The sequence below is a fragment of the Cognatundibacterium griseum genome, from assembly GCF_014284195.1.
In the GTDB taxonomy this organism is placed as follows: domain Bacteria; phylum Pseudomonadota; class Gammaproteobacteria; order Burkholderiales; family Burkholderiaceae_D; genus Undibacterium; species Undibacterium griseum.
On record NZ_JACOGC010000001.1, the window covers coordinates 57672 to 115342 of the forward strand.

Annotated in this window: 49 protein-coding genes (1 of these 49 only partly in view); 26 read left to right on the plus strand and 23 right to left on the minus strand. The window is 55.1% G+C overall.

Annotation, left to right across the window (positions count from 1 at the left end; translation table 11 throughout):
* A protein-coding gene (locus H8K27_RS00230) for a B12-binding domain-containing radical SAM protein (protein WP_186861242.1) crosses the window boundary here: on the plus strand, positions 1-890 show its 3' portion. 646 nt of this gene lie to the left of the window's left edge; 890 of the gene's 1536 nt are visible here — the last part of the coding sequence; its start codon lies off the left edge, out of view; the stop codon is at positions 888-890.
* 1 nt (position 891) lies between these two features.
* Here the strand turns inward: H8K27_RS00230 and H8K27_RS00235 are convergent, their stop codons facing one another.
* Positions 892-1719 carry a substrate-binding periplasmic protein gene (locus tag H8K27_RS00235; RefSeq protein ID WP_186861243.1) on the minus strand — a complete coding sequence of 276 codons (828 nt, stop codon included), beginning with the start codon at positions 1717-1719 and terminating at the stop codon, positions 892-894.
* A 57-nt stretch (positions 1720-1776) separates the two neighbouring features.
* Positions 1777-2091, minus strand: coding sequence for a metal-sensitive transcriptional regulator (locus H8K27_RS00240; protein ID WP_186861244.1), 315 nt, complete (start codon positions 2089-2091; stop codon positions 1777-1779).
* 324 nt (positions 2092-2415) lie between these two features.
* Here H8K27_RS00240 and H8K27_RS00245 point away from each other — a divergent pair, with 324 nt between their 5' ends.
* Positions 2416-5385, plus strand: a complete 2970-nt coding sequence (locus H8K27_RS00245; RefSeq protein ID WP_186861245.1) for a bifunctional diguanylate cyclase/phosphodiesterase — start codon at positions 2416-2418, stop codon at positions 5383-5385.
* Here H8K27_RS00245 and H8K27_RS00250 read toward each other — a convergent pair.
* Complete coding sequence (locus tag H8K27_RS00250; protein WP_186861246.1) at positions 5371-6246, minus strand: Dyp-type peroxidase; 876 nt, start codon at positions 6244-6246, stop codon at positions 5371-5373. The two genes, H8K27_RS00245 and H8K27_RS00250, sit on opposite strands and share 15 nt — an antisense overlap.
* Positions 6247-6459: 213 nt before the next feature.
* On the opposite strand from H8K27_RS00250, the gene alaC reads away from it, so the two are divergent.
* Together alaC and hisC are read left to right on the plus strand one after the other, a co-directional pair.
* Complete coding sequence (gene alaC, locus H8K27_RS00255) at positions 6460-7713, plus strand: alanine transaminase (protein ID WP_186861247.1); 1254 nt, start codon at positions 6460-6462, stop codon at positions 7711-7713.
* Positions 7714-7828: 115 nt separating this feature from the next.
* Complete coding sequence (gene hisC, locus H8K27_RS00260) at positions 7829-8908, plus strand: histidinol-phosphate transaminase (RefSeq protein ID WP_186861248.1); 1080 nt, start codon at positions 7829-7831, stop codon at positions 8906-8908.
* Between the two features lie 84 nt (positions 8909-8992).
* Here hisC and H8K27_RS00265 read toward each other — a convergent pair whose 3' ends face one another.
* Together H8K27_RS00265 and H8K27_RS00270 are read right to left on the minus strand one after the other, a co-directional pair.
* Complete coding sequence (locus H8K27_RS00265) at positions 8993-9487, minus strand: hypothetical protein (RefSeq protein ID WP_186861249.1); 495 nt, start codon at positions 9485-9487, stop codon at positions 8993-8995.
* A 13-nt stretch (positions 9488-9500) separates the two neighbouring features.
* Positions 9501-9986, minus strand: coding sequence for an asparaginase domain-containing protein (locus tag H8K27_RS00270; protein ID WP_186861973.1), 486 nt, complete (start codon positions 9984-9986; stop codon positions 9501-9503).
* Positions 9987-10101: 115 nt separating this feature from the next.
* Between H8K27_RS00270 and H8K27_RS00275 the strand changes: the two genes are divergently transcribed.
* Positions 10102-10878 carry an L-asparaginase gene (locus tag H8K27_RS00275; protein WP_230418773.1) on the plus strand — a complete coding sequence of 259 codons (777 nt, stop codon included), beginning with the start codon at positions 10102-10104 and terminating at the stop codon, positions 10876-10878.
* A gap of 365 nt (positions 10879-11243) precedes the next feature.
* A complete protein-coding gene (sugE, locus tag H8K27_RS00280) occupies positions 11244-11564 on the plus strand; it encodes a quaternary ammonium compound efflux SMR transporter SugE (protein ID WP_186861974.1) in 321 nt (106 codons plus the stop codon).
* Between the two features lie 420 nt (positions 11565-11984).
* On the opposite strand, the gene H8K27_RS00285 is transcribed toward sugE, so the two are convergent.
* Complete coding sequence (locus H8K27_RS00285) at positions 11985-13778, minus strand: AAA family ATPase (protein ID WP_186861250.1); 1794 nt, start codon at positions 13776-13778, stop codon at positions 11985-11987.
* A 381-nt stretch (positions 13779-14159) separates the two neighbouring features.
* Positions 14160-15134 (minus strand): D-2-hydroxyacid dehydrogenase family protein, encoded by a 975-nt coding sequence (locus tag H8K27_RS00290; RefSeq protein ID WP_186861251.1) that lies wholly within the window; start codon positions 15132-15134, stop codon positions 14160-14162.
* Between the two features lie 345 nt (positions 15135-15479).
* Between H8K27_RS00290 and H8K27_RS00295 the strand changes: the two genes are divergently transcribed.
* Together H8K27_RS00295 and H8K27_RS00300 are read left to right on the plus strand one after the other, a co-directional pair.
* Positions 15480-17345 carry a phosphoenolpyruvate carboxykinase (GTP) gene (locus tag H8K27_RS00295; protein WP_186861252.1) on the plus strand — a complete coding sequence of 622 codons (1866 nt, stop codon included), beginning with the start codon at positions 15480-15482 and terminating at the stop codon, positions 17343-17345.
* A gap of 95 nt (positions 17346-17440) precedes the next feature.
* Positions 17441-18187 (plus strand): substrate-binding periplasmic protein, encoded by a 747-nt coding sequence (locus H8K27_RS00300; RefSeq protein WP_186861253.1) that lies wholly within the window; start codon positions 17441-17443, stop codon positions 18185-18187.
* Positions 18188-18261: 74 nt separating this feature from the next.
* Here the strand turns inward: H8K27_RS00300 and H8K27_RS00305 are convergent, their stop codons facing one another.
* Positions 18262-18654 carry a DUF2798 domain-containing protein gene (locus H8K27_RS00305; protein WP_186861254.1) on the minus strand — a complete coding sequence of 131 codons (393 nt, stop codon included), beginning with the start codon at positions 18652-18654 and terminating at the stop codon, positions 18262-18264.
* 76 nt (positions 18655-18730) lie between these two features.
* A complete protein-coding gene (locus H8K27_RS00310; protein WP_186861255.1) occupies positions 18731-19048 on the minus strand; it encodes a hypothetical protein in 318 nt (105 codons plus the stop codon).
* Between the two features lie 152 nt (positions 19049-19200).
* Between H8K27_RS00310 and H8K27_RS00315 the strand changes: the two genes are divergently transcribed.
* The 3 genes from H8K27_RS00315 (at position 19201) to H8K27_RS00325 (ending at position 23142) form a co-directional block, all read left to right on the plus strand.
* Positions 19201-20178, plus strand: a complete 978-nt coding sequence (locus H8K27_RS00315; protein WP_186861256.1) for a LysR family transcriptional regulator — start codon at positions 19201-19203, stop codon at positions 20176-20178.
* 113 nt (positions 20179-20291) lie between these two features.
* Positions 20292-22337, plus strand: coding sequence for a sensor histidine kinase (locus H8K27_RS00320; protein ID WP_186861257.1), 2046 nt, complete (start codon positions 20292-20294; stop codon positions 22335-22337).
* 94 nt (positions 22338-22431) lie between these two features.
* The gene (locus tag H8K27_RS00325; RefSeq protein WP_186861258.1) at positions 22432-23142 is read left to right on the plus strand and encodes a riboflavin synthase subunit alpha; all 711 of its coding nucleotides are present in this window, start codon (positions 22432-22434) and stop codon (positions 23140-23142) included.
* A gap of 67 nt (positions 23143-23209) precedes the next feature.
* Here H8K27_RS00325 and pcaC read toward each other — a convergent pair whose 3' ends face one another.
* On the minus strand, positions 23210-23590 hold the full coding sequence (gene pcaC / locus H8K27_RS00330; protein ID WP_186861259.1) for a 4-carboxymuconolactone decarboxylase: 381 nt from the start codon (positions 23588-23590) through the stop codon (positions 23210-23212).
* Between the two features lie 341 nt (positions 23591-23931).
* Between pcaC and H8K27_RS00335 the strand changes: the two genes are divergently transcribed.
* Positions 23932-25443, plus strand: a complete 1512-nt coding sequence (locus H8K27_RS00335; RefSeq protein ID WP_186861260.1) for an HD domain-containing phosphohydrolase — start codon at positions 23932-23934, stop codon at positions 25441-25443.
* Positions 25444-25484: 41 nt separating this feature from the next.
* Here H8K27_RS00335 and H8K27_RS00340 read toward each other — a convergent pair whose 3' ends face one another.
* Positions 25485-27467: a GAF domain-containing sensor histidine kinase gene (locus tag H8K27_RS00340; protein WP_186861261.1), complete on the minus strand. Its 1983-nt coding sequence runs from the start codon at positions 27465-27467 to the stop codon at positions 25485-25487.
* Between the two features lie 110 nt (positions 27468-27577).
* Positions 27578-28036 carry an Lrp/AsnC ligand binding domain-containing protein gene (locus tag H8K27_RS00345; protein WP_162019528.1) on the minus strand — a complete coding sequence of 153 codons (459 nt, stop codon included), beginning with the start codon at positions 28034-28036 and terminating at the stop codon, positions 27578-27580.
* A 150-nt stretch (positions 28037-28186) separates the two neighbouring features.
* Here H8K27_RS00345 and putA point away from each other — a divergent pair, with 150 nt between their 5' ends.
* The 5 genes from putA to H8K27_RS00370 all read left to right on the plus strand — a co-directional run bounded on the left by putA (position 28187) and on the right by H8K27_RS00370 (position 36727).
* Positions 28187-31846: a trifunctional transcriptional regulator/proline dehydrogenase/L-glutamate gamma-semialdehyde dehydrogenase gene (gene putA, locus H8K27_RS00350; protein ID WP_186861262.1), complete on the plus strand. Its 3660-nt coding sequence runs from the start codon at positions 28187-28189 to the stop codon at positions 31844-31846.
* Positions 31847-32146: 300 nt separating this feature from the next.
* A complete protein-coding gene (gntR, locus tag H8K27_RS00355) occupies positions 32147-33175 on the plus strand; it encodes an HTH-type transcriptional regulator GntR (protein ID WP_186861263.1) in 1029 nt (342 codons plus the stop codon).
* A gap of 253 nt (positions 33176-33428) precedes the next feature.
* A complete protein-coding gene (locus tag H8K27_RS00360; RefSeq protein WP_329604322.1) occupies positions 33429-33974 on the plus strand; it encodes a gluconokinase in 546 nt (181 codons plus the stop codon).
* Between the two features lie 130 nt (positions 33975-34104).
* Positions 34105-35409, plus strand: coding sequence for an MFS transporter (locus tag H8K27_RS00365; protein WP_186861264.1), 1305 nt, complete (start codon positions 34105-34107; stop codon positions 35407-35409).
* 238 nt (positions 35410-35647) lie between these two features.
* A complete protein-coding gene (locus H8K27_RS00370; protein WP_186861265.1) occupies positions 35648-36727 on the plus strand; it encodes a porin in 1080 nt (359 codons plus the stop codon).
* Positions 36728-37165: 438 nt separating this feature from the next.
* Here H8K27_RS00370 and H8K27_RS00375 read toward each other — a convergent pair whose 3' ends face one another.
* The 6 genes from H8K27_RS00375 to glpK all read right to left on the minus strand — a co-directional run bounded on the left by H8K27_RS00375 (position 37166) and on the right by glpK (position 43842).
* The gene (locus H8K27_RS00375; RefSeq protein WP_186861266.1) at positions 37166-37636 is read right to left on the minus strand and encodes a GNAT family N-acetyltransferase; all 471 of its coding nucleotides are present in this window, start codon (positions 37634-37636) and stop codon (positions 37166-37168) included.
* A gap of 1167 nt (positions 37637-38803) precedes the next feature.
* A complete protein-coding gene (locus tag H8K27_RS00380) occupies positions 38804-39931 on the minus strand; it encodes a hypothetical protein (protein WP_186861267.1) in 1128 nt (375 codons plus the stop codon).
* Between the two features lie 55 nt (positions 39932-39986).
* Positions 39987-41204 (minus strand): BtaA family protein, encoded by a 1218-nt coding sequence (locus tag H8K27_RS00385; RefSeq protein WP_186861268.1) that lies wholly within the window; start codon positions 41202-41204, stop codon positions 39987-39989.
* 106 nt (positions 41205-41310) lie between these two features.
* The gene (locus tag H8K27_RS00390; protein WP_186861269.1) at positions 41311-41697 is read right to left on the minus strand and encodes a hypothetical protein; all 387 of its coding nucleotides are present in this window, start codon (positions 41695-41697) and stop codon (positions 41311-41313) included.
* A gap of 73 nt (positions 41698-41770) precedes the next feature.
* Entirely contained in the window at positions 41771-42304 is a 534-nt protein-coding gene (locus H8K27_RS00395; RefSeq protein ID WP_186861270.1) for an SRPBCC family protein, read from the minus strand.
* A 68-nt stretch (positions 42305-42372) separates the two neighbouring features.
* Entirely contained in the window at positions 42373-43842 is a 1470-nt protein-coding gene (gene glpK / locus H8K27_RS00400) for a glycerol kinase GlpK (protein ID WP_186861271.1), read from the minus strand.
* Positions 43843-43959: 117 nt separating this feature from the next.
* Here glpK and H8K27_RS00405 point away from each other — a divergent pair, with 117 nt between their 5' ends.
* Positions 43960-44274: a hypothetical protein gene (locus H8K27_RS00405; protein WP_186861272.1), complete on the plus strand. Its 315-nt coding sequence runs from the start codon at positions 43960-43962 to the stop codon at positions 44272-44274.
* Positions 44275-44285: 11 nt separating this feature from the next.
* On the opposite strand, the gene H8K27_RS00410 is transcribed toward H8K27_RS00405, so the two are convergent.
* The 4 genes from H8K27_RS00410 to H8K27_RS00425 all read right to left on the minus strand — a co-directional run bounded on the left by H8K27_RS00410 (position 44286) and on the right by H8K27_RS00425 (position 46751).
* Positions 44286-44729 carry an FKBP-type peptidyl-prolyl cis-trans isomerase gene (locus tag H8K27_RS00410; protein WP_186861273.1) on the minus strand — a complete coding sequence of 148 codons (444 nt, stop codon included), beginning with the start codon at positions 44727-44729 and terminating at the stop codon, positions 44286-44288.
* A 37-nt stretch (positions 44730-44766) separates the two neighbouring features.
* Entirely contained in the window at positions 44767-45045 is a 279-nt protein-coding gene (locus tag H8K27_RS00415; protein ID WP_186861274.1) for a hypothetical protein, read from the minus strand.
* Positions 45045-45776, minus strand: a complete 732-nt coding sequence (locus tag H8K27_RS00420; protein WP_186861275.1) for a substrate-binding periplasmic protein — start codon at positions 45774-45776, stop codon at positions 45045-45047. The genes H8K27_RS00415 and H8K27_RS00420 overlap by 1 nt, the downstream gene beginning before the upstream one ends.
* An 81-nt stretch (positions 45777-45857) precedes the next feature.
* Positions 45858-46751 (minus strand): LysR family transcriptional regulator, encoded by an 894-nt coding sequence (locus H8K27_RS00425; protein WP_186861276.1) that lies wholly within the window; start codon positions 46749-46751, stop codon positions 45858-45860.
* A 145-nt stretch (positions 46752-46896) separates the two neighbouring features.
* Between H8K27_RS00425 and H8K27_RS00430 the strand changes: the two genes are divergently transcribed.
* The 8 genes from H8K27_RS00430 to H8K27_RS00465 all read left to right on the plus strand — a co-directional run bounded on the left by H8K27_RS00430 (position 46897) and on the right by H8K27_RS00465 (position 56329).
* Entirely contained in the window at positions 46897-48393 is a 1497-nt protein-coding gene (locus tag H8K27_RS00430; RefSeq protein ID WP_186861277.1) for a CoA-acylating methylmalonate-semialdehyde dehydrogenase, read from the plus strand.
* Positions 48394-48571: 178 nt separating this feature from the next.
* Positions 48572-49612: an NAD(P)H-dependent flavin oxidoreductase gene (locus H8K27_RS00435; protein ID WP_186861278.1), complete on the plus strand. Its 1041-nt coding sequence runs from the start codon at positions 48572-48574 to the stop codon at positions 49610-49612.
* 19 nt (positions 49613-49631) lie between these two features.
* Positions 49632-51257, plus strand: a complete 1626-nt coding sequence (locus H8K27_RS00440; protein WP_186861279.1) for a GMC family oxidoreductase — start codon at positions 49632-49634, stop codon at positions 51255-51257.
* Positions 51258-51539: 282 nt separating this feature from the next.
* A complete protein-coding gene (locus H8K27_RS00445) occupies positions 51540-52316 on the plus strand; it encodes an ABC transporter ATP-binding protein (RefSeq protein ID WP_186861280.1) in 777 nt (258 codons plus the stop codon).
* Positions 52313-53035 (plus strand): ABC transporter ATP-binding protein, encoded by a 723-nt coding sequence (locus H8K27_RS00450; protein ID WP_186861281.1) that lies wholly within the window; start codon positions 52313-52315, stop codon positions 53033-53035. The genes H8K27_RS00445 and H8K27_RS00450 overlap by 4 nt, the downstream gene beginning before the upstream one ends.
* Positions 53036-53093: 58 nt before the next feature.
* Positions 53094-54305, plus strand: coding sequence for an ABC transporter substrate-binding protein (locus H8K27_RS00455; protein ID WP_186861282.1), 1212 nt, complete (start codon positions 53094-53096; stop codon positions 54303-54305).
* Between the two features lie 150 nt (positions 54306-54455).
* A complete protein-coding gene (locus H8K27_RS00460) occupies positions 54456-55340 on the plus strand; it encodes a branched-chain amino acid ABC transporter permease (RefSeq protein ID WP_186861283.1) in 885 nt (294 codons plus the stop codon).
* An 11-nt stretch (positions 55341-55351) separates the two neighbouring features.
* A complete protein-coding gene (locus H8K27_RS00465) occupies positions 55352-56329 on the plus strand; it encodes a branched-chain amino acid ABC transporter permease (protein WP_186861284.1) in 978 nt (325 codons plus the stop codon).
* A gap of 163 nt (positions 56330-56492) precedes the next feature.
* On the opposite strand, the gene H8K27_RS00470 is transcribed toward H8K27_RS00465, so the two are convergent.
* Positions 56493-57650, minus strand: a complete 1158-nt coding sequence (locus H8K27_RS00470; RefSeq protein WP_186861285.1) for an iron-containing alcohol dehydrogenase — start codon at positions 57648-57650, stop codon at positions 56493-56495.
* Between the last annotated feature and the right edge of the window lie 21 nt (positions 57651-57671).

Genomic DNA, 57671 nt, shown 5'->3' on the forward strand with positions numbered 1-57671 from the left:
TCGTTGACCGCACGTTTAATCTGAACGTCAAGACCAGTCTCAAAATCATGCAGTTTTTCCTGGATAAGCTGGCCGCCGCGCCGCACGATCCGGTGTTTGCGCACTTTGAGGTCGTGCCGGATCATCTGCCGGATGCGCTGAAAGACTCGATCCGGCAGTTTCCGGAAGGGGCGCTGCAGTTTGAAATCGGCATCCAGAGTTTCAATCCCGAGGTGCAGAGCCTGATCAGCCGCAAGCAGAATAACGAAAAAGCCGCCGACAATATCCGCTGGCTGACCACGCAGTCGCATGCGCATCTGCATGTCGACCTGATTGCCGGACTGCCCGGAGAAACCATTGCCAGCTTCGCTGCCGGGTTTAACCAGCTGGTGGCGCTCGGCCCGCATGAAATCCAGTTCGGCATTTTAAAACGCCTGCGCGGCACGCCGATCATCCGCCATACCGACACCTTTGCACTGGCATTTGACCCCCAGCCACCGTACACGATCCTGGCGAACCGGGACATCTCTTTTGCTGACATGCAAAGGCTGGTGCGGTTTGCCCGCTACTGGGACATGATAGCCAATTCGGGCCGGTTTGCGCACACCCTGCCGGTGATTCTGCACGATGCGCCGTTTGAAAATTTCATGGAATTGTCCGACTGGATTTATACCAATACCGATGCCACGCACCGCATTGCGCTTGACCGGCTGGCAGGGCTGGTGGCGACCTGGCTGCAGGAGCAACGCGGCATGCCGCAGGCAACCGTCGTGGCGCTGATCAGCAGCGATTACGCCGGCAACGCCAAGCATATTCAGGGCGGCGAAAAATCAAGGTCAACCGGGCAGACTCAGGAACCGGCCGCAGCGCGGGCCACACCGCAACGCCAGAGCCGCCATCTGGCGGCCTGAGTCACTTGCGGCCTGCGTTCATGATGCGGGCAATGTCGCCGTTTTTCTTCCCGGAACGGATCACGCCGTTGAGCTTGCGTATCCAGAGATCGTAGCGGCCAGGCACGGCGGCAAAACACAGTTCATCCACCAGCAGCGGTTTCGGCAAAACCGTGAAGTCGGGCTCATTGCCGTCAGCACGCACCATGTCACGCGCCGTGACCTGATGCAAATAGGCCGCTACCTCGTCTGCCCGCTCATGGAAATCCCCGAACAGCATGGCATCCATGCGGCGGCTCATCAGCTTTTTCAGGCGGGGGATATCGGAACTGACATCTTCTTCCACTTTGAATTTCACCTGCCGCTGCGCCTCGAATTCATCGCCATAACTGGAACCCCGGGTGATGCCGACAGTTTTTCCCTGCAGATCCGCCACACTGTCAAACGGAAACACCGCATCGCTGCGCACTACCAGCCACACGTAATTGGCATAGAAAGTATCGGAAAATGCCAGATCGGACAGACGCTTTCCCTTGCTCAGTCCAAACGCCAGACCTTCGCCCTGACGCACATTGTCAATCAGGCGGGGATAGGGGTAACGGCGGATATCGAAACGGATCTGGAGACGCCGTTCAAAATAGTCCAGTAAATGCCGCACTTCGGGACGCAAAGGCTGCATGTCGCCGGATTCGTTGCGGTTTTCCCGGATGAGCAACACCACTGTGGCAGACTCGGCCGCTGCGGTCTGTACCGGAGTCGTCAATAGCCAGGACAGGAGCAGGCAGCAGCAGGCGCGCAGGCTGCGCCGCCTGAACCATTCAACACTCCTGCTGTCCGTTGCTGATGCCATGCTATTTCCTCTGCGCGTTACTTCATCATAACGCACAGCGGGAAAATAAAATTTCTTTCAGGCAAATTTTTCCAATAAAATGGCAAGGCGCTGACTGCTGGCCAGCATTTCTTCACGGGTCGTCGCCTGTCCGGCATGAGTCGTCACGGAATCAGTCAGCAGCGTCACGAAGGAACGGTCGAGCGCTTTGCGGGCCGCAGACATCTGCTGTGCAATACCTTCGCAATCGGCCGGGTCATCAGCCTTGGCGATCAGCTTCTGCACGCCGCGCAACTGACCTTCGATACGCGCCAGGCGATGCAGTAAATCTTTTTTCTGGGCATCGCTCAGTGCCTTGCCAGAAATGATCTTTAATGGGGGAGTATCTGACATATTGCTCTTTCTGCTCATGTGGAATAAGGGGTTCTGTGCTACTCAAAGACATACTCTACCCAGTATAGCTCTCACATTCAAGAATGGCGCACAACATCGCATGCCGTCTTTTGCAGCGGCACGACAAACTTGTCCGGCACAGATCCGCTCCGGCAAAGAAATTTCCGCTAAAAAACATTACTTTTCAGGAAAAATTTCGCTGTGGAAATTTTATTGCCGGTTTCGGCCACGACTCACAATTTAACGTCGCTAAACAACGTGCAAATGCCATTTGCCTGCAGCTTATGCCGCATAATAAAGCCTGTCTGATTCTGTTCTCCTGCCATGCCGAATTCGCTGCAAACGCCTCTCTCTGTTTTGCCATCTGCCAAACTTCGATTGCCTCTGGTACTGCTGGTCGCGCTATTGTATTTTCTGGCGAGCAGAATGACGTTTGCCGTGTCTCACAGTTATCCGAATGTCAGTCTGATCTGGCTGCCGTCCGGCATTGCCACGGCAGTGCTGTTCCGGTTTGGCCGCCCGATGATGGCGGTAATTTTTGTTTCCGGCCTGCTCATGGAACTGAGCTGGAACCTGCAACTCCACATCGCCGTGCCGCTGGCGCTGGGCAATCTGCTCGGCCCGCTGCTGGCAAGCTGGATCATGCACCGGCAGCGTTTCAATCCCCGCTTTGCCCGGCGGCGCGATGTCGTCAGCTTTACCGCAGCAGCGATGCTGGGTGCAGCCATCTCGTCGTCTGCCGGCATGCTGACCGTGATGGCGCTTGGGCAGCATCCCGTTTCCGGCAGCGCCTGGTTCAGCTGGTGGGCAGGTGATGCGGTCGGCACATTGCTGATCGGCCCTTTGCTGCTGAGCCTGTCGGCACATTTTCTGACCACATTACAGATACGGGGCAAGGAGCTGCTGATTTTCCTGCTGGTGCTGTGCAGCGTGCACTGGTTTGTGTTCTTATCGCCGTACAATCACCTGAACATGATTTTCATCGTGGTCGGCACGCTGATCTGGGCTGCGATTCGTTTTGACATCACGCTGGTCAGCATTTCCACCCTGGCTTCCGCATTGTTTGCCGCCTGGGCGGCGTCCAGAAATCAGGGACCGTTTTCAGACAGCGATTCTGCCGGTTTGTTTACCTTGTGGGCATACGTCACCACGATTGCCCTGATCACGCTGCTGATTGCCGCCCTGCAATCGGAAACCCGCGCTGCACGCCAGCAAATCCATGATGCTTACCAGCGTATTCACAAAGTGGCTTCGCGGCTGCCCGGTCTGGTCATGCAATACCGGGTCAGGGACGACCATACTTCCAGCGTGCCGTTTGCCAGCGACACCATCCGGCAAATGTTTGAAGTCGCCGCCGATGAGGTCAGAGAAAATGCACGCGCCCTGTTTCAGCGGATTGACCGGCGTGACATCGAAACCGGCAGGCGTCGCCTGCATGAAGCCGCCGCCCAGCTGTCCGCCTGGCAGACGGAATTCCGCCTGCACCGGCGCGATGGCAGTATGCGCTGGCTGTATATCGATGCGCTGCCGGAGCCGGAACCGGATGGCGCGATGCTGTGGCACTGTTTCGTCACCGATATCACCGACCGCAAACAGGCCGATACCGACCTGCGGATTGCAGCCTGCACCTTTGAATCGCAGGAAGGAATTTTCGTCACCGATGCCAACTGGCGGATTTTGAAAGTCAACCAGACCTTCACCCGTCTGACCGGTTACAAAGCCGGCGAGCTGACCGGTTGTCGCCCGCCGGTGCTGCGCAACCGGGAGCAGCATGAAGGATTTTTCCAGGAAATTTTTGACGCCCTGCATCAGCATCATTTCTGGCACGGGGAATTATGGAACTCTCGGAAGAACGGTGACATCTATCCGCAGATGATCACGCTGACCGCCATCATGGACGATCACGGCGAGGTCAGCAATTACATCGGCTCGTTCACCGATATCAGCCAGCACAAGGGCTATGAAGCCGAAATCCGCAATCTGGCTTTTTACGATTCCCTGACGCAGCTTCCGAACCGCCGCCTGCTGATGGACCGGCTGGCGCATCTGATTTCCATCCACCAGCGCAACAGCAGCCACAGCGCGATTTTCTTTATCGACCTCGACAACTTCAAGACCCTCAACGACACCCGCGGCCATGATGCCGGCGACCTGCTGCTGGTTGAAACGGCAAAACGGCTGTGCGATTGCGTGCGGGACAGCGACACCGTGGCACGGCTGGGCGGTGACGAATTCGTGGTGGTGCTGGAAGAACTCAGCGACAACAAGGAAGAAGCCCTGCAACAGGCCGGCAAAGTCGCGGAGAAAGTGCGTCAGGTGTTAAGCGAGCCGTATCAGATCACCGATTTTGAACACCACGGCTCCAGCAGTATCGGCGTCTGCCTGTTTCAGGGCGGCGACATCACCGTCAAAGACCTGTTCAAACGCGCCGATACCGCCATGTACGAAGCCAAGACCGCAGGCAGAAATGCGGTGCGCTTTTTTGATCCGGCAATGCAGGCCATCCTGGTGGTGCGCATGCTGATGGAATCGAACCTGCGCGCGGCGCTGGCGAACAACCAGTTCCAGCTGCATTACCAGGTGCAGGTGAATGCCGATGGCAAGCTGATCGGCGCGGAAGCCCTGCTGCGCTGGAAGCATCCTGACCGCGGCTTTACTTCTCCGGCCGATTTCATTCCGATTGCCGAGGAAACCGGCCTGATCCTGCCGATCGGAAAATGGGTGCTGGAAACCGCCTGCGCCCAGCTCAAAAAATGGGAAGCCGACCCGGATACGGCTGAGCTGACGCTGGCGGTGAATGTCAGCGCCAAACAATTCCAGCAGCATGATTTTGTCGATACGCTGTGCGACATGGTCAGCCGGCATCAGATTAACCCGACCCGGCTGAAACTGGAACTGACAGAAAGCACGATTCTGGACAATGTCGATGCGACGACAGAAAAAATGCATCTGCTCAAAAAAATCGGCATTGCCTTTTCAATGGACGATTTCGGCACCGGCTACTCCTCGCTGGCCTACCTGCAGCGCCTGCCTTTGAATCAGCTGAAAATCGACCAGTCATTTGTGCGCGACCTGAGTGAAGATGAAAATAACGCCACCATCGTCAGAGCGATTATTTCGCTGGGTGTGAATCTGGGACTGAACGTGATTGCCGAAGGCGTGGAAACCAAGGCGCAGCGCGCCTTCCTGATCGCGCATAACTGCTATGCCTTCCAGGGTTACCTGTTTTCCAGACCCTTGCCGCAGGAAGGCTTTCTGGCCCTGATCAAAGAGCCGGCCTCAAACGATACCTAACGCGCTCCAGTCCACCTTGCCATTGCGCAGCGGCGGGCACCAGAAATAGCTGGTGGTCAGCGGCAGGGTAAAGCGGAACAGGTCGTCGGTGATGCCGTCTTCCGCGCCGGACATGCGCCGCAGCTGCGCCTCAAACGCGGCGAACGAGGCAGCAAACGCCACGAACACCAGTCCCGCCTGATGCGCGTCCGCCCAGGGCATGGAACGGCGCAGCACAAATGCTTCCGGCTCAAAATCTTCCTGCGCGGTACGCTTCACATGCGCCGATGCGGGAGCCTCTTCCAGTTCTTCATTGTCCAACGCACGCCGTCCTATCGTCTGATCGCGCTCGTCCTGCGACATGGCATCCAGTTTGTCGAAACGGTGTTCCCATTGCTGAACTGCGGCAAAGCTGCCGCCGTCTGCCGTCAGCGCCACCTGCAACGCCTCCTCGCCCTGCGGATTTTCGGTGCCGTCTTCATACCCGCTGAGATCGCGTCCGTCCTGATAGCGGAAAGCGCAGATTGCCTGCCGCAGGATGAAAGCCGGTGCCAGTATCTGTTGTACATGGCGCTGCACATGCACCAGCGCCCCGCGCTCGCTGTCGCGGCACCACAGCCATAATGCCGCCGGTGTCGCTGGCAGGCGCATTTTCGCTCCCGGAATTTCCGTAAAATCATACAGACCGGGAATCGCCGCACCGAACAGGGCGGCCAGCTGCGCACCGATACCGGCCACCACCCGCTCGCCGTCTGCCAGTGACTGCACTGCGCGCAATGCTGCCTCTGCGGCAGAACGGTCTGCCTGCGGCGACAGGTCAAAACTCAGATAAACCGCCTGCGCCGGAATCGCCTGCAAAATCCCTTTCTGATACGCCTTCATTTCCTTCCTCCATCAGTGCCAAAACCGAACCGCTGTCCAGACCATAGTGTAATGCGGCGCGGCCCGTCGCGCTCGCCGCCGGACAAAAGGCTTGTGATCTCATCGCGTTAGTGATTACAATGAATCCGGCTGCAGGTTTTCACAAGAAGCCTTGTCACCACGTCGCTCGGACGGTTCCGGGCGCTACGTCACCCTTACAATTCAATTTCTATCATGACCAATACGTTAACTCCGCCGGGCCGGGGTTCAGCAGGTGAGGGCGCAGCGACGTCCGGACCGCAGTTCTCCTTTTCCCGCATCAATCGTCTGCCACCCTACGTTTTCAATATCACTGCCGAGCTGAAGATGGCGGCGCGCCGTCGCGGTGAAGACATCATCGATATGTCGATGGGCAACCCCGATGGCGCCACACCAAAACACATCGTCGACAAGCTGGTGGAAGTCGCTCAGCGTCCAGACACGCATGGCTATTCAGCCTCGAAAGGCATACCGCGGCTGCGTCGCGCGATTGCACGCTGGTACCGCGACCGCTATGCGGTGGACATCAATCCCGACAGCGAAGCGATCGTCACCATCGGTTCCAAGGAAGGTCTGGCGCACCTGATGCTGGCCACGCTGGACAAGGGCGACACCGTGCTGGTGCCGAACCCCAGCTATCCGATCCACATCTACGGCGCGGTGATTGCCGGTGCCGATATCCGCTCGATACGCATGAGCCCCGGTGTGGATTTTTTTGCCGAACTCGAAAGAGCAATACGCGAAACCTATCCGAAACCGAAGATGATGATTTTCGGCTTTCCGTCTAATCCGACCGCGCAGTGCGTGGAGCTGGAATTCTTCGAGCGCGTCGTCAAACTCGCCAGGGAGCACAACATTCTGGTGGTGCATGATCTGGCGTACGCCGACATCGTGTACGACGGCTGGCAAGCGCCGTCCATCATGCAGGTGGAAGGCGCGCGCGACGTGGCGGTGGAATTTTTCACCATGTCGAAAAGCTATAACATGGCGGGCTGGCGCATTGGCTTCATGGTCGGCAACAAAGAGCTGGTGGCAGCGCTGGCGCGCATCAAGAGCTATCATGATTACGGCAGTTTCACACCGGTGCAGGTGGCGGCGATTGCCGCGCTGGAAGGCGACCAGAGCTGCGTGCATCAGATCCGCGATACCTATCAGGCGCGGCGCGATGTGCTGGTGAAGGGGTTGCATGATATCGGCTGGATGGTCGAAAAACCGAAAGCCTCGATGTATATCTGGGCTGAAATTCCGGAACATTACCGTCATCTCGGCTCGCTGGAATTCGCGAAGCAGGTGCTGGAAAAAGCCAGGCTGTGCGTGTCGCCCGGCATCGGTTTCGGCGAGTACGGCGACGTTTATGTACGCTTTGCGCTGATCGAAAATGAAGCGCGCATCCGTCAGGCTTTGCGCGGCCTGAAGCAGATGTTCAAGGAGGACGGCCTGATCAGCTGACCAGGGATACCGCTTCCCGCGACACTGGCAACACGGTCCTGCACATTTGCCATGCGGTCAGCACAAGAACCTTTTTGTGCTGACCTTTTTCTGATTTTTTGTTTATCACCTTATCATGAGCCAATACTGGAGCAGCCTTGTTCACACCCTGACCCCTTATGTACCGGGCGAACAGCCGAAGCTGCAGCAACTCATTAAACTCAATACCAACGAAAATCCGTATCCGCCGTCGCCGCAAGTGCTGACGGCCATTACCGGAGCGGCGTCTGCCGATCTGCGGCTGTATCCCGATCCCGGCTCGGACCGGCTGCGCGAAACGATCGCCGCATATTACAGCCGCGCAAGCGGTAGCGTCATCACACCGCAGCAGGTATTTGTCGGCAACAGTTCCGACGAAGTGCTGGCGCATACGTTTCAGGCGCTGCTCAAGCACGCGCTGCCTTTGCTGTTTCCGGACATTACCTACAGTTTTTATCCGGTGTATTGCGGCCTGTATGGCATCACCTACCGCAGCATCGCACTGGATGCAGAATTCCGGATTCAGACTGCGGATTATGCGCAGCCGAATGGCGGCATTATTTTTCCGAATCCGAATGCCCCGACCGGCTGCCTGCTGGGTCTGGAACAGATCGCCGCACTGCTGGACAGCAACCGGGATTCGGTCGTGGTGATCGATGAAGCGTATATCGATTTCGGCGGCGCATCAGCGGTCCAGCTCGTGAACCGGTACCCGAATCTGCTGGTGGTGCAAACCTTGTCCAAATCCCGTTCCCTCGCCGGCTTGCGGGTCGGGCTGGCAATTGGTCATCCTGATCTGATTGAAGCACTGAACCGCGTCAAGAACAGCTTTAACTCATATCCGCTCGACCGGCTGGCGGTGGCGGGCGCAATAGCCGCGTTTGAGGATCAGCCGTATTTTGAACAAACCTGCCGCGCTGTTATCGCCACCCGCGACCGGCTCACAAAGGGTTTGCAGCAACTGGGATTTTCCGTGTTGCCGTCGGCAGCCAATTTTGTGTTTGCCCGCCATCCGCAGCACGATGCGGCAACGCTGGCACAGGGGCTGCGGGAACAGCACATCATCGTGCGCCATTTCCGCTTACCGCGGATTGAACAATTTCTGCGCATTTCTGTCGGCACCGATGCACAATGCGATGCGCTGCTGACGGCACTCGCGCAATTACTGGGACAATAAAAAACAGCGGCCTTAACCGCTGTTGTCTGCCTGCCTGACCGGCGCTGCCGGTGTGTTTGACAGGGCTGGCGTGCCGTACGGAGATTATTCCGGCCAGACCGACAGCACCAGTTCTTCGATATTGTCAGGATTACTGATTTTTTTGCGGGCATCGGCCCAGTCTGACGGTTCCGGTCTGGCCTTGCGGGTCTGGACCGGGGTGTCGACCGCCATTTTCATGGCGAACACGACAATGCCGGATCTGACCTCGAACGGCGGCAGTTTTTGCACGATGTCGTCGATCTGGCCCGCATAGTATTCATGCAGCGCCGGACTCATGTCGAGCCAGGAAGCGGTCGCGCCATCGGAACGGATGGCGACGACCAGATAACCGGAAGTGACCGGGATTTTCGCTTTTTTGAGGGTCTGGTAAATCTTCGACTGCAGCGCCCGTGAATAACGTCCCAGGTTATCCGCCGTCACGCCTTTTTGTTGCAGTACCGGGTCGGGCTGGAAAAAATAAAACGCGTCAAACCGCACTTCTGCGGCCGGCGTCCAGGCCGACAGGGACAGTAACAGCGCAGCCAGCAGCAGTCTCATGATGTTTCCTTTTTTATTTATGCACAAACACACCGGCGGCGCGATTTTTCTGCACGTCGTTCCACGGAAAAATCTTGCCGTTCATCGCCACATGCACGCCGGGCGGCAGCAATTGGGCGGCGGCGCAGGCAAAGCCGAGATTGAAAAACGCATCGGAATTGGCGATTTCATACGGAATCATGGCGCCGGTGAAAACGATGGTTTTATCCAGTCCTGCCGCGCCCAGCACTTCGGCGGTTTCGCGCATGGTGTCAGTGCCGTGAATAATCACGATCGCTTTTTCTGATGCAGCCTGGCATGCCGCTAAGATGGTCTGACGGTGGCTGTCATCCATGTCGAGCGAATCCATCAGCATGCAGATCTCCAGCGCAACCGGCACCGTCAGGCGCGCGCGCTGCAGCACCTCGGGCAAATGGCTGTCGGCAAAGCTGAGTTTGCCGTTGATTTCGTCATAGTGTTTGTCGAACGTGCCGCCGGTGGCGAGGATGCGCAGTGTCATGGTGAGCTTATGCAAAGAGGTGAAGGGAATCGATGCAGTCATTGTAACGCGCCGGGGCAGGTGCTGAAAACTGCTACACTGACGCGCCTTCCCTGTTTGCTGGATGATTCCTGCTATGAAACCGATTGCTCCCGGCACTGTTATTTTTCACCGGCACCGCGGCTATGGCGTGCTGACGGCTGTGAATCTGCTCACGGGCTGGGTCGGTGCGCGCTTCGGGGATGAAAAACGCAGTATCGATCTGAATCTGTCGGCCGATGAAGTCCGGCATGCCGACGGCGAACCCATCCTGTTCCGGCGCGCGCCGCCGGAATGCATGCCGCATGCGCGCCTGATGGCGATGGTGCGCGGGCTGCACGCAGCGGGCTATCAGCGGCTGTATCTGTACAGCTGGCCCAAACCGTCCGGCCTGCACTGGCGCTGGCAACTGTTCACCGGCCAGCGCCACTGGATGCAACGTCCGCTGCGCGAAGGCTGGTATGGTTCGGGAGCCGATTATATTTTCAATCCCGTCATGGGCTGGGGCGATGCGCCCGGCGCCGGCACCGCCGAGCTGATCGCGGCGCTGGCGCAATACGATCCCGCCGGACTGGCGCAGGCGCTGGGCAGGGACGAGGATCATACACGCTGGTTCGCCGGCGTTTGCGACGCGCTGCTGCCCGACTACGCCTACAGCCTCGGCGCCGATACGCCGGAGCAACCGCTGCCGCTGGATTTACCGGTGATGGCGGTGCGCCCGCGCCTGCCGCCCTATGCAGGATCTGCGCTGAGCTATCCACCGGGCTGGGAGCAGACCTGGAGCCCGGACAGCATCGCCCGCCGCCATCAGCAGCGCGCCGTGGTGCGGCATGATGTGATGCCGTCCGGCTGGAGCCTGCCGCTGGAATGGTGACGCATACCGGCTTATTCTGGATTTTTTTCAGATCAGCCCCCTCGGTACAGATACTCCCCCCGATTTTTATCCGAACCAGCCTGATGCCCAGATAAAACAAGGTTGTTTTTATATACTCCCCCGGAGTATATAAATGCATGACGAGCTGCGCCGATCCGAACCGGGCAACGGCAGCGCCCGACATTCCCGTCTCACCAGCCACCGCGCAGCATCCCGACAGGCAAAATCAGCTACAATCCTGCTTCCACAGCATGCCGCGCATTGCCCGCCTCAGGACAACCGCGGCACCCGGCCCGGGGACGACCCCGGCGCATCTCGTCATCCGCAGGGACGACCCTGCAGCCATCACATTTCGGAATCCCATCATGAACTGGATCATTCTGCTCACCGCCGGTCTGTTTGAAATCGTCTGGGCCGTCGGCCTGAAATACACTGAAAGTTTTTCCCGCTTCTGGCCCAGCGCCGTGACGCTGGCTGCTATGGCAGTCAGCGTGGGCTTACTCGGCATCGCCATGAAAAACCTGCCGGTCGGCACCGCCTATGCGGTCTGGGTCGGCGTCGGCGCAGTCGGCACCGCGATCATGGGCATCATCCTGTTCGGCGAATCCGCCAGCCCGGCTCGCCTGCTCAGCCTCGCGCTGATCGTCTGCGGCATCATCGGCCTGAAACTATCCACGCCTGCGTGAACTTGTTTCGCCGGAATATGCCTGTGCTTAACGCCGGCAATAGCGAGTAACTCGTCCTCTGAACGGCTGCCGAATTGCCCGAATTTTGCATGCTCCCTATGTTTTCAAGAAAACACCCCAAATCCCTGCACAACATTGGGTTTGTAGATATACCCTGGGGAGTATCTTTTGTGGATTTTGAGCGCGTGGGACGCGAGAGATTGGATCACAGAGGGTAAGACAATGCCAGACTCAGGCGGATGCGATTATTTTTGAAGGAAGCTTTGAAATTTGGGGTTCAACGCTCTAGTTAGATGGCGCCGCAGCGCGAAGCCCGGAGGACACCGCGGCATGCCGTGAGTATGCCGAAAGCACGGTCTGCTGCAGCGTGCGCGTTGAACGACCAGTTAGACATGAATGTACGGCTTGCACTTAATAATATTAATTTAGTAATTTCATGGTTTGCAAGATATCTGCAGAAAGAAGTTGAGGAAACTCTTCAATAACTTGTATTATCCCAAGCTTGAGTCCAGCATCACCATTTCTGCTGACAATCGCATTTAAGTCTGGAATGCGAGACAAGACCATCCTCTCCCAATCATGGCCTCTCATATTGAGGAACTGACTGGGTAACTGGATTTCCCAGCCATTCTGGAGCTGACATTTCGTGACCGACGTTGCGGCAATACCCGTTGCCTCCATTATGTGATCCGAGATTTTTTGTGCATCTTCATTCGTCAATTTTGCTGCGTCAACGTATGTGTGAAGGTGAGGTATGGAGAAATCATTTAGTGTCTTTCGTCCGAGGCGGACAAGCGCAAGCCCAATAAAAATTGGGTCGAGGATGTAGTTTTCGATAGAGTACCGTCGCCCTCCGCCAAGGACATAAACGGGATGCTTGTCAGATTTGACTCCATCCCAATCCACAATTCCCCGAACCAGATCGCTACCAGCTTCAGACAAGCGGTTTGCAATTGACTCTACGTCCGTACAATTTGAAGTCCCACTGTGTGGCTCAAGAAAAATTGGGCTGTAGCCCAGCGGAAAAAATCTGGTTGTGATTTGATATAGTTTTTGAAAATAGATAACGTCGAATTTGCTTTCTACGAATATTTGTCGCCTCTCTTCAGTAGAAATTTTCAGGTGAGGTATCCCTTCGGTTAAAACCTCTAGACCTCGACTAACACTTACCATCCCTGGGATTTTTGTGTCTCTATTCATTTCAAATAGAGCATTATCAGGGCACATTGCAACTGTAGAGGGTGAATGTGTGGTTAGAATAACTTGCACCCCCGCTTGTCTAACCACAACGTCTAGAAGTGTTTCGATAAGAAGTTTGGAATATTGAGGATGAAGTGGTGCGTCAGGCTCATCAAGAATAAGTATATCTGGCTTTCCAACAGATTCTTGTGTGTTGTAGATTGCAAGCGCTAGCGACATTAACACCTTTTCCCCTGTTGATAAGTCATTGGCAGATATTTCGGTCTCATTTGTCCTATCCACAAGCCTCAGTCGATACGTTGAATCAGTATCAATCGCCTCGGGATTCACGACCTCATAGGTTAATCCTGCTTTTGAAAGTATTTCATTAACTAATACCCAAGGCTTGGGGCCGTAGATCTCTGTAAACTCTTCATCTGAGAGGGTCGGAATTTGGGTTTTGTTTTCCGAATTAAGGAACTTCTTGAATTTATTCTTTGTATATCTGACGTGATATGTCTTGAATATCATTGCCAATTGGGATGCAAATAGGGTTCCCGAATTCCCCTCTGCGACGCTTAGGTTGAAGTAGATATCGTCTTCTGATAACTGCTCAAACTGCTTGTGCGTTTTTCTTGTGATGTTATCAACTATCGAAAATAGTTGAGGATTGTGGACCCATCTACCCAAAACTATTTCAGTCGACCCGACAATTTGCTCGCCGTTATCTTTTGCTTGCTTCAAATTACGTTGAAGGTTTTCTATCTGATTCCACCAGTTTTTTGAGTTTTGAACGATCTGCTGGGGGTCGCAGGATTCATCGATTTGAGGGTTAAGACCACCAAATCCAACCAGCAACACCTTCGCAAGATTGGAGTCGCCGTCTGTTATTTTGGATATCTGCCCATTAGCCAATGCCTCAAGTAAATGACTCTTTCCACTCCCGTTTTTTCCGGTAATTACGCTGAACTGCGGTAGCTCAAAGTTTAACCCGGCAGGAATGGATTTATGTTTTTTGCTTATTTGAATCTTCATGTGCTTAACTATTTGACTTCAATTGCGGCCTGACTTTTATTTAATTTGATAAAAATAAAGCTTAACTTGAAATGTTAAAAAAGACAACTTTCTTCAAATGTCTTGAAATCCGCATGGGGACTTGCTCTATTTGACATTACTGTACATAAATACAGTGTAACTAATCGAATAAAAACATGACTCCACCGACATCGCCAAAACCGCGTTTATTCGATCAGGTGCGGGGACGTTGGCGTTATGAGCATTACAGCTTTGCAACTGAAACGATATGCGTACTAGAAGATGCGTTTCTGAATGCGCTGGTCAGACTCAGGTTTCTTTACGACACATAGCGCATCGCCACTGATTGTGGATGTGCCTGATCTTATCCAAAGCACGCTTTCATCCCTGCATCAGATTGGTCGGCATGCCCTTCGCAAAATTCACGATATTCTGAAATGCCACCGAGAAATACAACTCGTAGCTGTCTTTTTCGACATAGCCCAGATGCGGCGTAGCCAGCACGTTTTCCCGTCGCAGCAGCGGATGCTGCAATGGCAGCGGCTCGCTTTCAAACACGTCCAGCGCGGCGAATCCGGGGCGGCCGGCGTCCAGCGCCTGTTCCAGCGCGTCGGGTTCCACCAGTTCGGCGCGGCTGGTGTTGACGAACAGCGCATCCGGCTGCATGTTTGCCAGATCGGCACGGGTCACGATGCCGCGCGTGGCGTCATTCAGCCGCAGATGCAGGGACAGCACGTCGCAACTGGCAAAAAATTCTTGTTTCGAGGATGCCACCTGATAGCCGTCCTGCAACGCCTGATCGAGACTGGCTTCGCGGCCCCAGACCACCACCTGCATGCCGAAGGCGCGACCATAACCCGCCACCAGCCGCCCGATGCGGCCATAACCCCAGATGCCGAGCCGCCGGTTGCTGAGCACGCGACCCAGCTGGTTTTGTGCGGCATGCACCGACGCCGTCTGCCACACGCCCTGTTGCAGCAGCGACGCATAATTCATCAGTCGTCGCATGGAAGCCATGATCAGCGCCCAGGTCAGCTCCGCCGGCGCCTTCGGGTCGCCGATGCCTTCGGTGACGGCAATGCCGCGTTCGCGTGCGGTGGCCAGATCAATATGTCCCGCCACTTTGCCGGTCTGGGAAATCAGCTTCAGATTCGGCAGGCGCAGCAGCAAAGCCCGCGGCAGGCGGGTACGCTCGCGGATCAGCACCAGCGCATCAAACGGCGCCAGGCGGATCGCCAGCTGACCCACGCCAACGGCGCTGTTATGAAATACTTTCACTTCGTGCTCGCTCAATAACTCAAAGCAACTGAGCTGCCGCACCACATCCTGATAGTCATCCAGGATTGCAATCTTCATAGCGGGATTCCTTTGTGCGGAAAGATCAGATGAAACTGTTTCACTTTCATATTTTATGCAACTATGATAACGAATTTGACGCAAAATTCGCCCGAAACAGCGCGGGCGTGTACAATTATCAGTTCGTAGCTTTTTGATTCTTCCGCCCGCTCACCTGGCAGGCGCTAGCTGGGGTCGGGATCATCGTCCTGATTTCCTATTATCCGACAGAACCGCCGCTAGGGTATCCGCTTTGCTGGAGCCGGGAAACACTTTCCTCCGCGCTCGCAGGCCAGCCTTCCAACGACGATCCTGCCGTGCCGCTACACCGGAATTTTTTATTGAAATGGCATTGGAGGTAGTATCGTGAATCAACCTATCATGAAAGGCGTGGCTGCAATCAACGCACCCGCTCACGTGAAACATCAGAAACTGATCAACTGGGTCGCTGAAATGGCGGCACTGACCAAGCCTGACACCATTTACTGGTGCGATGGCAGTCAGGAAGAATACGACCGTTTGTGCGCCCAGATGGTCGCTGCCGGCACCATGAAAAAGCTGAACGAGGCAAAACGCCCGAACAGCTATCTGGCCTGCTCCGACCCGACAGACGTTGCGCGTGTCGAAGACCGCACTTATATCTGTTCCGAGAAAAAAGAAGACGCCGGCCCGACCAATAACTGGATGGCCCCCGCAGAAATGCGCGCCACGCTGAACCCGTTGTTCGACGGCTGCATGCAAGGCCGCACGATGTATGTGGTGCCGTTCTCGATGGGTCCGCTGGGCTCGCCGATTGCCCATATCGGCGTGGAATTGTCCGATTCTCCGTATGTGGCAGTCAATATGCGCATCATGACGCGCATGGGCAAGGCCGTATTTGATGTACTCGGCAGCGACGGTGATTTCGTCCCTTGCGTCCACACTGTCGGCGCGCCGCTGGCAGCCGGTCAGCAAGACGTGGCATGGCCATGCAATGCAACCAAATACATCGTGCATTATCCTGAAACCCGCGAAATCTGGTCGTTTGGCTCCGGCTACGGCGGCAATGCGCTGCTGGGCAAAAAATGCTTCGCGCTGCGTATCGCTTCCACCATGGGCCGCGATCAGGGCTGGCTGGCAGAACACATGCTGATTCTGGGTGTGGAATCTCCCGCAGTTAATGGTCAGCCAGGTAAAAAGCATTACGTTGCAGCAGCATTCCCGTCAGCCTGCGGCAAAACCAACTTCGCAATGCTGATTCCAGCCATCAAAGGCTGGAAAGTCACCACCATCGGTGACGATATTGCCTGGATCAAACCGGGCCAAGACGGCCGTCTGTATGCGATCAACCCGGAAGCCGGTTACTTCGGCGTGGCACCGGGCACCAATACTGCAACGAATTCGAACTGCATGGCTTCGCTGACTGCCAACACGATTTTCACCAACGTCGCCCTAACGGATGATGGTGATGTCTGGTGGGAAGGCATGACGAAAGAAGCGCCAGCGCACCTGATCGACTGGCAGGGCAAAGACTGGACACCGGCGATCGCCAAGGAAACCGGCGCAAAAGCCGCGCATCCGAATGCCCGCTTCACTGTCGCCGCCACACAAAACCCGGTCATCGATGCAGCATGGGATGATCCGGCCGGCGTGCCGATCTCTGCGTTCATTTTCGGCGGCCGTCGTTCCACCACCGTACCGCTGGTCACAGAAGCCCGTAACTGGGTCGAAGGCGTCTACATGGCAGCGACCATGGGTTCCGAAACCACTGCTGCGGCAGCTGGCCAGCAGGGCGTGGTGCGTCGCGATCCGTTTGCGATGCTGCCGTTCATGGGTTACAACATGAGCGACTATTTCCAGCACTGGCTGGATATGGGCAAGAAAATCGCCGCAGCGGGCGCCAAGCAGCCTGCCATTTTCTGCGTCAACTGGTTCCGCACCGACGAAAATGGCAAATTCGTCTGGCCTGGCTTTGGCGACAATATGCGCGTACTGAAGTGGATGCTGGATCGTATCGAAGGCAATGCCAACGGCGTGGAAAACGTGTTCGGCATCACACCGACCTTTGGCGACCTGAACTGGGACGGTCTGCAATTCACGCAGGAGCAGTTCAACACCATCACGTCGATTGATAAGGCGGCATGGGAAGCAGAACTGAAACTGCATACCGAGTTGTTCGAGAAACTGGCCTACCATCTGCCGGCAGAACTCGAAGCCACCCGCGTGGCGCTGGAAAAACGTCTGGCCGCATAAGCCACCGTCTGACTCACGAAAAAAGCGCGAAAAATTTCGCGCTTTTTTTATGATTTGCTACACTCTGCCTGTTACGGATCAGAAACCGGCTTACGATGCGTCTCCCTCTCTGCCGCCAGCATCACCCGCTGCGCCATCTGTGGTTCTGGTTATGCTGCGTTGCCAGTATGCCTGTACAGGCAATGACTCCGCTGCAAATCATCACTGTGAACGATATGCGCCCCAGCTCTGTTGCTGCAAGAGAAGTATTGCAGCAGGCTTATCAGCGCCTGAACCTGCCGGTGCAATTCATCGAAGTTCCTGCCAAACGGGGTATCGGCCTGTTGCAGGCAGGAAGCGTGGATGGCGTGACTTTCCGCCTGACGCTGGAACCCGACTACGACATGCTGCCGGTGAAAGTCCCGGTGACCAGCGAAGAATTGATGGTCTTTACCAGCGGAAAGACGTTTGAAGTACACGACTTTGCCAGCCTGCAACCTTACCTGACAGGCTATGTAAGCGGTGTGCTGGTGATTGCCGAGCGCACCGGCAACCTGCGCACGGACACCGCCCCATCGTTAGATTCGCTATTTCGCAAGCTGGCCGCAGGGCGAACCGATATCGCCCTGGAGTCGCGCCAGAGCTTATGCCACGCCGTTCGCCTCGGCTTAACGCAGATCGTGATGCTGGAACCACCGCTGCTGCAGCGACCGGGTTTTCATGTACTGCACAAAAAACACCAGGCGCTGATTCCCAGGCTGGAGGCCGTGTTATCGCAGATGGAAAAGCAGGGTGAAATCCGCAAGATCAATGAAGCGGCGATCCAGTCTTATCTGTCGCGCTGCCATCAGGAGCAGCCATAAAAAAAGCCGCACAGAGTGCGGCTGTTGAATGTAGCAATTGCAATGTGGTGGTTGCAGTCTCTGCAGCAGTGTTTTCAGTAACGGCGCGCAGGCAAGGATTTGACTTGCAAACCGGCGATCCGGGTTGCTTCTGCAGCGGCACGCTGAATGTCAGTGACCGTCAAACCCTGACGAACCGGCAAAGCAGCAGCGACAACCGGCTGGCTGACGCTGCGGCTGACGCGGTTCAGGACAGGCCGCAGCATATACGCGACCGGAAACGCGATCGGCCACGTGGTCAGCCACGCTTCCATCCAGGCACCGAAAAAATCGTTGCTGAAACCCAGCCACAACAGACGCATGACGGCAGTGGCGACCAGCGTGATCACACCGGTACTCAGTATGGTCGGCAGCATGGACGCCAGGCTTTTGGAACCTGCAATCTGACGCGGCATCTTCTGTGGCAAAACAGAAACATAGGCTGACATCGTATTATCTCCGCAGGCAGAAATTTGTTGCATTGCAAAACCAGCGATCTGATCCGGCTTGTGCAGAATGTTTCATTTAGCCGCGGGCAGCCAGCGCACGCAATTCTGCCGCCATGTTAGGCGATGTGCTGTCCAGGTCATTGGCAATGTTGCGCACAGCCAGCATGCTGCGCAGATTACGCAGTGCAGATTTTTCTTCGCGGGTCTTATTCGGGAAAACAGCCAGTTTCAAGGCGCGCAGCATACCTGCCAGCAAAGGCTTGAACACGACCAGCATGGTGGTCAGCACGCCCAGACCCAGCAATGGGCGGAATGAGGCGATCAGTGTGCTGATGGCAGCTTCTGCAACAGGCAGGGCGCTGGTGGCGGGGAAGGCGATATTTAAGAAGTTCATGATGTCCTCTTTTCACTTTGACTTTATGGAATAACGCCATAATATTGCATTGCAACATATAATCCCAATTTCCATTTCCTATAATTAATATATCGTTTGTGAATAATTGCAGTGAACGCTATATATGAAGACAATATGTGGAGACCATCAGAATGAACTTTCTGACATTAGATCTGAACTTATTGCGTGTGTTTGATGCCGTCATGATTGAACAGAATCTGACGCGGGCGGCCGACAAGCTGGCCATGACCCAGCCTGCGGTATCGAATGCGTTAAAGCGCCTGCGCTATTCCCTGAATGATGAATTACTGATCCGCACCGCTTACGGTGTCAAACCGACGCCGCGCGCGGAAGCGCTGTGGCCGGTGATCCGCCAGGCGCTGTGCAGCCTGGAGTCGGCGATCGCTCCGGACAGCTTTGATGTTTCCCAGGCAAAAATCACCTTCCGCATGGCAATGGCAGATGCCACTGCCGCGCTCTGGATGCCAACCCTGGTCCGTTCCATCCAGAGCGATGCGCCCGGCATCAACGTGCGCATGGTGCCGTTGACGACCCGCGAGCCGCGCCCGATGCTGCTGCGCGGCGATATCGATATCGCCGTCGGCTTTTTCCCCGGCGTGGTGGCGCAACTCTCAGGCGGGCAAGCGGCGGGTAACAGCCCGATCCGGCACGAGCGGCTGTATTCCGGTCATTATGTCTGCGTCATGCGACGCGACCATCCGCTGGCCGGTTCTGAACTCACGGTGGATGACTACTGCGCCGCCCGCCATCTGCTGGTGAGCTTTTCCGGCCGGGCCCACGGACTGATTGACGAGGTGCTGGCAAAGATGGGGCGGGAGAGGCATATCCTGCTGACCGTCAATCAATTCTTTACCGGCGGCAGGGTGGTCGCGCATTCCGATCTGATCACCGTCCTGCCGCGCCATCTGATCAGCGCCACCGGCATGACCGAGGCGCTGATCTGGAAAGAGCTGCCGTTTGAAACCCCGCAGGTGCATATCGATATGCTGTGGCATGAGCGTGACAGCCGCAATCCGGCGCATCAGTGGCTGCGCGAGAACCTGACCAGCATGACGCATTCCAATCTGGTGCCGGAACTGGAACAGGACAGCATGGACGACGACAGCTGAAACAGGCGCTGCGATGTGCTGCAAAAATTGCACGGACACATGAAAATTGATAGGCTGCGGTATATGAAATGCGTTGCCACCGGCTCATAACGGAACAGAATTTATTCAGAACCATGCGACCAGCGACCTCTCACTACCCTCTGTGGCGCCTGCTGACAGTCCTGATGTTCCTGCTGTCTGGCATCAGTTTCCATGCCAATGCTGACGTGCTCAGGCTGGATAACCAAGAGGTGCAGATATCGCTGCAATCTCATTTTCAGCTGCTGGAAGATAAAACCGGCACACTGGATATCCGGGATATCCTGAAACCGGAAATCAACCAGCGTTTCAGTCCCGTGTCCGGCAATCTCAGCGCCGGCTACACCAATTCCGTGTTCTGGCTGCGACTGGACCTGCAGCGCACACAGGAAAACACCATCAGGAACTGGATGCTGGAAATCACGCCGGTCATGCTGGATGATATTCGCCTGTACCAGCAAGCGCCGGACGGCAGCATCCGGATGCGCCGGGCCGGTGACCGGATTCCGTTTTCCGAACAGGAAATCCGGTTTCACTACCCGGTTTTTCCCCTGGAACTCGATGACACTGCAGTCACCACCGTGTATCTGCGGATACAGAGCACCAGCTCGGTGTTCCTGAGGGCAACCCTGTGGGCACGGGACCGGTTTGCAGAATCGTCTAATTACACATCCAATCTGATGGGTGTGTATTACGGCATCATGCTGGCGATGATCATCTACAACGCACTGCTGATGACCAGTTACCGTGATATTTCCATGCTGCATTACCTGATGCTGTCATGCAGCACACTGATCGCCGGAATGAGCGTAAATGGACACCTGGCGATGTATGTCGCGCCGGACTGGCCGTGGCTGGTCGATATGGTACCTGCGTTATTCTCGCAGGTTATTGTGCTGAGTTCATCGCTGTTCATCTGCAGCTTTCTGCATCTGCGGACGGCGATGCCAAAAGTCTACCTGCTGTTCCGCACGATCCAGTTTTGCGTGCTGGTACTGATAGGCTTTATTCTGGCCGGCTATAACCCGCAGGTTGCTGCGATTGCACAGGCCATCGGTTTGTTGCAGCTACTGTTGTTTCTGCCGGTTTGTCTGCTGTCCGGCCTGCGCGGCTATGCGCCGGGTTACATCGCACTGGCAGCGTCTGCGGCGTGGATTTCCGGCGTGTCGCTGGTGCCGTTGCGCAACCTCGGCATTCTCGAACCCAGCTGGATCACCGATTACAGCTTCCAGATCGGTTCTGCGATCGAAGTGATTTTGCTGGCACTGGCGCAGGCTTACCGCATCAGTCTGATCAAGAAAGAAAGCTCCAGGGTGCAAAAGCAAATGCTCAGGCTGTCGCAACAGGCCGAATCCGAACTGGAAGAAAAAGTGCAGCTGCGGACCGCAGAACTGGACGAAGCAGTGCTGCGGCTGGAAGTGCTGGACAAGCAGAAAAATGAATTTCTCGGCATCGCCGCGCATGACCTGAAAAACCCGCTGACCAGCATCATCGGCATGAGCAAGTTACTGCTCAATATGGGACACCAGCTGTCAGAACCGCAAAAACAGCAGTACTGCGAGCGGATCAGCACCAGCGGCGAACGCATGATGCATATCGTGACGAATCTGCTGGATGTGAATGCGCTGGAATCCGGCCAGCTGAATTTGTCGCCGGAAACGATCGATCTGGGCAAACTGCTCAATGAAACCGCGCAGCAATATGAAGAGATGCTGAAAGCCAAAGAACTCCGTGCCGTGATCCACGCTGACTGCACCGTGATGATCCGGGGCGATGTCGGTGCCTGCACCCGCATCATTGATAACCTGCTGTCCAATGCCATCAAGTTTTCGCCGCCCGGCAGGCATATCTGGCTGCATCTGAGCGAGCAGGGCGGCATGGGGCGACTGGAAATCAAGGATGAAGGTCCCGGCCTGTCTGCAGAAGACCAGACACATTTATTCACCAAGTTTTCGCGCCTGTCCCCGACCCCGACAGCGGGAGAACATTCCAGCGGGCTGGGTTTATCGATCGTTAAAAAACTCAGCGAAGCGCAGGAAGGGCGGGTTCATTGTGTCAGCACGCCGGGACAGGGCGCGGCATTCATCGTCGAACTGCCGCTGGCCATGATCGGTCCGGCGACGCTCTTCAATCCTGCCTGAAAACGCGATACGGCAACGCTGCGCGGCGTTCTGCCCCGCATCGGGGTGATTACTTTACAATCACGTCTGATTTCAAATTTTGATCGGCAATTTTATGTTCACAGGCATTGTTCAGGGCGTTGCCCATATCGCAGACATCAAAGACCTGCCGGGCTTGCGCAGCTTCCGTATTGAATTTCCCGAAGGCTTTGCCAAAGACCTGGAGATCGGTGCCAGCGTCGCTGTCGACGGCGTCTGCCTGACGGTCACCCAGTTGCACGGCGCAAACGCTGCCGATTTCGATGTGATGCAGCAAAGCCTGAATATCACCACGCTGGGCAGCTATGCAGAAAACAGCCGGGTCAACGTGGAGCGCGCCGCGCGCGATGGCGCTGAAATCGGCGGCCATCCTTTGTCCGGCCATGTGGATTTCACCGCCCGGCTCGCGGCCATCCGTCAGACCGACAATAATTATGTGCTGCGCATTGCCGTCCCGCCCGAATGGCTGCGCTACATCTTCGCCAAGGGCTATATCGCCGTCAACGGCGCCAGCCTGACCATTGCCGAAGTCAACCGTGCTGAAAGCTGGTTTGAGATCTGGCTGATTCCGGAAACCCTGCGCATGACCGTGTTTGCAGAAAAAACCGTGGGTGCCGCGCTGAACATCGAAATCGAACGCAGTACCCAGGTGATTGTCGATACCGTGCAAACCATACTGAGCGACACGCTTGGTCCGCTGCTGCCCGCGCTGGAAACCCTGCTGCAACAACAGGGTGTGGACAGCAGCCGGCTGTCCGGTCTGCTGGGAATCGGTAAAAAACCGTAATCACTCAAGCCACCGCCGCACTCTGCGCTGCAGAACTGTGCAACACATCAGTACCAGACGGGCAGAATTAAGCAATCTGCCCCATTTCCTTCAGCACCTCGTGCGCGGAACGGAACGCATCAATCGCCAGCGGCATACCGCAGTACACGCTGGCATGCAGCAAGACTTCCTGAATTTCCTTCATGCTGGCACCATTATTCACCGCTCCGCGCACATGGCCTTTGATTTCATGCGCCCGGCCCAGTGCCGTCAGCATGGAGATGGTCACCAGGCTGCGGGTTTTGAGTTCCAGCCCGTCGCGGCACCAGACCGTGCCCCAGGCATTGCGCGTTACAAACTCCTGTAACGGTGCTGTAAATGCATCGTTCTGGCTGAATGCCCGGGCAACAAACTCCTCCCCCATGACCTGTTTGCGAATCTGCAGGCCATCTTCAAATTGCTGATCCATGAATTTTTTCCTCTGCTGGTTGATTGAATCGCCTTATCTTAAAGTGATCGTCCGCGCTTCGGCAAATAGTGCTGACACTCAAATTTTCCACGCAGGAATGTTGCAGATAGTAAAAACCGGTAAAAAGGGCTTTTAAAAATGCACCGGACTGACGCAAAATGATCCCGATCAGGCGGAGTGCCGCAAGGGCAGCACATCTGGTGTGACAAGGCGCGATAACAACGGCAGACCGGTTTTGCGCCCACTCTGGTTAAATTCCTGTGTCTGCTTTCATAGCCAGCGGCTAGAATGAAAAAAGATCCGCTATTTTTTCAGCACTGTTTGAACAGATCGGAACAAACATGTCCTTCCTGAAGCAGGAAACACCGCGACTCCCTCCTTGGAAAGTATTGCTGGTGGATGATGAGCCAGATGTCCATGACGTGACCAAACTGACCCTGAGCCGCTTCCGGCTGGACGGGCGGGCGCTGGCATTTCTGGATGCCTACAGCGGCAAAGAGGCAAAAGAAATTCTGGCACGCGAACAGGATATCGCGCTGGTGTTTCTCGACGTGGTGATGGAAAACGATCATGCCGGGCTGGAAGTCGCACGCTGGCTGCGGCAGGATCAGGGCAATCATTTCACCCGCATCGTTCTGCGCACCGGCCAGCCGGGCCAGGCGCCGGAAGAAAGCGTCATTGTGGAATACGACATCAATGACTATAAGGAAAAAACCGAGCTCGACCGCAAAAAACTGTTCACCACCACCTTTGCCGCCCTGCGTGGCTACCGCGACATCATGACAGTTGAAGAGGCGCGCCGCTTCCAGTCCACCTACCGCGAGGGGCTGGAAAGAGTCATCGAAGCCTCCAGCCATATTTTTAAACAGCGCAATCTGTATGATTTTGCGCATGGCCTGCTGCAGCAGGTGGTCGCCCTGCTGCAGCTTGAAAACAGCATGCTGGTCAGATTGCGCGGGGCTTCGGGCATTTCGGAAGAAAATAAATACGAAGTCATTGCCCGCATCGGTGACATGGAAAATGAAGAGCCGATTTTTACGCCGGAATTATTGACGCAGCTGAACGAAACCTGCATTAACCGCATCTCGCGCCTGTACGGTGATACCTATGTCGGCTACTTCCCGAACAACAGCGGCAAAACCTCGCTGCTGGTGCTGCAGGGTGTGCATGATGTGTCTGAAGTTGATGCCAAATTGCTGGAAATTTTCTCGTCCGGCGTGGCGATTGCGTTCGACAATATTCTCTTGAATCAGGAAATCACCGATACTCAGGGTGAGCTGATCATGCGTCTCGGCGATGTGGTGGAGTCGCGCTCCCACGAAGCCGGTAACCACGTGCGCCGTATGGCGGAAGTCTGTTATCTGCTGGCCACCGAATCCGGCATGGACAACGACCATGCCGCCATCCTGCGGCAGGCGGCGCCCATGCATGACATCGGTAAAATTGCAACACCGGACGCCGTGCTGCTGAAACCGGGTAAGCTGAATGCCGAAGAATGGGAAATCATGAAGCAGCATCCGGATGTCGGCATGTCGATTCTGGGCGGTTCACAGCGCCCTATCCTGCACGCCGCCGCCGTCATCGCTCACCAGCACCATGAAAAATTCGACGGCAGCGGCTATCCGCAAGGGCTGAAGGGCGAGGAAATTCATCCGTTTGCACGCATCGTCGCCGTCGCCGATGTGTTCGATGCCCTGATTCAGAAACGCTGCTACAAGCCCGCATGGCCGATTGAAGACGTGTTAAAACATTTGCAGGAAGTCGCCGGCACGCATCTTGATCCTCAGTACGTGCATATCCTGATCCGGCATGTGGATCAGGCGCTGGCGATCAATACCATGTATCCCGATTAAACCGGGCGGACAACAACGGTGCTGAACTTGCACCGGGAGTGTTATGCCATTCCATCCGGCCTGCCGGCGCCTGAAGCAGACGGAGGGACTGTCCGGATACGGGGAAACTGCATCTCGTAAGTCAGCCCCTGTCCCGGGCTGCTGCTGGCATTCAGGGTTCCGCCCAGCGGGCCGGTCACCAGATTGTAGGAAATATGCGCGCCAAGTCCGCTGCCGCCCTGGCCGCGTTTGGTGGTGTAAAACGGCTCAAATAATTTTTCCAGCGCGGCCTGGCTCATACCAACACCGTCATCGGCATACCTCATGTGCACATTGTCCTGCTCCGCATGTGCACGAATCAGAATATGCCCCTCATCGCGCCCTTCAAAACCGTGCATCAGTGAATTGGTGAGCATGTTGGTCAGTATCTGCGAAACTGCTCCGGGATAAGTCCGCATCAGGATGCCGGGCGGACAGTCGATCTGCACCTTGTACTGATGACCTTTCAGCTTCGGCTGCAGCGACAGCAGCACTTCATCCAGATAGGCGCGCAGATCGAATTCGCGGATACTTTCCGAAGACTGGTCCACCGCAACCTGCTTGAAGCTTCTGACCAGCGCCGCGCCGCGCAGACAGTTGGTCATCAGAATCCGCAGCGACTGGTCCAGCACATCAAAAAATGCGTTCAGACCGGATTCATCGAGGCGTTCCTGTTCCAGTTCCTTGCGCACCAGCGCCAGCTCCTCCACGATATGACTGGCGGCTGTCACGCAGATTCCCAGCGGCGTATTGATCTCATGCGCAACGCCGGCCACCAGACGTCCTAATGACGCCAGCCGGTCCTGATCCACCAATTCTTTTTGCGCCTTTTTCAGCGCGGTCAGCATCTGGTTCAGCGCATCATTTTGCAGTTTCAGCTGTTCTTTGGCGACCCGGTTATTTTCATCGGCCTTCATTCTGGCAAACGCCGCCGCCACATGATGCGCGACAAATGCAATCAGGTCTTTATCCGCTTCGGAATACGTCACGGCTGCATCGTAGCTTTGCAGGATGATGACGCCATATACGGCATCACCGACAATCAGCGGCGCGCCGATCCAGCTATAGACGGCCAGACTCCCCAATGCCAGGATCGTGCCGTTATCGATCATTTCCAGTAACTGTGCGCGGTTGATCAGCTGCGTCTGCCGGTTCTGTATTACATACGAAGTCATTCCCGAGCCGAGCGGAAAACGCTTTCCCAGTGCGCTGTTTCCATCGACTTCATCGACGGAATATTCGATGCTGAATTCCTGGCTGTCTTCATGAAACAGCGCCACCATAAAATTTTTGGAAGGCACCAGCTGGCTGATGATTTCATGCAGGCGGGAGAATTTCCGGTCGTCTTCCGATGCCTGCACCGATAATTCTGCAATCTGGAACAACACTCTTTGCAGGGTCTCGGCTTTTTTGCGCTCCTCAATTTCGTGTTCCAGCATCAGGGTGCGTTCCCGCACAGCCTGCTCCAGCCGGTCAACGCTGAACAAGCTTTGCAGTGCCGCCGAGACATGCGCAGCAATCAGTCCGAAAATTTTCTGGTCTTCTTCGGTGTAAATATGGGTAGGGTCATAGCTCTGCACCACCATCACGCCGAGCGACTGGCGCTGATGATCCAGCAGGGGATGTCCCATCCAGTGTTCCGCACGGGTGCCCGTGCCCCAGGTTTTGTTTTCCCTTTCACGGGCCGCATCTTCCTCGGCCGTCATCACCAGGGGCCGGCGATTCAGGATAACCCAGGCGGTCGGGGATGCTTCCGGTGAGTCCAGCGGAAAGCGCTGTTCCGGATCAAGCGGCGTATCGAATTCATCGACTTCATACACATAGCGCACGCTGTGCGTGGCATGGTCGAATAAAGCCACATAAAAATTGGCCGCATACATGATGCGGCCGGTGATCTGATGGACAGACTGCAAAAAACTGACAATATCGCTGCAGGCAGCAGACAGTCTGCTGATTTCCAGCACCGCATTCTGTACGGCTTCGAGTCTTTCCAGTCGTTTTTTCATGGGTGTTTCACTATCGAGACACGCCGGATATTTTTTCCGGCGGCATACCAACAATGTCCATGTTCAGTGTACTGCAGATCAGCGCGCCGCTTTGACTGTCGCGGGAAAATTTATTTGATCGGCAGGCAGCTGGTGTTTTTGACTTCTTCCATCACGGCATAGGTGTGCGTTTCGCGCACGCCGCTCAGCTGCAGCAAGGATTTGCCGAGAAAATCACGATAGGCATTCATGTCTTTGACCCGTGCTTTCACGAGATAGTCGAAGCCGCCCGCCACCATGTGACATTCGAGCACTTCGGGAATCGCCTGCACGCCGCGCCGGAATGCGTCAAACACGTCGGGAGTCGTGCGGTCGAGCACGACTTCGATAAATACCAGCAGCGCCACATCCAGCAGATGCGGGTTCAGTTGTGCGGTATAACCGAGGATGTAACCAGATTCCTGCAGTTTGCGCACACGTTCCAGACAGGCGGCAGGAGAGAGGTTAACCCGTGTCGCCAGTTCTACGTTACTGATGCGGCCATCATTTTGTAATTCGGCCAGAATTCTTTTACTGATTTTGTCGAGCATAAGAAGTCAAAAATTGATCAGAATGGGATTAATAAAATTCGGGATTATTTTCTCACAAAAAAGAAAATTTCGATATGTGTTCAGATTTCCAGAATTAATCATCAAAGAGCATCTATACAATGAAATCATATTTGTTCTCATTATTCTTCTATGGATGCAACTTCTGTGCCTAACACTTCCAAGCCATTTTCCGCTCTGCAGACAGAGCTGCTGCCCGACCAGGGAACTCTCAGAACGGCGATTACCGCTGCATACCGCCGGGATGAAAGCGAGGCCGTGCAATGGCTGTTAAATGCAGTCAATCCTTATCCCTCGTTACAAAAAGATGTTGCGCAACTGGCACACACGCTGGTCACTTCGGTGCGCCAGCAACGTACGCGGGCTTCCGGGGTGGATGCGCTGATGCACGAATTTTCGCTGTCATCGGAAGAAGGTGTGGCACTGATGTGTCTGGCAGAAGCCCTGTTGCGGATTCCCGATCATGAGACGGCAAACCGGCTGATTGCCGACAAAATCAGCCGCGGCGACTGGCGCAAACATCTGGGTGAATCGCCGTCGCTGTTTGTGAATGCTGCAACCTGGGGCTTGCTGGTGACCGGCAAGCTGGTCGCCACCAACAGCGAACAGGGACTTGGCGCAGCGCTGACCCGTCTGATCGCCAAAGGCGGCGAACCGCTGATCCGCAAAGGGGTCGATCTGGCGATGCGGATGCTGGGCAACCAGTTCGTGACCGGCCAGACCATCGAAGAAGCGCTGAAAAACAGCCAGGATAATGAGAAACGCGGCTATCGCTATTCCTACGATATGCTGGGCGAAGCGGCACTGACCGCCAGGGACGCCGCTTTTTATTATCAGGCTTACGAAACCGCGATTCATGCCATCGGCAAGGCATCGGCCGGACGCGGCATCAAGGACGGCCCGGGTATTTCGGTCAAGCTGTCGGCACTGCATCCGCGTTACAGCCGCGCGCAGCGTGAGCGCACCATGAGCGAACTGTTGCCGCTGCTGAAAAAACTGCTGCTGCTCGCCAAACACTACAACATCGGCCTCAATATCGATGCCGAAGAAACCGACCGGCTGGAATTGTCGCTGGATCTGATGGAAGCGCTGGCATTCGATGCCGATCTCAAAGGTTTTGAGGGCATCGGCTTTGTGGTGCAGGCCTATCAGAAACGCTGCCCGTTTGTGATCGATTATCTGGTCGATCTGGCGCGCCGCAGCGGCAGCCGTTTCATGATCCGTCTGGTCAAAGGCGCTTACTGGGATGCCGAAATCAAGCGGGCTCAGGTTGATGGCATGGACGGTTATCCGGTCTATACACGCAAGGTGTACACCGATCTGTCTTACCTGACCTGCGCGCAGAGATTGCTGGCAGCGACCGATGTGATTTATCCACAGTTCGCCACCCATAATGCACTGACCTTGTCCACCATTTACACCTGGGCGCAATCCGCCGACATCACCGACTATGAATTCCAGTGCCTGCATGGCATGGGAGAGACGCTGTACGATCAGGTGGTCGGCAAAGACCGCCTGAATAAGCCCTGCCGTATTTATGCGCCCGTCGGTTCACACCAGACGCTGCTGGCTTATCTGGTGCGCCGTCTGCTGGAAAATGGTGCAAATTCGTCTTTTGTAAACCAGATTGTCGATGAAAGCATTTCCATCGAATCGCTGATCGCCGATCCGCTGGCTGTTTCGCGTGAACTCGGCGGGAAAGCGCACCCCGGGATTCCGCTGCCGCATGATCTGTATGGTCAGGAAAGAAAAAATTCTGCCGGACTGGATTTTTCCAACGAACTGACATTACAAAAAATTTCAGCGCATTTTGCTTCTGCGGCTGAACTCAAATGGCAGGCTGCGCCACTGCTCGCTGCTGGCAGCACCGCCAGCGCCAGCCATGCGGTTTTAAATCCCGCCAACCAGCTTGACCGGGTCGGTGAAGTGATTGAAGCCAACAGCCATGATGTGCAACAGGCGCTAGCCGATGCCGCGCATTTTGCGCTCGAATGGCAGACCACCGCACCTTCAGCCCGCGCCGCCTGTCTCAAAAAAGCAGCCGACCTGCTGGAAGCGCAAACGCTGGATTTCATGGGGCTCGCCATCCGCGAAGCCGGAAAATCCCTGCCGAACGCGCTGGCAGAAGTGCGCGAAGCGGTGGACTTCTTGCGCTATTACGCCGCCCAGATCGAATCGCATACCAACACCCAGGCTTTAGGTCCGGTGGTGTGCATCAGTCCGTGGAATTTTCCGCTGGCGATTTTCATGGGCGAAGTCAGTGCAGCGCTGGCTGCCGGTAATGTGGTGCTGGCAAAGCCGGCAGAACAGACGCCGCTGATTGCATTCCGTGCCGTGCAGGTGCTGCATGAAGCCGGCATACCGCGTGCGGCGCTGCAATTCCTGCCGGGCACCGGGGAAATCGTCGGTGCCGAACTGGTGGCAGATCATCGCGTTAAAGGAGTGATTTTTACGGGTTCCACGGAAGTCGCGCAGATCATCAACCGGACGCTGGCCAAACGCGCCGCTGCGGAAGGCATTGATATCCCGCTCATCGCCGAGACCGGCGGACAAAATGCCATGATCGTTGACAGCAGCGCCTTGCCGGAGCAGGTCGTCAACGATGTCCTGTCTTCCGCATTCGACAGCGCCGGCCAGCGTTGTTCCGCTTTACGGGTACTGTGCCTGCAGGAAGATATCGCCGATAAAACCATAGAAATGCTGCACGGTGCGATGCAGGAATTGCGCATCGGCCAGACCGACCGGCTGGCGACCGATATCGGCCCGGTGATTGACGCCGAAGCGCAGGGCAACCTGCTGAACCACATCCGCCACATGCGCGGCGTGGCCAAATCGTTTTACAGCCTGGAGCTGGGAGACGATTGCCGGCAGGGTACATTTGTCGCACCGACCGTCATGGAAATTGCGGATCTGTCGGAGCTGAAAAAAGAAGTGTTCGGCCCGGTACTGCATATCCTGCGTTTCCGCCGCGACCAGCTGGGACAACTGGTTGAGCAGATCAACGCGACCGGTTTCGGCCTGACGCTCGGTATTCATTCACGTATCGACGAAACCATCCATTTCATCACCAGCCGCGCCCACGTCGGGAATATGTATGTGAACCGCAATATCGTCGGTGCAGTGGTCGGCGTGCAGCCATTCGGCGGTGAAGGAAAATCCGGCACCGGCCCGAAAGCCGGCGGCCCGCTATATCTGAAACGTCTGCAACGCACGGCCCAGACCGGTCTTGGCGGACATACCGTCTATGAACGCCAGACCCCTGCGGCGCTGAATGCGCTGATGGTGTGGGCAAATGCAGAGGGCCTGCAGAAAATTGCCGAACTGGGCGAACACTATGCGCATCAGAGTCCATACAAGATCACGCAGGTGCTGCCTGGTCCGACCGGTGAGAGAAACACCCTGTCTTTCGTACCGCGCGGCGCGGTTTTCTGTAGTGCAGACAAATTACCTTGTCTGGTGAATCAGCTTGCCGCCTGTCTCGCGACCGGAAATACCGCCGTGTTGCCGCCTGCTGCCATGACATTGCTGCCAGCCAGTCTGCCGGATGCCGTACGCGCGCATCTGCGTGCCGGTGAAGCCCAGCACTGCGGTGCGCAACTGGCTCTGATTGAAGGCAGTCAGCTGCATGCTTATCAGGCCGTGTTTGCCGCCATGGATGGCGCCATTGTCTCTGTCATCGAAACCAGCGACCACCAGGAAATTCCCTTGTGGCGACTGGTTGCCGAGCGTGCTTTGTGCGTCAATACCACCGCCGCTGGCGGTAACGCCAGTCTGATGGCAATGGCCAGCTGAGTATTGCCGGGCAGCTTGCCGGCATCGCGTTTCTCCAGACCCCGCAGTTGCGGGGTTTTTTTTATGAAAACACTGCCGCCGATTACGATGGGTAAAATCCGGATTCTGCGCTTACAATGCACAGGCTTTGAATCTGTGGTGCGCTGGATGCCGGATCAGCCATGACCCCGCAGATCATGCAAAATCGATTCTTTACGCGGTAGGTCGCCACAGGTGCGGATCGCAAGGATATGCGTTATCCGGGGTTTTCCCGCTGTTTGATGCACACTTAATGTTATCGCTAACATTTTTAAGATTGTTATGACCAAAATTCAGACTGCCAAAGGACGTGCCAGCGGTAAAATCACCCTCGCCGAAGTGGCTGCCAGGGCAGGGGTTGCCAGCATGACGGCGTCGCGGGCGATCAGTCAGCCGGAACGGGTTTCTGCCAGCCTGCGCCAGCGCGTGGAACAGGCCGTGGCTGAATTGGGTTACGTGCCAAACCGGGCAGCGCGGGCGCTGGCTTCGGCGCAGTCAAATGTGATCGCCGTGCTGGTGCCGTCGCTCTCGAATGCTGTGTTCACGGAAGTGCTGGCCGGCATTCAGGATGTGCTGGATGCGGATAATTATCAGCTGCTGATCGGAAATACCCGCTACTCCGATGCCGAAGAAGAAAAACTGCTGGGTATTTACCTGCAATCCAACCCGGATGGCATCCTGCTGTCGGGCATGACGCACAGCCCGCGGGTGGAACAAATGCTGCAGGCGTCGCAGATACCGGTGGTATCCATGATGGATCTGGCAGAGACCGGGCAGGCTTTTGCGGTGGGATTTTCCCAGTTTCAGGCGGGCTATACCATGACGCGCTACCTGCTGGACAAAGGGCACCGCCGTATCGGTTTCATGGGCGCACAGCTCGATGAACGAACGCTGAAACGCGCTGAAGGTTATCGCAAAGCCATGCGGGAATCTGGCCTGGAAGACAAGCGGCTGGAGGTCATGGTCAGCGATCCTTCCACCATCGCACTCGGTGCCGAACTGCTCGGCCGGATGTTGTCGGTAGCGCCGGATTGTGACGCGATTTTTTGCTGTAATGACGATCTGGCGCATGGCGCCATTTATCAATGCCAGCGGCGCGGCATTACTGTTCCTGACCAGATTGCCATTTGCGGCTTTAATGATTTGCCCGCTTCCGCCTGGATGAAACCTTCAGTCACCACCATCAGCACGCCGCGTTACCGGGTCGGATTCGAGGCTGCCAGCCTGTTACGCGCACTGATCCGCAAAGAAACCGTTCCTCAGACCCAGATCGATCTCGGATTTACCCTGATGGCACGCGAAAGTGCCTGAAAAACGACACTGCAGGATTGAGACTTAGCGCTCTGTATCCTGATTTTTTTCTGACTGCCAGAAACGTGCGCAGCCAGTATTTTCCTGCCTTTTGCATGGTTTTACTGCACATTTTCCGGGCACGTTGAGACCATGTTTATGCTGCTGTGCAGCATCAGATGTTCTTTACAAATTCCCGGCCGGGATTAAACTCCGGTTCAAATGTTAGCGCTAACAATAAAGCTAAGCAAATTGCTTCTTGAACGGAAATCTTGTGAATAACTGCTCTGAAACCCACTCTGCCGCCGCATCCGCCATTCCCCGCCGCTGGGTGATCATGGGCGTCTGCGGCTGTGGTAAAAGTGAAATCGGCCAGCGTCTGGCAAGCGCATTGGCAATCCCTTTCAGCGAAGGCGACAGCTATCACCCGCCTGCCAATATACAGAAAATGCAATCCGGAATTCCATTGACGGACACGGATCGCGCAGACTGGCTGCAGCAATTAAAGCAGCAGCTTGCCACTGCCCGGGACAATCATCAGAGCCTGGTCTTATCCTGCTCGGCGCTCAAGCGCGCTTATCGCGATCTGCTGCGTGAAGCAGATCCGGCGCTGGTATTCGTACATTTGCATGGTGAACGTGAACTGATCACAACCCGCATGCGTATGCGCAACGACCACTTCATGCCTTTATCGCTGCTCGACAGTCAGCTGGCTGACCTGCAGATGCTGCAGTCCGATGAAACCGGCCTGCGTCTGAATATCGAACAGCCGCCCGCAGCACTGATAGAGAACATCATCGACTGGACGGCTCGCAACTGAATATCCGCACATCTGATTTTTTTAATCGCTTTTATCCACACTGACGCGACTATTTGTTCTGGCCTGACCAGATCTTGCCTGAGTAAAACCAGACGCGCCGGCTTATAACAACTGATTCAAGGAGACACCCATGAATACACCGCAATCCACCAGCATTCCGCGACGACGCTGGGGTATCGGCGCACTGCTCGGTATCGGCGTGCTGATCAACTATATCGACCGTATCGGCCTGTCAGTTGCCGCGCCGCAGATTCAGGACTTGTTCAAACTGAGTTCTGTCGAAATGGGCTTGCTGTTCAGCGCATTTGCCTGGTCGTATGCGATTTTGCAGATTCCGGTCGGCATGGTGCTGGATAAATTCGGCCCCACCAAAGTCGGTCGCTACGGCGCCTTTTTATGGGGTATCGCTTCCACCATCACCGCCTTGTCCAGCGGTTTTGCGGGGATCTTTTTTGCGCGGATTCTGCTCGGCATTGCAGAAGCACCGGCGTTTCCGGTGAGTTCCAAGGCAACCGGTTACTGGTTTCCGCGCAAGGAGCGCGGGCTGGCAACCGCCATTTTTGATGCTGCCGCCAAGTTTTCCAATGTCATCGGCGTGCCGCTGGTGGCAGTGGTGGTAGTGAGTTTCGGCTGGCGCTGGGGCTTTGCGCTCACGGCTATGCTGAGTTTTATGTATTTTTTTGCTTTCCTGATTTTTTACCGTGATCCGAGCGCTGATCCGCATTTATCAAGGGCCGAGCTGGATTATATTCAGCAAGGCGGTGCAGCACCGGAAGGCAAGGCAGATAATGGCGCCATCGGCATGCTCGGCTATCTGCTGCGCCAGACCAAAGTCTGGGGCCTGACGATAGGCTTTGCGGCGTATGGTTATTCGTTTTACCTGTTCCTGACCTGGCTGCCGGGCTATCTGGTGCAAACCATGCACATGAGTATTCTGAAATCTGCCGGCTATGCGGCCATTCCCTGGGTATTTGCCACGCTGACGGATCTGTTCGTCGGTGGATGGCTGATCGATCACCTGATTTCACGTGGGTGTGATGAATCCAGAGTCCGCAAAACCGTGCTGATCATCGGTATGTTGTTTGGTCTGGCGGTATTCGGCGCCACTCAGACGGTGGATCCGGTCTGGGCGATTTTCTGGATTTCGATTGCACTCGGCGGTCTGGCTTCAGCCGCACCGGTCGGCTGGTCGCTGCCTTCGCTGATTGCACCGAAAGGCGGAGCCGGCACCATCGGCGGCATCATGAATTTTGTGAATAATCTCATGGGTGCCGCAGCGCCGATTGTCACCGGCTACATCGTCGGCGCCACCAATTCATTCACCAATGCTTTCTTTGTCGCCGGAATAATTTTACTGGTCGGCATTATTTCTTTCGTCTTCGTGCTTGGAAAAATCGAGCCGATTGCCGAACCGGCCGTCAGTCAGCACTCCTGATTGCCGGCTGTTGATCATCATCCGCACGTATTGCTGAGTCAGTACAGTGAATTAAACCACTGCGCAATCAGCAAATCCGGCGGATGCATCAGGTCCCGGCCAGGGGAACGTTGTGGCATGACAAAACAACGCGCCAGTCCTGGCCAGCTTTACCGCTTCTCACACTAAATGATTAACAACAGGTTCCGCAGGAGCCGGGGCTTCCTGCGTGCCTTTCCTTCGATAAAAGAGACACATCATGAAAAAAATTAAGCAACTCACCTGGATCACCGGAATCGGTTTCACCAGTCTGGCACTGTTCAGCCACGCTGCGCTGGCGCAAAGCGCCGTCACCATGTACGGCGTGATGGATGTGGGCGTATCAGTCGATCAGGGTGGCATCAATGGCAGCTCAGTGCGCCTCACCAGCGGTATGGCTACCCAGAGCCGCTGGGGTTTCCGTGGTACAGAAGACCTGGGCCAGGGCATGTCTGCCTTTTATGTGCTGGAAGGCGGCGTTCATGCCGATACCGGCGGTTCCACCCAAAACGGTACGCTGTTCGGACGCACCTCTGTTGTCGGTCTCAGTAATACGCTGGGCACGGTATCGCTCGGCTTGCAGGACACGCCTTATTTCACCACGCTCAACACCGTGGTGGACCCTTTGCGCAACGGTATTGCCCGCTCCAACAATCTGATGGCTGCCACCGGTTTCCGGGCCGGAAATTCCATTCTGGTCAGAAGCGCCAGCTTCGGCGGTTACAGCGCAGACCTGATGTATGCAGCGGGTGAAATCAGCGGCGATGTGCATGCTGCCAGTGCCATCGGCGGCTCTTTCGGTTACAGCCAGGGACCGTGGAATTGGCGGGTCGCTTACCACCTCAAGAACAATGACAATGCCAGTATCAAGAATACGGATTCTGCACGCAATTTCCTGATCGGCGCCAACTATGATTTCGGTGCGGCGAAACTGTATTTCGGCTATGCCATCGACCGCGGTCCGAACAGCGCCGCACTGAACAATACCGCCGCCAGCTTTGGCGGTGCCGCGCCCGTTGCCTCGACTGACAGTACCGACCTGCTGCTGGGAGTTTCGGTGCCTTTCGGTGCCAGCACCGTGGTTGCAAGCTATATCCGGAAAGATGATAAAACCACGCTGAATCAGGATGCGCAGCAATATGCACTGGCTTATATGTACGCGCTTTCCAAACGGACAGACATCTACACGTCGTATGCGCTGATCCGTAATCAGAACGGGGCGGCCTATACGGAAGGCAACAGCGAGGAACCCGGTCTCGGCAACAAGCAATTCACCATTGGCATGCGTCATCGTTTCTGATGTCGCTGTGAAGCTGTCGCAGTGCCTGTCACCGCTCATGCACGCTACTGGAAAGTTGCCGGATAACCGCATCGTTGCAAAAACGATCCTGGCTGATGCTTGAAAAATCCCGGCTGCAAGCACTGCGTTAAAAAGCCCTGCCTGACAAGGTAAGGGCTTTTTTTTATCCCCAATTTATACACAAATTCCTGTGGATAAGTACCAATAAGACTTGACAGAGCCTGACATTTTTCCCTTCAATTTCAAACGCATAGCCGCCTGAAACTGACTCCTAAATACCTGCAAAATCCTTTTTTCAGGAAAATATACTCCCCCTCAGTATATAAATTTCCCCTTTATATTTCTGGGGAATCAGCCAGATTTCTCATATACCCCCCCTTTTTTTATAAAAATCCGGGTTATTGCCCGTCTGTTGTCAGTCTGTTCACAAGGAATTTTTCAGGCGGTATGAATGCGGCCACGGCTCAGGAAGGGCGCCGCTCCCTGACTGGCCCAGAAAGCCGCTGCCTGTGGGTCGGCACTCAGCCAGCTGACTTCGATATGACTGAGCTGATGTTGTTGTGCATGCGCTTTTGCGGCACTGACCAGACGAGCCGCGCATCCCTGCCGGCGGGCTGCGACATGCACATCCAGATCCAGCAGACACAGATAAGGCTGCTGACTGAATTCCTGTTCCGGATAACGCACCTGGGCTGTCAGATACGCCAGCAACTGCCCATCTTCTTCAGCGAATAATCCCCAGCCCAGGCTGTCTCCGCTTTGCAATTTGTCACGCAGGAGACCTGCATATCCAGCTAAAGAAATCTGCGGCTGATACGCACTGTCCGTCTGCGCGCTTTCTGCAGCGCCGCGCAGCCACAGGCTGGCAATCATATCGGCATCTTGCACTTGCAATAAACGTAAATTCATCAGAAAAATCAGCGTAAAAAATTCATTCTCATCCCTGCTTACCGTCCTTAGTCTGATTCAGAATGCGATGCGCACAGCAGCCCCGCCCGCAGTGCTTGGCTTGTTGGTCCCGTCAACAGAAAACACTGCCGCAGCTGGCCAATTTCGATATTCTGAAACTGTTCCGGTCTGGTAAGTAACGGATTCTAAAGGAAATTCAGCGCGATGGTTTTTTCGCTGCCGCAGCTTGTGGATAGTGTTAACTTGAATAAGTTTATATATACATAGTGGTGATTGTTAACGGCCACTACTGACTGTGGATAACTAAGTAAACATCCACAGAATCATTGAATTAGCGCAAGGATAAACAGGTGAAAAAAGTCTGTATATCTGCATGATAAAAATTGGACAAAAATACGCATGGCGTCAGTTGTGTTTGTTGCGCACAAGCTATGTAGTGGATATCGCCGCACTTATCCACAATAAATATTTTCAAACTGTTGTTTTCAGGTTGTTTTTAGCCTGATTCCGGGCTGTTTTACGGTCTGATTCAGGAAATATCATCAGCCAGTGCATTACAAAAAGCACTTTAGTGCGACTCATTAGCTGGTTTGTGAGTTCATTGCGAGCTTGTCGGCAATCGCAAATCTGTTTTTTGGCAGAAGGACATGACATTCATCCGTCATGAATTAGTTCATGACCAGAATTTGGCAAAAGTCTGAAGTATTTTTTGCATGGCTTGTCAGGAACAGTCGTTTTACTGTGCCAGACGCAAACGGATTGTCAAAACGAATCCTGCGAACTTTCTTTTTGACGATGTCATTTTGAGGGTTTAACAAATTTCCAGATTTTGAGCTATACGAGAAAAAGCCGTTTTTTATAGTATTTAGTTTATATATACATAGTAGTAATAGTTAACGGCGCCATTTTTTGTGGATAACTCACTATTTATCCACGTAAACAATCGTTTAGCTGCAGGACAGGTCTTCGGATAATTTTTGTATGACTGGCGCATAGTTTCGGGATAAAAAAACAGGACATTGTCAAAAAAGGAGTTTTCCCCAAAACCGTCTGGGGATATGCAGCGCCTTATCCACAGGCTAAAGCATGCCTGAAATGACAAATTTGAGCATTTTGCCGGTATTGAATAGGTGTTTATTCGGGAGGATTGATGCTGATTCGCAGCGTTTATGCCAGTTTGTCAGCGCGTTTCAGCAAACCCGGCACCCATTGCTGGAATAGTTTTTCCCATAAGCGGATATATCTTTTGGGCCGGTTGGGCAGATGCCGGTCGTAGATTGCGGTGTATTCCAGTGCTGGAACGCCGCCGCGGGCCCGTTTAAACTGGCTGGCGCCGGAACTGTAATGCAGTCCGAGCTGGCGCTGGCGGGCTTCGTGCAGCAGCAATGCCATCAGGCGGCGGTATAAGCCGAGCTCCTGCGGCAGGCTGGTGTCGTAGCCGATCAATGGTGTCGTCAGCCAGTTGCTGCAGGATGGGGCATACAGACCCAGAATTCCGACCCAGCGGCCCTGCCAGCGCAGGGCTTTGAGTTCCAGGAAGCGTGTTTCCAGACACAGTTCAAAAAATGCCAGACTGAAATCCGGATTCAGGTAGGAATGTTTGTCGATGAATAATTGCCGGAACAGCTGGCGCAAGGCAGGCAGATCGCCGCTGGTCAGTTGATCCTGCGAAACGATTTCCACCTGACCGTCCTGCAGCAGACGGGCATCTTGTTTGACGTGATTATGTTTCCAGACAGTTTTTTGTTGCGGGTCGCACAGATAGATCATGCGTGCCGGCACCATGTTCCAGCCCAGCTGTTGCAGATGCTGCATCAGGCCGGGGGATACTTCCGGGCAGATATTGCGCATCATCAGTGGTCGTTGCGGGTGGCGGGTGCTCATGGCTTCTGTCATGCACTGCAACTCGGGATGGCTCCAGGCCGGATACAGGTTGGTCGATACCAGATGATTGCCGATGATGGCTGCCTGATCCAGCCTGCTTGCCTGTAGCAGCGCCGACAGCGGGCCGAAAATCAGGCAGGATCCGGCTTTCAGCAATGCGGATAATGGCGGCGACAACTGGCGCAGGGCTTCCTGGCGCGCATACCGCAACCAGGTGGAACGCGGGCTGGATACGTAGCTTTCCTGCCAGTCGCTGTCGTCCAGCAGGCTGACCGGATAAGGATGACCACCGATGTCGGCGGTCTGGATATCGCAATGGGTATTGCTGACCCAGTGGCTGCCGCCGCGTGAACGTGCGGTCAGCAACCACAGGGCATCGGCCACCATGCGTGGTGGTAAAGAGGTATTCAAATCAGCAGATATCAGAGTACGTATGGATGGTTGATCATTTCAAGGCCGGTGCTGTTCAGATTTTCTGATACAGATGCATGCCACCGTAAATGGCCGAACGGTCGGTCGCATACAGCGCCCGGTTGTGGGCTGGGTCGGTCTGCCAGGCAGCGAGCAGGGCCGCAGGCAGCTTGTCTTCCAGCGGCGAGGCGCTGCCGCCGGTGCGGAACACCACCTTGGCTCCCGGTGCCGCAGTGCGGGTGACTTCTTCCCACAAGGCGGTGATTTGCTGCTGATCCATCCAGTCCTGAGCATCCAGGAACAGATAGGCATCCATCGATGCACGCGGCTGGGTGCTGAGGAAATCAGTCAGGGTGGTGTGGTGTGCGTGCAGGCGGTCGATATTGCGGCGTAATGCTGGAAAATGCGCCTGCTGCAGATACATAGGCAGTGCGGTCTGTTTGCCGGTGTCGTAACGGCGGCCAAACGCCTGCTGGGCAAAGCAGTTCTGATCGAGCGGGAAATCGCAGGCCAGATGGCGCATTCTCTCCTTGAACAGGCTGTGCAAGCCGTCGTGGGCATCGTTTTTCAGGGCTTCAAACTGGGATGGCGGAATGCCGAGGCTGTACAGCGCCAGCGGTTGTCGCGCGATCAGCTTAAATAACGCGGTATCAAACGCCGGTGCGACGTAGCGTTCAAACAGGCTGGTTTGTTCCTGCAGATTGCGTGCTTCCAGCATTTTGCGCATGTCGCCGCCCATCATGCGGACGAAGACATGCGCAATGCCGATAAATTGTCCCAGCAGGCCGTGCTGATAAGCCTGATCGGTGAAGTAGTGGTAGCGCGGTTTGCCAGTCAGCGAGCGGCTTTCCCAGAAATTAGCTGCATCCTCCGAGAGATGCTGGCGGATATGACGCTTGTAACGTTTCAGATTGTCCGTCTGGTCGGCGTTACCGAGATAAGCGAGTACTGCATCGTAGTCGGGCAGATGCTTGATGGCCTGCTGTTTCATATTCAGCATTGCCAGATGCGCTGCATTCAGATCCACCGCATGCACGGCAGCAGGTTCCGCCGACAGATAAGCGAGCGCATTGCAGCCGCCGGATGAAATCGTCAGGATATTGGCGCCGGGACGCAACTGCAGCGCCTGCAGGTCGGATTGCGGATCTTCCCAGATCTGGGCATAGACCAGACGGCTGAACCAGTGAGCAAACAGTTTATCCGCAATGCCTTTGCGGCCAGCTGTGGTCGAATTGAAAACCGCGCTATCTATCAGTGCTTTGCTGGACATCATCGTCTCCGGCTATTGTTATAGATACGGAGACTGTAGGCGGCTCAGGTGACAGGCCGGTGACAGTTCAATGAAGTTTTCGTGAAAAACAGACTGCCTGGAAATAATCTTATGGTTCGTTTCCGTGGCGGATCGATAAACGACGTTTGCGGGCGCGGATGAACAGGAATAACTGGTAGGCAAAATACAGCGAAGCCAGTACCGGCATGGAGGCGACCAGCACAAACAGGGCTCCGGACAAAGGCACCGGCCCCGACCAGACCTGCGCTGCCGTCACCGGGATGGAGGGCCTGACTTTTTCCGGCTCCATGGTCGGAACATCGATCCGGACACCGGAAGCGGCTTGTGGCAAATCCTCGGGGGCAACCACGAATACCGACTGGGACGGCGTATTGGGCTGGCTGGCAGCCGGTTTGCCTGCTGCCGGGGTTGCCAGTGCAGAACAGGTGCCGCTGATCAGGCTGATGGCCAGCAACAGGGAAAACTTGAGTTTCATGAGAGTTAATAGCGAAATGATATGCGCCGCCCTGATGGCTGATTCTGCTGTTGTTGTGCGGGAATACCGGAAATCAGGGTGCCTGCTCCACGATTTTTCTGAGGTTTTTCAGACCGGCATCGAAATCGGAACCCACCATTCTATCCATAAATGGCTGAAATAGCTTCATCATCAGATTTCCTTCGGTGCTGCCCTCCATATCCCACAGTACAGTGCAACCATCACCGGTTTTTTCTATGCGCAGGGTACCGGTCGATGGTTTTCCCATGCCTTCGAAATGCAACTCATAAGCCAGTTCCCGATTGGCTACGGCGCTGGTAAAGCGCATGCCGCCGTTTCCCTGGGTTTTACTCTTCCATTCCCAGGCCGCGTTCTGGCCACTGTCCGGCCCGGAAAACTGCATCTGCATGGCTGGATCACGCTGATTCCAGACTGACCAGTTTTTCCACAAACGCGGCGTTGCGATCAGGGGATAGATTTTTTCCGGCGCCGCTTTGATCAGAATGCTGCGGCTGACGCTGTAATGATTCGGTTGCAGTAAGGCCAGACCGATGATGACCAGCACCAGCAGCAACAGAAAACCCAGTGTGTATCGAACCGCTTTCATTTTCGTCTCCCTGAAAAAAACGAAATCCACGCCGCTTACGCTGAACCCGGCTGCCTCTGTTTGTCCGGTCAGCGCACCCGCCCTACTGCGGTTTCCCAGTGTTGCATGAATTCCTGCGCCTGATCCCGGCTCATGGTCGGTAAAAACTGACGTTCAGTCTGCCACAGCGATGCGCATTCGTCGATATGGCTGAATATGCCGGCACCCAGTCCGGCCAGGCAGGCGGCACCCAGCGCGGTGGTTTCCGTGACTTGCGGCCGCACCACGGGAATACCCAGCAGGTTGGCCTGGAATTGCAGTAACAGATTATTGGCGGCCGCACCGCCATCGACGCGCAATTCTGTGATCGGACATACCGCATCTTTGATCATGGCCTGCAGTACGGCAGTGGTCTGGAAGGCGATGGATTCCAGGGCAGCACGGGCGATGTGCGCAACGGTGCTGCCGCGGCTGAGTCCGACAATCGCGGCTTTGGCGTCCGGCACCCAGTAAGGCGCGCCCAGTCCGGTAAATGCGGGCACAAACACCACGCCGCCGGAATCGGGAACGCTGGCCGCGAGCGCCTCCACATCCGGTGAATGCTGGATCGCCTTGAGCCCGTCCCGCAGCCATTGCACGACGGCGCCACCGATAAAAACACTGCCTTCCAGGGCGTATTGCGCCTGGTCTCCGGTCTGGCAAGCTGCTGTGGTGATCAGTCCGTTATGGGATGTGACCGGTTGTTGTCCGGTGTGCATTAGCATGAAACATCCGGTGCCATAGGTGTTTTTTGCCATGCCCGGCGTGAAGCAGGCTTGCCCGAACAGAGCGGCCTGCTGGTCACCGGCGATGCCGGCAATCGGAATCGGGCTGCCGAACAGATGTGTATCTCCGAAATGGTGGCTGGAAGGATGCACTTCCGGCAGGATCGCTGCCGGAATGCCGAATAATTCCAGCAAGGCTGTATCCCATTGCCCGGTATGGATATTGAACAACATGGTGCGGGAGGCATTGCTGCTGTCCGTCACATGCAGTTTGCCCTCGCTCAGTTGCCAGGCCAGCCAGGTATCGACCGTACCGAATGCAAGTTCACCCCGTTCTGCGCGCTGCATGGAGCCTGGCAGATGGTGCAGCAGCCACTGCAGCTTGCTGGCAGAGAAATACGGATCGAGAATCAGGCCGGTTTTTTCCCGGATGGTTTCAGCATGACCATCCGCCCGCAGCGCTTCGCAGATGCTGGCCGTGCGCCGGTCCTGCCAGACAATCGCGTTCGATAAAACCTGACCGGTTTGTTTATCCCACAGCAGGGTGGTTTCCCGTTGATTGGTAATGCCGATGGCAGCGATATCCTGCGCCTGCAAACCGGCGTTCCGCAACGCCTGGCGGGCAGTTGCAAACTGACTCAGCCAGATTTCCGCCGGATCATGTTCCACCCAGCCTGGCTGCGGGAATATCTGACGGAATTCCTGCTGTGCCGCTGCAACAATCTGCCCCTGGCGGTTAAAAATGATACTGCGCGAACTGGATGTTCCCTGATCCAGCGCTAACAGATAAGCCATAATTTTTCCTCAGGAAAAAAGACACTGCTAAAAAAGCAAATAATTGTAAAAAAATCAGGAAATTAATATATTTTTATGCTAATTTATTGCTGAATATTTAAACAGAAAGGTCATCTTGTGTCCGGAGTTATCAGTTTTTCGCTGTCCTTACTGGTGATGCTGTTGTTTGCTGCCGCCACCCGATGGAAATCCCGGCGCTTGATGAATCTGACTTTTGCGCTGATGGTGATATCGAGCCTGATCGGCTGGTATCAGTATATTTTCCCAGAAGGTCTTCAACCCCTGTTTTTCGTCGGCACGCTGGCGCTGGTGCTGGCGATTTCCTGTTTTTTCTATGTTGTCTACACATTTGATCCGGTGATACTGCGCGAAGAAGAGGCACGGTTGCCTTTTGCGCATACAGAAAGAGTACCGCATCGCATCATGAAATAAACTGCGGTGGTTTAGCGGATATCAATCAGCTCGATATCAAAAATCAGCGCCGCATTCGGCGGGATGATGCCGCCACCGGCGCCCCGTGCGCCGTAGGCCAGTTCCGGCGGAATAATCAGCGTCCGCTTGCCGCCGATTTTCATACCGGCAACGCCCTGATCCCATCCTTTGATGACTTTGCCCGACCCCAGCACAAAACTGAACGGCGGCCTGCCGCGTGAACTGTCAAACTGGTGACCGTGCTCCTTTGCTGCCAGCGGGTCATGCAGCCAGCCGGTGTAATGGACGACGGCTGTTTTGCCGGGCTGGATTTCTTCACCGTTACCGGTTTTCACATCGATTTTTTGCAGCCGGCTGCTGACTTCCTGGGTATCGCTTTGCATCTGTGCCATGACACTGCTGGCTGGCAGAATCAGACAGATGCTGAGCAATATGGCGGAAAGGGCAGATTTCATGGTGGATTCCTTCAATGACAGTACAGGGATTAAATATTCAGACAGAGGATTTATTTTTGGCACGCTGCAGGTTTTGTTCAAATGCCTGATCCAGCTTGCTGATTTTTTTGGGAGCCTGTTTTTCCAGGCTGTTGACGTAGCTGACAAAGTCGTCGATTTCCAGCGGTTCGCACAATACTTCAGGTGCCGGCTGGTCTCCGGTGCGACGCGTCAGAAAAAAGCGGCCATCGGCCATGCTGACCATCGCATAGATCTGCCCCTGGCTGCGTTCCTTGAGGCGTTGTACTGCGTGACTGGCTTTGGTTGAACGTGCCATTATCGGATTCCGTATTGACGTAAAATTTTTTCCATGGTGCCGTCGTTGTCGATGTCTTTATTGAGTTTATTGAACAGTTCAATCCGCTTTTTTTCCATATGAAGGTTGCACAGCATATTGAGTTCCATGGTTTTATACCGGATGGCCTGCACGATATCACCGGCATAACCTTGCTGGTGTGCGATATGCATACCGTGCAGCTCTGAAACGATCCAATAGTCGATACGTTTATTTACCAGCAGTCGCGGGTTTTCCTCATCTTCACCGGCAAATACAATGTGGTATCCCTGAGCCATCAGCTGCAGGCCGGTTGCAGCATTCTTATAAGAGCCGATGGTGTAGGGGCTGGCATCTTCAAGTTTTTTCAGAAGGCGGGTATCGTTTTTCCGGCCATATAAAACCCAGGTGTCGGTGGTCAGTGGGCCAACCCATTGATAGGAATTTTCCCGCTCCGGCGTACGGCGGAATGCAAACAGACAGGTGTTGTCCTCGCTTGATACCGCACTCAGTCCGCGGGCCAGTGAGGTGCTGCTGATCACGGGCGTCTCCCCGGCACGCTTCATGATTTCCATCATTTTTTCTGTTACGTAGCCGCGGATCTGCCCATCTTTATCCGTATAAGTGAAAGGTGCAAATTCCTGTATCAGCAAGCGGATATTTCCTGCACCAGCCGGAACAGGAGCAGCAGTGGTGATTGCCAGAAAAAGAGCCAGCGTGCGTGGATTGGACACGATCAGTTTCCCCGGAAGGTTCGGTCGAAATACGGCATCATAGCCGGGCATTGTAAACTGACTTGTCGTATCAATTACGGTTTATATCAATAATTGCCAGCATTGCCGGACCAACTGGAATGCGGCTGCAATCATGGCTTCATTTTTTCGTTTTTCCTGACAGATCAGGCTTAACTGGGTTTCCACGCTGACGGCGTCTGCAATCACCAGCCCATGCGCATGGGCTTCGCGGATCGCAATCGAATCCCGGATCAGGCTCAGACCTACGCCGGATTTGACGAGATCGAGCATTGACGGCTCCTGATCCACCAGCGCTACTTTATTCGGCGTCACGCCGAGCGTGGCAAAAATTTTACTCAGCAGGCGATGATGCGCCGATTCCGGCGGGGTCCAGATCCAGGGCAGCTGCGCCAGGCTCTCCCATGGCTGGCCCAGTACCCGGGTATGCCAGCCTCCGGGCGCCACCACGCGGTAAGTGAAATGGGTCAGTACCGTGCTGTGGCAGGGTGTTTTTCCATCGTCAGGGATCTCTCCGATATAAAAGCCGATATCCAGCGTTCCAGCCCGTATCTGTTGCAGCACCGAACCGGACATACCTTGTTGCAGGCGTGTCGACAATTGCGGATAGGTTTCGACCAGCCGTTTCAGGAACACGCCGAGGCGGGTAAATTCCGGATCGAGAATGGTGCCGATCGCCAGTTCGCCGCTGATGGTTGAATGCAGGGAATCTGCCGCCTGACGGAATTCGGTCACTGTGCCGAGCACACGTTCGGCATACGGCAGCAATTTCGCGCCGTCGTTGGTCAGACGCATGCCGCTGGCGCTGCGGCTGAACAGCTGCAGATTCAGGCTTTCCTGAAGTCCTTTGATCTGCAGGCTCACAGCGGGTTGCGTCAAATGAAGTTTTTCTGCCGCACGGGTCAGATTTCCTTCACGGGCGACGGTAACGAAAGAACGCAGCTGGACAATATCCATGACAGCTCCTGAACCGGAAAACCCGCATTGCGGGTGAATGCTTTATAAAAAATGCTTATATTGCTGTTGATAATAACTCATTGGATTTGCTATGGCGAGTCGATTAATCTGCTATCGAGTTTCTAATTTTGACTAAGGATTTCTTATGACATTCATGATTCAGCATTATGTAAATGGTCAGGTAATGAATTCGGCCAGCGGTCGTCAGCAGGACGTGTTTAATCCCGCCACCGGTGAAGTCGTGGCTCAGGTGGCGCTGGCTGATCAGGATGCCGTCAATGCCGCCGTGGCTGCGGCCAAGGCAGCTGCCCCGGCATGGGCCGAGACTGCGCCGCTCAAGCGTGCCCGGGTGATGTTTAAGTTCAAAGAGCTGCTCGATACGCATCACCGCGAAATCGCTGCGCTGATTACGCGTGAACATGGCAAAGTATTGTCCGATGCAATGGGTGAAGTCACACGCGGTATTGAGGTCGTTGAATTTGCCTGCGGTATGCCGCAACTGCTGAAGTCGCAGTTTTCCGACAATATTGGCGGCGGTATCGATAATTACAATCTGCGCCAGCCTTTAGGCGTGACAGCGGGGATCACGCCGTTCAATTTTCCTTTCATGGTGCCGATGTGGATGGCGCCGCTGGCGATCGCCACCGGCAACACCTTTATCCTGAAACCGTCGGAACGTGATCCTTCCTGTTCTTTGTTCATCGCCGAGCTGTTTAAAAAAGCCGGCCTGCCGGATGGCGTATTCAATGTATTGCAAGGTGATAAGGCAGCGGTGGACGGTTTGTTGCAACATCCTGATGTGGCGGCAGTGTCATTTGTCGGTTCGACCCCGATTGCCGAATACATTTACAGCGAAGGCACGCGGCTGGGCAAGCGGGTTCAGGCTCTGGGCGGCGCGAAAAATCATCTGGTGGTGATGCCGGACGCTAATCTGGAGCAGGCAGTTGATGCGCTGATGGGAGCGGCCTATGGCTCGGCGGGAGAACGCTGCATGGCGATTTCCGTGGCTGTGGCGGTTGGCGAGGTGGCAGACAAACTGGTCGCGGCTTTGATCCCGCGCGTGCAGGCGCTCAAGATCAAAAACGGCATGGAAGCCGATGCCGAAATGGGGCCGGTGGTCACGGCTGTGCATAAGGCAAAGATTGAAGGCTATATCGGAGATGGCGTGGCCGAAGGTGCGCAATTGCTGGTGGACGGTCGCGGCCTGAGCGTGCCGGGACATGCCGGAGGATTTTTCCTTGGCGGTACTTTGTTCGACCATGTGAAAGAAGGCATGAAAATTCACCGTGAAGAAATTTTCGGCCCGGTATTGTGCATCGTCCGCGTGCCGGATTTTGCTTCGGCAGTAGAACTGATCAATCGCCATGAATTCGGAAACGGCGTGTCTTTATTCACATCGGACGGTAATACTGCGCGTGAATTTTCCCGCCGCATTCAGGTCGGGATGGTCGGCATCAATGTGCCGATTCCGGTGCCGATGGCATGGCATTCTTTCGGCGGCTGGAAGCGTTCGCTGTTCGGCGATCAGCATGCTTATGGTGAAGAGGGCATCCGTTTTTATACACGCTACAAATCCATCATGCAGCGCTGGCCGGACAGCATCGGCAAAGGAGCGGAATTCACTATGCCGGTCGCCAAGTAAGTGTGATGTCTGATGAGATCAGCCTGCCGTGACATCTGTAAAAACATGGCATGCCGGGTTGCGGCAGCGGGCAGGATAAAGTCTGGTGTAAGCAATCCGCCGTATAGTCTTTCCGACGTTCCGGGCTGATACGGACGACTGCTCTCATCACACACAACACTCTGACGAAGGAAATTTCATGCTGACGATGGATCATCTTTGCCCTTATCCGATCATACAGGCGCCAATGGCGGGCGGTGCCACGACGCCGGAGCTGGTGGCCGCTGTGTCCAATGCCGGTGGCCTGGGTTCGCTGGCGGCGCCGCTGTTGTCCCCGCTGGCGATTATCGAACAGGCCGAACATATCCGCCGCCTGACGGATAAACCGTTTGCAATCAATCTTTTTGTGCAGGCCCGGCCAGCGATCGATTTCGCCGCGCTGGAATCGGCCAAACTCCTGTTGCAGCCGGTTTGTCAGGAACTGGGCTGGGAAACGCTGCCGACGCCAACGCGCTGGTGCGAAGATTTTGAATCACAGTTAGATGCGCTGATTACCGCACATCCGGCGGTCGCCAGCTTTACCTTTGATGTTTTGCACGGCAGCCAGATGCAGCGCTTGCACGACGCCGGGATTCTGGTAGTCGGCACCGCGACCAATTTGCAGGAAGCGATCGTATGGCAGGCGATCGGAGCCGACGCGGTCTGTTTGCAAGGTGTGGAGGCTGGCGGACATCGCGGTACATTTATCGGCGCTCAGCAGGCATCCACGCTGGGCACGATGGCGCTGCTGAAGGCCTGCCGTCCGCATATGCAGATTCCGCTGATCGCTGCGGGCGGTATCATGGATGGCCGTGATATTGCCGCCATGCGCGCCGCCGGTGCGCAATGGGTGCAGATGGGAACGGCTTTCCTGACGACGCTGGAGTCCGGGATTTCTTCCGCTTACAAACAACGTCTGTTGCAGGCAGACAGCGACACCACACGCCAGACCCGGGCTTTTTCAGGGCGCTATGCACGTGGTCTCGACAATCGTTTCATGCAGCTGATGGCGGGAGTGGCGGAACAAGTCCCGGCTTATCCAATTCAGAATGCGCTGACTGGTTCAATCCGCGCAGCAGCAGCGAAAGAAAACAATACGGAACTGATGTCTTTGTGGTGCGGACAGGGTGTCGCCAGAAGCAAGGAAATCAGTGCGGCGGATCTGATGGCGGAACTCGTCCGCGACATGCAGGCAGCTTAATTATTCGGGGAAAGATGGTATGGAATCAGCAGGTCAGTATGACTACATTGTGATTGGTGGTGGCACCGCAGGTTGTGTTCTGGCAAACCGGCTGTCGCAACGGCCAGAAAATCATGTGCTGCTGATTGAGGCTGGCGGGAAAGATGATTATCTGTGGATTCATATTCCGGTCGGCTATCTGTACTGCATCAATAATCCGCGTACCGACTGGATGTTCCGGACGGAATCCGAACCGGGGCTGAATGGCCGCAGCCTGATTTATCCGCGCGGCAAAGTGCTGGGTGGCTGCTCATCCATCAACGGCATGATTTACATGCGTGGTCAGGAACGTGACTACAACGAATGGGCGGCGCTGAGCGGCGATGACAGCTGGCGCTGGGATCAGGTGCTGCCCTTGTTTAAAAAAAGCGAGGACCATTACAGCGCTGATGCCGCATTTCATGGCAGTGGCGGCGAATGGCGGGTTGAACGGCAGCGCCTGTCGTGGGAGATCCTGGATGCTTTCCGCGAAGCCGCCGCCCAGACCGGCATCCCGAAAACGGATGACTTTAATCGCGGTGACAATGAAGGTTGCGGTTATTTCGATGTGAACCAGAAACGCGGTATCCGCTGGAACGCCGCCAAAGCGTTTCTGAAGCCAGCCGCCAGCCGGCCGAACCTGACCATCATGACAGGTTGCCAGGTACAGCGTCTGCGGATTACCGCCGATGAACAGGGAAAGCGTTGCTCCGGCGTTGAATTCACCGGCGGCGGGCGGGCATGGTTTGCCGAATCCCGGCGCGAAACCGTGCTGGCTGCCGGCGCGATCGGGTCACCGGCAATTCTGCAACATTCCGGTATTGGCGACGCTGCACACTTGCAACAGGTGGGGGTGCCGGTGGTGCACGATTTGCCCGGTGTCGGCGCCAATCTGCAGGATCATTTACAGATCCGTTCGGCCTTCAAAATCCAGGGCGCCAGAACGCTGAACAAGATGGCGAACAGCCTGTTTGGCAAAGCTCGTATCGGCCTTGAATATCTGATGTTCCAGAGTGGTCCGATGTCCATGGCACCTTCCCAGCTTGGCGCGTTCACCCGCTCGGATGCAGGTCAGGAAACACCAAATCTGCAATACCATGTGCAACCTCTGTCACTGGAAAAATTCGGTGATCCGCTGCACGATTTTCCGGCGTTTACCGCCAGTGTCTGCAACCTGCGTCCCACTTCACGCGGCCATGTCCGGATTGCCGCTGCAGATCCGCTGGCAACACCAAAGATTGTGCCGAATTATCTGAGCACGCCGGAGGACCGCAGAATCGCGGCAGACTCACTGACTTTGACGAGGAAAATTGTTGCAGCGCCGGCCTTGCAGAAATACCTGCCGGAAGAGATGAAACCGGGCGTGGAATTCCGTACCGAAGAAGAACTCGCCAGAGCTGCCGGCGATATCGGCACCACTATTTTTCATCCGGTTGGCACTTGCAAAATGGGACTGGCAGATGATGCCAGTGCCGTGGTCGACAGCAGATTATGCGTCAGGGGTATCCGTGGTCTGAGGGTGGCGGATGCATCGATTATGCCGACGATTACTTCCGGTAATACCAATTCTCCCACCATCATGATTGCTGAAAAAGCGGCATTGCACATGCTCAGAACCAGCTCCTGAGGAAGGCGGTTTATCGTTGATCTACGTGCTATTACTTACCGTAGTTATACCGTATTGGCGATCACTTGATTTGCTGGTTACTATCAAAAGTTGAGAATCACAATGAGGCAAAACGTACAAAATGTCGTTGAACCAGCATATTTTGCAGGTATAGTTTCAGCGCGGTTCTCAAGAATAAAATAATAAATGCCCGCTGCACGATCAGCGGGTTTGTTGTGGTGTTTTCATAAAAACAGGGACTGACGCCAAAAGGTGCGGTTCTGGAAACAACAAGGAGACGAGATGACCAATAATGTCATCCTGGAGACCAAGCGCCTGACGAAAGAGTTCAAGGGCTTTACGGCGGTCAATGCCGTAGACCTGCAGGTTCAGCGCGGACATATTCATGCACTGATCGGCCCGAATGGCGCCGGTAAAACCACCTGTTTTAATTTGCTGACCAAATTTCTGGTGCCGACTTCAGGACAGATTCTGTTCAACGGTCAGGATATTACTTCCGCAAGACCAGCCCAGATTGCACGTCAGGGCATCATCCGCTCATTTCAGATTTCAGCCGTGTTTCCGCACATGACGGTGCTGGAAAACGTGCGTATCGGGCTACAGCGGACATTGGGAAACTCATTTCATTTCTGGAAAAGCCATCACAGTCTGAACCGTCTGGATGAACGCGCCATGGAGCTGCTGGCGCAGGTTGATCTGACGGAATTTGCATCCACGGTCACGGTTGATTTGCCGTACGGCCGCAAGCGCGCGCTGGAAATCGCCACCACGCTGGCGATGGAGCCGGAAATGATGCTGCTTGATGAGCCGACTCAGGGCATGGGACACGAAGATGTGCACCGTGTGACAGAGTTAATCAAGAAAGTGTCGGCTGGCCGCACTATTCTGATGGTGGAACACAATATGAGCGTGATTTCCGGTATCTGCGACAAAATATCGGTATTGCAACGGGGAGCAATGCTGGCAGAGGGAACTTACGCCGAAGTTTCTCAGAATCCGAAAGTCATGGAGGCGTATATGGGCAGTACCGAGGGTGAACTTCAGGGGGCGCATGCATGAGCGTCCCGACAACTACCCCCGCATTGGAAATCAGCCATCTCCAGGCCTGGTATGGCGAGTCGCATATCCTGCATGATGTGAATCTGCTGGTGCATCCGGGCGAAGTCGTTACCCTGCTTGGCAGGAATGGCGCTGGCCGCACCACCACCATGCGTGCCATCATGGGATTGACCGGTGCGCGCAAGGGCTCAATCAAAATCAATGGCGTCGAATCCGTCGGCCTGCCAACGCATAAAATCGCTCATCTCGGCGTAGGTTATTGCCCTGAGGAACGCGGCATATTTTCTTCTTTATCGACTGAGGAAAACCTGATGTTGCCGCCCTTGGTTTCGCACGATCACGCCGGTATGCCGGTGGAAGAAATTTACGCCATGTTTCCCAATCTGGCGGAACGTAAAAACAGTCAGGGAACGCGTTTGTCCGGCGGCGAGCAGCAGATGCTGGCTGTTGCACGCATTTTGCGTACCGGCGCTCGTCTGCTGTTGCTGGACGAGATCTCCGAAGGGCTGGCACCGGTGATCGTGCAGGCATTGGCCCGGATGATCATGACGCTGAAGGCCAAAGGCTACACGATTGTGATGGTTGAACAGAATTTCCGTTTTGCCGCACCACTGGCAGACCGGTTTTATGTGATGGAGCACGGGCAGATTGTCGAAACTTTCGCAGCCTCACAGCTGCAGGACAAAATGCCTGTCTTGAATGAGCTGTTGGGTGTGTAACGATTTCTGCCGTGACCTGCAGGTTTGCAGGTATTCATAAAAAGTGATTGGAGAAGACATGAAAGTAAAATACAAAGCAGCCAGCCTCGCTGTCGCCGCCGCTCTGGCGGGGTTTGCCGGTTCCGCATCTGCCCAGGTATCGGGCGATGTCGTCAAAATCGGTTTCATCACGGATATTTCCGGTCTGTATTCCGACATTGACGGTCAGGGCGGGATCGAAGCCATCAAAATGGCGATTGCCGATTTTGGCGGCACGGTTCTCGGCAAGAAAATTGAACTGGTGACGGCGGATCACCAGAATAAGGCAGACATTGCTGCCAGCCGCGCACGCGAATGGTTTGACCGCGATGGTGTGGATATGCTGATTGGCGGGACGAATTCCGGTACTTCCCTGTCGATGTCCAAAGTGGCGGCAGAAAAGAAAAAAGTCTTTATCTCGATCGGCGCCGGCACCGCCCGCCTGACAAATGAAGAATGCACACCAAATACCGTGCATTACGCTTACGATACCGTTGCGCTGGCGAAAGGTACCGGTTCGGCAGTTGTGAAGCAGGGTGGGAAAAGCTGGTATTTCCTGACAGCGGATTACGCTTTTGGCGCCTCGCTGGAAAATGATACTGCCAACGTTGTCAAGGCGAATGGCGGCACGGTGTCCGGTTCGGTGAAACATCCGCTTTCTGCGTCTGATTTTTCTTCCTTCCTGTTGCAGGCCCAGACTTCCAAAGCGCAGATTCTGGGGCTGGCCAACGCAGGCGGCGACACGATTAACGCGATTAAAGCGGCCAATGAATTTGGCGTCACCAAGTCGATGAAACTGGCCGGTCTGCTGATGTTTATCAATGACATCCACTCGCTCGGACTGAATCTGACACAAGGCATGTACCTGACCGACAGCTGGTACTGGAACCAGACTCCGGAAGCACGCACCTGGTCGCGCCGGTATTTTGAAAAAATGAAGAAGATGCCTTCCAGTCTGCAAGCCGCAGATTATTCGGCCACCATCCAGTACCTGAATGCGGTCAAGGCGGCCGGCAGCGATGACACAGACAAGGTCATGGCGAAGCTGAAGAGCATGAAGATTAACGACATGTATGCCAAGAACGGCTATGTCCGTGCCGACGGTAGCATGATCCACGACATGTATCTGATGCAGGTCAAAGCCCAGTCAGAATCCAAAGAGCCTTGGGACTATTACAAGGTGGCACAAACGATTCCTGGTGAGCAAGCATTCACATCGAAGGCCGAATCCAAGTGCGCATTATGGAAATAATCTGATTGCCGGTTTGTACCCCGGAATTTTCTCCGGGGTACAGGCGGGGCAGTGGATTCATTGTCAGCGGGTTTTTCCGCCTCCGGGCGATTGGGGAAAAACCCGGTATTTTCATCCTCCGTTGCGACGGAAATTTTTCTGAAGAGTGCCATGGAAATATTTGGTATTCCGCTGCAAGCGATGCTGAGCCAGCTTTTACTGGGTCTGGTGAACGGCTCTTTTTACGCCATGCTGTCTCTGGGGCTGGCGGTTATTTTCGGATTGCTGAACGTCATTAACTTTGCACACGGTGCTCTGTACATGATGGGGGCATTCCTCGCCTGGATGGGCATGAATTATTTCGGCATCAATTACTGGGTGATGCTGATCGCTGCACCCCTGCTCGTGGGTATTTTCGGTATCGTGATTGAAAAAACCATGCTGCGCTGGTTGTACAAGCTGGATCATCTGTACGGATTGCTGCTGACTTTCGGGATCACGCTGATGCTCGAAGGGGTATTCCGCTCCGTTTACGGCGTTTCCGGTCAGCCGTATTCCGTTCCCGATGCGCTGATGGGGGCGACCAATCTCGGCTTTATGATCCTGCCGAATTACCGGGCCTGGGTCGTGCTGGCGTCACTGATCGTGTGTTTTGCGACCTGGTTTGTGATCGAAAAGACGAAGCTCGGCGCTTATTTACGGGCGGGAACAGAAAATCCCAAACTGGTTGAAGCATTCGGTATCAATGTGCCACTGATGGTCACCATGACTTATGGTTTTGGCGTGGCGCTCGCCGCATTTGCCGGTGTGCTCGCTGCACCGGTTATTCAGGTATCACCACTGATGGGTTCCAACCTGATCATCACTGTGTTTGCTGTGGTGGTGATCGGTGGAATGGGATCAATTCTTGGTTCAATTCTGACCGGGCTGGGTCTGGGCATCATCGAAGGGCTGACCCGCGTGTTTTACCCTGAACTGTCGGCGACGGTGGTCTTTATTGTCATGGCGATTGTGCTCATGATTCGCCCGGCTGGCCTGTTTGGTAAAGAAAAATAATCGGAGCGATCATGAATAAAAAGATGACTTACGGTATTGCTCTGCTGGCGTTGCTGGTGGCACCGACATTGATGTACCCGGTATTTCTGATGAAGCTGTTATGTTTTGCCTTGTTTGCCTGCGCATTCAATCTGCTGATCGGGTTTACCGGCTTGCTGTCTTTTGGTCATGCGGCTTTTTTTGGCGGCGCCGGTTATATCGCGGGCTGGGCTTTGCGCGATGCGGGTTTACCGACGGAAATCGGACTCCTGCTCGGCGTTGCGGCCGCTGCGCTGATTGGGCTGGTCATGGGGGCGCTGGCGATCCGGCGCCAGGGCATCTATTTCACCATGATCACGCTGGCGCTGGCGCAGATGCTGTATTTTGTATTTTTGCAGGCCAAATTCACTGGCGGCGAGGATGGTTTGCAGGGTGTTCCGCGCGGAAAATTGCTTGGCATGATCGACCTGAGTTCTGATCTGACTTTGTATTATGTTGTGCTGGCGATTGCTGTCTTTGGTTTCATGCTGGTGGTGCGTACGATTCATTCTCCTTTCGGGCAGGTACTGAAAGCAGTCAAGGAAAATGAGCCGCGTGCCATTTCCCTGGGTTATGACGTTGACAGATATAAGCTGATGGCATTTGTATTGTCGGCGGCGCTGGCGGGTCTGGCAGGCGCAACCAAGACGCTGGTGCTGGGCTTTGAGACGCTGACGGATGTGCACTGGACCATGTCTGGCCTGGTCGTGCTGATGACGCTGGTAGGTGGTCTGGGGACGCTGGCAGGGCCGATTGTCGGGGCAATCATTATTATTGCGCTGGAAAATAAGTTGGGCGATCTGGGTAATCTGCTGGCCAATATCACTACGGTAGAGTGGTTCCGTACACTGGGGGATTCGGTAACGATCGTGACGGGTTTTATTTTTATTATCTGCGTTTTGCTGTTCCGTAAAGGGATCGTCGGCGAGCTGGCAGTGGTATTTCAGCGCACCGCAAAAGGAAAGCACTGAAAGCAGCGACCCTTGCCTGTCTGCATCAACCGAAAAAAGCCCCGCAACGGCGGGGCTTTTTTCTTGTGCTCGAATACGCAGTCCGACGTCTATTTTTCTATTTCACTTTTATCCGGCGTGATGTGGCAAAACTGTTGTGTCATGCTGGCTGAACGCCGGTCATTTACCAAGCGGCAGCATAAATTGCACGGGCATCGGCGAGTCCCACTTCGCGTGGATTATTGCCGAGCAGACGGGTTTGCAGCATTGCGTCGGCGGCCAGGCGGTCCAGATCCTGTTGCTGAATGCCAACCTGACGCAGGCGGGTTTCTATCCCGGTGCGCAGGGCAAGGTCTTCCATCGCGCTGATTAAGGCGTTGCAGCGCGCTTCGGTACTGCCTCTGGCATCCGGCGCAATGATGTCGGCTAGTTCTGCATACAGTTCGGATGCAGCAGGGGCGTTAAACCGGAGGACATGCGGCAGGACCAGTGAATTAGATAAGCCGTGAGGTACATGGAAAATACCGCCAATCGGGTAGGCCAGCGCGTGTACCGCAGCACAGGGTGCATTGGCGAAAGACTGGCCGGCCATCATGGCGCCCAGCAGCATAGACTGGCGGGCGACCAGATTCTGGCCATTGGTACAAGCCTGATCAATGTTATTCCAGAGTAATTTCAATGCCTGCCGCGCCAGCATATCGGATACCGGATTTTTCTTGTGACGTGTGGTATAGGCCTCAATGGCGTGGACCATCGCATCAATGCCTGTGGCCGCGGTGACTTTAGATGGCAAACCAATCGTCAGTGAAGCATCCAGAACTGCAATATCGGCATACAGCTGCGGAGAGACCACGCCCATTTTAGTGGTTGCGCCTGTTGTTACGATGGAGATTGGCGTTACTTCTGAACCGGTTCCGGCAGTCGTCGGTATCTGAATCAGAGGAAGGCGTTTTCCTGTCACATTACCAATCCCGTACATCGTGGATAAGCTCTGGGTATTCTGCGCAAGCACAGCGATCAGCTTCGCCACATCCATTGAGCTGCCCCCTCCTAAGCCGATCACCAGATCGATTCCCAGTTCCCGTGCATTTTGGGCTGCTTCTAAGACAATGGCTTCAGGAGGATCGGCAATCACATCCGCAAATACGGAAACCTGGAATTTTTCGCTGTGCAGGCTGTCCAGCACGGGTTGTACTTGCCCGGTGTCCAGAAAACCCCGGTCCGTGACCAAGAGGAGGTGACGGCAGGCAGGATATTGTCGGGACACGAGCTTGCCGAGCTGACTGGCAGCACCCAGCTGACTGACAATGTGTGGGACGGTCTGAAATTCAAAGCTCTGCATGGCCATACTCCCCATGTTGTG

Coding starts and splice junctions, on each gene's coding strand:
- H8K27_RS00395 (WP_186861270.1), bottom strand. CDS start 42,304: ATGAAAGCGGTTCGATACACACTGGGTTTTCTGTTGCTGCTGGTGCTG.
- H8K27_RS00365 (WP_186861264.1), top strand. CDS start 34,105: ATGAATACACCGCAATCCACCAGCATTCCGCGACGACGCTGGGGTATC.
- H8K27_RS00445 (WP_186861280.1), top strand. CDS start 51,540: ATGACCAATAATGTCATCCTGGAGACCAAGCGCCTGACGAAAGAGTTC.
- H8K27_RS00430 (WP_186861277.1), top strand. CDS start 46,897: ATGACATTCATGATTCAGCATTATGTAAATGGTCAGGTAATGAATTCG.
- H8K27_RS00435 (WP_186861278.1), top strand. CDS start 48,572: ATGCTGACGATGGATCATCTTTGCCCTTATCCGATCATACAGGCGCCA.
- H8K27_RS00345 (WP_162019528.1), bottom strand. CDS start 28,036: ATGCTCGACAAAATCAGTAAAAGAATTCTGGCCGAATTACAAAATGAT.
- H8K27_RS00270 (WP_186861973.1), bottom strand. CDS start 9,986: ATGACACTGCGCATCCTCGCCACCGGCGGCACGTTCGACAAACACTAT.
- H8K27_RS00265 (WP_186861249.1), bottom strand. CDS start 9,487: ATGAGACTGCTGCTGGCTGCGCTGTTACTGTCCCTGTCGGCCTGGACG.
- H8K27_RS00470 (WP_186861285.1), bottom strand. CDS start 57,650: ATGCAGAGCTTTGAATTTCAGACCGTCCCACACATTGTCAGTCAGCTG.
- H8K27_RS00370 (WP_186861265.1), top strand. CDS start 35,648: ATGAAAAAAATTAAGCAACTCACCTGGATCACCGGAATCGGTTTCACC.
- H8K27_RS00335 (WP_186861260.1), top strand. CDS start 23,932: ATGTCCTTCCTGAAGCAGGAAACACCGCGACTCCCTCCTTGGAAAGTA.
- H8K27_RS00375 (WP_186861266.1), bottom strand. CDS start 37,636: ATGAATTTACGTTTATTGCAAGTGCAAGATGCCGATATGATTGCCAGC.
- H8K27_RS00340 (WP_186861261.1), bottom strand. CDS start 27,467: ATGAAAAAACGACTGGAAAGACTCGAAGCCGTACAGAATGCGGTGCTG.
- alaC (WP_186861247.1), top strand. CDS start 6,460: ATGACCAATACGTTAACTCCGCCGGGCCGGGGTTCAGCAGGTGAGGGC.
- H8K27_RS00290 (WP_186861251.1), bottom strand. CDS start 15,134: ATGAAGATTGCAATCCTGGATGACTATCAGGATGTGGTGCGGCAGCTC.
- H8K27_RS00455 (WP_186861282.1), top strand. CDS start 53,094: ATGAAAGTAAAATACAAAGCAGCCAGCCTCGCTGTCGCCGCCGCTCTG.
- H8K27_RS00410 (WP_186861273.1), bottom strand. CDS start 44,729: ATGAAATCTGCCCTTTCCGCCATATTGCTCAGCATCTGTCTGATTCTG.
- H8K27_RS00440 (WP_186861279.1), top strand. CDS start 49,632: ATGGAATCAGCAGGTCAGTATGACTACATTGTGATTGGTGGTGGCACC.
- H8K27_RS00315 (WP_186861256.1), top strand. CDS start 19,201: ATGAACTTTCTGACATTAGATCTGAACTTATTGCGTGTGTTTGATGCC.
- glpK (WP_186861271.1), bottom strand. CDS start 43,842: ATGGCTTATCTGTTAGCGCTGGATCAGGGAACATCCAGTTCGCGCAGT.
- pcaC (WP_186861259.1), bottom strand. CDS start 23,590: ATGGATCAGCAATTTGAAGATGGCCTGCAGATTCGCAAACAGGTCATG.
- putA (WP_186861262.1), top strand. CDS start 28,187: ATGGATGCAACTTCTGTGCCTAACACTTCCAAGCCATTTTCCGCTCTG.
- H8K27_RS00250 (WP_186861246.1), bottom strand. CDS start 6,246: ATGAAGGCGTATCAGAAAGGGATTTTGCAGGCGATTCCGGCGCAGGCG.
- H8K27_RS00425 (WP_186861276.1), bottom strand. CDS start 46,751: ATGGATATTGTCCAGCTGCGTTCTTTCGTTACCGTCGCCCGTGAAGGA.
- H8K27_RS00460 (WP_186861283.1), top strand. CDS start 54,456: ATGGAAATATTTGGTATTCCGCTGCAAGCGATGCTGAGCCAGCTTTTA.
- H8K27_RS00325 (WP_186861258.1), top strand. CDS start 22,432: ATGTTCACAGGCATTGTTCAGGGCGTTGCCCATATCGCAGACATCAAA.
- H8K27_RS00465 (WP_186861284.1), top strand. CDS start 55,352: ATGAATAAAAAGATGACTTACGGTATTGCTCTGCTGGCGTTGCTGGTG.
- H8K27_RS00415 (WP_186861274.1), bottom strand. CDS start 45,045: ATGGCACGTTCAACCAAAGCCAGTCACGCAGTACAACGCCTCAAGGAA.
- H8K27_RS00450 (WP_186861281.1), top strand. CDS start 52,313: ATGAGCGTCCCGACAACTACCCCCGCATTGGAAATCAGCCATCTCCAG.
- H8K27_RS00285 (WP_186861250.1), bottom strand. CDS start 13,778: ATGAAGATTCAAATAAGCAAAAAACATAAATCCATTCCTGCCGGGTTA.
- H8K27_RS00235 (WP_186861243.1), bottom strand. CDS start 1,719: ATGGCATCAGCAACGGACAGCAGGAGTGTTGAATGGTTCAGGCGGCGC.
- H8K27_RS00240 (WP_186861244.1), bottom strand. CDS start 2,091: ATGTCAGATACTCCCCCATTAAAGATCATTTCTGGCAAGGCACTGAGC.
- gntR (WP_186861263.1), top strand. CDS start 32,147: ATGACCAAAATTCAGACTGCCAAAGGACGTGCCAGCGGTAAAATCACC.
- H8K27_RS00300 (WP_186861253.1), top strand. CDS start 17,441: ATGCGTCTCCCTCTCTGCCGCCAGCATCACCCGCTGCGCCATCTGTGG.
- H8K27_RS00275 (WP_230418773.1), top strand. CDS start 10,102: ATGAAACCGATTGCTCCCGGCACTGTTATTTTTCACCGGCACCGCGGC.
- H8K27_RS00320 (WP_186861257.1), top strand. CDS start 20,292: ATGCGACCAGCGACCTCTCACTACCCTCTGTGGCGCCTGCTGACAGTC.
- H8K27_RS00305 (WP_186861254.1), bottom strand. CDS start 18,654: ATGTCAGCCTATGTTTCTGTTTTGCCACAGAAGATGCCGCGTCAGATT.
- H8K27_RS00310 (WP_186861255.1), bottom strand. CDS start 19,048: ATGAACTTCTTAAATATCGCCTTCCCCGCCACCAGCGCCCTGCCTGTT.
- H8K27_RS00385 (WP_186861268.1), bottom strand. CDS start 41,204: ATGATGTCCAGCAAAGCACTGATAGATAGCGCGGTTTTCAATTCGACC.
- hisC (WP_186861248.1), top strand. CDS start 7,829: ATGAGCCAATACTGGAGCAGCCTTGTTCACACCCTGACCCCTTATGTA.
- H8K27_RS00245 (WP_186861245.1), top strand. CDS start 2,416: ATGCCGAATTCGCTGCAAACGCCTCTCTCTGTTTTGCCATCTGCCAAA.
- sugE (WP_186861974.1), top strand. CDS start 11,244: ATGAACTGGATCATTCTGCTCACCGCCGGTCTGTTTGAAATCGTCTGG.
- H8K27_RS00390 (WP_186861269.1), bottom strand. CDS start 41,697: ATGAAACTCAAGTTTTCCCTGTTGCTGGCCATCAGCCTGATCAGCGGC.